Raw genomic sequence first — 57,671 nt, 5'->3', positions numbered from 1 at the left:
TATTCCTCGATTTCGTTCAGGTTGCGGCCTGCCAGAGCGGCCTTGACAGTCAAGTCCATACGGCGGGCAGCAAAGGCATCGGTCACTTGCGACAGACGTTTAGTCTGCTGCTCGATGGCGTAACCATCGGTGCCTTTCAACAATTCGGACAAGGCCTGCATTTGCAGTTCGATGACCATGCGCTCCTCGGCATCCAGCAGACGATCGCCATCTACCTCAAGAGCGGCCTGCACGGCTTCAATCAGACGCTGTGCATCGACTTGCTGCTCGCGCAACACACGCGCAACCTTGTCGTCACCGGCGTACTGGAACGAATCCTTGAGCATTTTGGCAATTTCGCCGTCGGTCAGGCCGTAGGACGGTTTTACCTGAATACTGGCTTCAACGCCCGATCCCATTTCGCGGGCCGACACGCTGAGCAAACCATCCGCATCCACTTGAAAGGTCACGCGAATTTTTGCAGCTCCAGCCACCATGGGCGGGATCCCACGCAACTCGAAACGGGCCAGTGAACGGCAGTCGCTGATCAGCTCGCGCTCACCCTGCAACACATGGATCATCATGGCCGTTTGGCCATCTTTGTAAGTGGTAAAGTCTTGTGCACGCGCCACCGGGATCGTGGTATTGCGCGGGATGACTTTCTCCATCAGGCCGCCCATGATCTCAAGCCCCAGGGACAACGGGATAACGTCCAGCAACAGCAACTCGCCACCATCGCGCTTGTTACCCGCCAGGGTATCGGCCTGAATCGCTGCACCAATGGCAACCACTTGATCCGGGTCGATATCCGTCAACGGCTGACGACCAAACATTTCAGCAACCGCTTCACGCACCCGCGGGACACGGGTCGATCCACCCACCATAACCACGGCTTGTACGTCTTCTACTTCAATATTGGCGTCGCGCACGGCACGACGACAGGCTTTGAGGCTGCGGGCGACCATGGGTTCTATCAGCGCATCGAAGGCTTCACGGCTCAATTGGGCTGACCATTTACCAAACGTAACAGTCACGCTTGGTGCGTCAGTCAGCGCTTCTTTGGCCGCGCAGGCGGCTTGCAGCAATTGACGCTGGGTGCCGGGATCCAGATTGGCCGACAAACCTGCCTGGGCAACCATCCAGTTGGCGATTGCATGGTCAAAATCGTCGCCGCCCAGCGCGCTGTCGCCGCCGGTGGCCAACACTTCGAACACACCACCGGTCAGACGCAGGATAGAAATGTCAAACGTGCCGCCACCCAAGTCATAGATAGCAACAACGCCTTCCGCCGACTGGTCAAGGCCGTAAGCCACCGCCGCAGCCGTCGGCTCATTGAGCAAACGCAAGACATTCAGACCGGCCAGTTTGGCCGCATCTTTAGTGGCCTGACGCTGAGCATCGTCAAAGTAAGCGGGAACCGTAATCACGGCACCGACCAATTCTCCACCCAGGGTTTTCTCGGCACGCTCGCGCAGCACCTTGAGTATGTCCGCCGACACCTCGACCGGGCTTTTAGGTCCTTGCACCGTCTCGATGAACGGCATGTGCGACTCACCACCGACAAAGCGATAAGGCAATTGCTCACCCAGCTGCTTGACGTCGGACAAGCCTCGCCCCATCAGGCGCTTGACCGACAGCACTGTATTGAACGGGTCGGCGCAAGCCGCCAGGCGGGCGGATTCACCCACCTCAATACGATCAGGGTGATAGCGCACAGCAGAAGGCAAAATGACGTTGCCGTTCGCGTCAGCCAAAGGCTCGGAAAGGCCACTGCGCAATGCAGCGACCAACGAATTGGTAGTGCCCAAGTCAATCCCCACAGCCAGACGGCGCTGGTGCGGTTGAGGACTTTGGCCGGGTTCGGCGATCTGCAGTAGGGCCATCGTTATCAGGACTTATCTGTAATCAGGCGTGCAATGGGAAAAGCACGGAGTTAATCGTCGAGGCGCTCTTCTAACTGGCGCACTTCGTAAGTGAGCTTGTCGAGGAACTGCATGCGCCGCATCAGGCGTTCTGCCTGTTCACGTTGCGCCACGTCATCCCAACAAGCAGCGAAGCTGTCGTTCAATGATTGCTGATCGAGTTTCAGTCGACGCTTGAAAGCTGCAATACCCGCCATGTCGGCGCTGTCGCGCAGATCTTCAAGTTCTTCGCGCCACTGCATCTGCTGCATCAAAAACTCGGGATCATGCACCGTTGCTTCCAGAGGCACCTCATTACCCTTGAGTTCGAGTAAATAACGCGCACGTCTGGATGGCGTTTTGAGGGTCTGGTAGGCCTCGTTAAGGCTAGCGGACTGCTCCAGCGCCAGACGCTGCTGTCGCTCGGAAGCATCGGCAAAACGATCCGGGTGAACTCCGCGCGCCAACTCACGGTAGCGCGCAGCCAACTGATCGAGATCCAGATTGAAGCTCGGTTGCAGTTCAAACAAAGCAAAATGACAAGGAGTACCCACGACTGGCCTCAAATGTTGAAGCTCTCGCCGCAGCCACATTCGCCGCGTACGTTAGGATTATTGAACTTGAAGCCTTCGTTCAGGCCTTCCTTGACGAAATCCAGCTCGGTGCCGTCAAGGTAGGTCAGGCTCTTTGGATCAATGATCACTTTTTCGCCATGGGTTTCGAAAACCTGATCGTCTTCGCCCACTTCATCGACAAACTCCAGCACATAGGCGAGGCCGGAGCAGCCTGTGGTGCGAACACCCAGACGAATCCCCTCACCTTTGCCGCGCCCGTCAAGGGAGCGGCGAATATGTCGGGCAGCCGCTTCTGTCATGCTGATAGCCATCGTGACTCCTTACCTCGTGCCAGTTTCTTCACCACATAGGCGCCATATAAGGGCGCAATGGATCAGATCAAACCTTTCTTCTGCTTATAGTCGCGGACTGCAGCCTTGATAGCGTCTTCAGCCAGTACCGAGCAGTGAATCTTCACAGGCGGCAGCGCCAGTTCTTCAGCCAACTGAGTGTTTTTGATGGTCTCTGCTTCATCCAGAGTTTTGCCTTTCATCCACTCGGTTGCCAAGGAGCTTGAAGCAATGGCCGAACCGCAGCCGTAGGTTTTGAACTTGGCATCTTCGATGATGCCCTGTTCGTTCACCTTGATCTGCAAGCGCATTACGTCGCCGCAAGCCGGGGCGCCGACCATGCCGGTACCGACATCCGGGTCTTCCGCGTTCATCTTGCCGACGTTACGCGGGTTCTCGTAGTGGTCAATGACCTTTTCGCTGTAAGCCATGGTACTAATCCTCACTCATCAGAGAGTCGCTCTGGAACCGCTGGAACGCTGCTGTTGCGGCATTTACAGCGGTTATTGGCGGCGACTTGAAATATCAGTGCGCCGCCCACTCGATTTTCGAGATGTCGACACCGTCTTTGTACATGTCCCACAGTGGCGACAGAGCGCGCAACTTGGTCACCGCCTCGCACACTTTCTGCGCGGCGTAATCGATTTCTTCTTCAGTAGTGAAACGCCCGAACGTGAAGCGAATCGAACTGTGGGCCAATTCATCGTTACGTCCCAGAGCGCGCAATACATAAGACGGCTCAAGGGAAGCCGAGGTACAGGCGGAACCGGAAGAGACAGCCAGATCCTTGAGCGCCATGATCAGCGACTCGCCTTCAACATAGTTGAAGCTCAAGTTCAGGTTGTGCGGCACGCGAGCAGTCATGCTGCCGTTCACGTACAGCTCTTCGAGGTGTTCAACCTGCTTGAAGAAACGATCGCTCAACGCCTTGATGCGCACGTTTTCAGCTGCCATTTCTTCTTTGGCGATCTGGAATGCCTCACCCATGCCCACGATCTGGTGGGTAGCCAGCGTGCCTGAACGCATACCGCGCTCGTGACCACCGCCGTGCATGGTCGCTTCAATTCGTACACGAGGTTTGCGGCTGACATACAACGCGCCGATACCTTTAGGGCCATAGGTCTTGTGCGCCGAGAAGGACATCAGGTCGACTTTGAGCTTGGCCAGGTCGATGTCTACCTTGCCGGTGGACTGAGCGGCGTCAACGTGGAACAACACGCCGCGCGAGCGAGTCAGCTCACCAATGGCAGCGATGTCGTTGATGGTGCCGATTTCGTTGTTCACGTGCATGACCGAGACCAGGATGGTGTCTTCACGCATGGCGGCTTCAACCATCGCTGGCGTTACCAGACCGTCTTCACCCGGCTCAATGTAGGTCACTTCAAAGCCTTCACGCTCCAGCTGACGCATGGTGTCGAGCACGGCTTTGTGTTCAATCTTGTCGGTGATCAGGTGCTTGCCCTTGGACGCATAGAAGTGCGCAGCGCCCTTGATAGCAAGGTTGTTGGCTTCGGTCGCGCCGGAGGTCCAGACAATTTCACGCGGATCGGCGTTTACCAGATCGGCTACCTGGCGGCGGGCGTTTTCAACTGCTTCTTCCGCCTTCCAGCCGAATACGTGGGAGCGCGAAGCCGGGTTACCGAAGTTCCCGTCAACCAGCAGGCAGTCACTCATCTTTTGAGCAACACGCGGATCAACCGGGGTGGTGGCTGAGTAATCAAGGTAAATCGGCAATTTCATGGACTATCTCCTAAATCAGGCTGGCTGGCGCACCGTCGTTTTTATGCAATCACTCGACGGCGGACGCTTCGATCTTATCCAGGTACTGCGCCTTGCCATTACAGCGGCGCTGATCCTGACGCTGGGCTACTTCTTGTACCTCACGGCGAGTGACAAGATCAGCCAAGCTGATACCGCTGAGAAACTCGTGGATTTGCAGGCTCAGGTCGCACCAGAGGTGGTGGGTCAGGCATGTATCGCCAGCATGGCAATCACCCAGGCCCTGGCAACGTGTCGCATCGACAGATTCGTTGACTGCATCGATTACCTGGGCAACCTGAATACCTTGCATGTCGCGCGATAGTTGATAGCCACCGCCTGGACCACGCACACTGGAAACCAGGCTGCTGCGGCGCAATTTGGCGAACAGTTGCTCAAGGTAGGAAAGGGAAATGCCCTGGCGTTCGGAAATATCGGCCAGGGACACCGGCCCGTGCTGTGCGTGCAACGCCAAATCGAGCATTGCAGTTACGGCGTAACGGCCTTTTGTAGTCAGTCTCATGGACAGGTACCACGGAATTCGGAATGGGGGCGAGTATGCTATTCCCGAGTATTTAAGTCAACTATTAGACCTAGTACTTTAGTCGGGATTACCCGCAAAACAGCGCGCGCATTGTAGCAGGGTCTGCGTCGTAATGGCACATGAGCAACACAGCGTTTGCTCATGCACCTACACGTCAAGGATTGAGAAAAGCGGCTTGCACAGCTCCCGCTCGCCGGTACAAAAAGCGCCTACTACGCTAGTCCGGTTTAATCTCTTCCTTACCCTGAACACAAGCGAAGTCTTCCTCGCGCAACGCCGGCAAATCCTTGGCGCAGTACGGACTCCCGAGATCCTTCAGTGCCCCGCACATACCGTCCAGCTTGCCATCGACTGCCTGCAAGTGATCCAGCAATTGAGCAATAGCGCGCGCCACAGGATCAGGCATGTCTTCGCTGACACCATAAGCATCGAACCCAATTTTTTCAGCCATTGCCTTGCGCCTGGCCTCCACATCGCCATCAGCCTTAATGATGATTCGCCCCGGAATACCCACCACCGTTGCGCCAGCCGGCACCGGCTTGGTGACCACAGCATTCGAGCCCACCTTGGCACCCGCACCCACCGTAAACGGGCCCAGCACTTTGGCACCCGCACCCACGACCACACCATTCTCCAGGGTCGGATGGCGCTTGCCTTTATTCCAACTCGTGCCGCCCAGGGTGACCCCCTGATAAAGCGTGACATCGTCACCGATCTCAGCAGTTTCGCCGATGACAATTCCCATACCGTGATCAATGAAGAAACGACGCCCTACCTTGGCCCCCGGGTGTATTTCAATCCCCGTCATCCAGCGCCCGAAGTTAGAGACCAGACGCGCCATCCACTTCCAACCGGCATTCCACAGCCACCCGGACAACCGATGCAGCCAAATGGCATGCATGCCCGGGTAACAGGTCAAGACCTCAAAAGCATTGCGCGCAGCAGGATCACGATGAAACACACTCTGGATATCTTCACGCAGACGCTCAAACATCATTAATCCTTGCGCTTTAGCAACTCGCCGCGGGCGGCTTTTTGGGTTTCGGTCAGAATGCCACGCAAAATATTCATCTCGGCACGACTTACCGCGCTGCGGCCATACAAGCGGCGCAGGCGCGCCATCAGATGACGCGGCTTCTCAGGATCGAGAAACTCGATCGCCACGAGGGTCTGCTCAAGGTGCTCGTAAAAACGCTCAAGCTCGTCCATGGTGGCCAACTCGCCACTTTTAGTGGAGGCCACTTCATCTTTCTCAACCTTGCTTGGCTGCCCCTGAGCGGCGAGCCAGGACATGCGAATCTCGTAACCCAGCACCTGCACTGCCGCCCCCAGGTTCAGGGAGCTGAACTCAGGATCCGACGGAATGTGCACGTGGTAATGGCAGCGCTGCAGCTCCTCATTGGTCAGACCGGAATCCTCGCGCCCGAAAACCAACGCAATTTCCGCCCCCTGAGTCGCCTCCTCCACAACCTTTTGCCCGCATTCGCGCGGATCAAGCAGCGGCCATGGAATCCGACGGTCGCGTGCACTGGTGCCCAGCACCAGATTGCATCCAACCAATGCATCTTCAAGGGTCGCTACCACTTGAGCATTTTCGAGGATGTCACCCGCCCCCGAAGCACGCGCATCGGCTTCGTGATGAGGAAACAGTCTTGGCTCAACCAGAACCAGTCGCGACAAGCCCATGTTTTTCATGGCACGCGCAGCACCGCCGATATTGCCGGGATGACTGGTATTGACCAGAACGACACGAATATTTGACAGCAATGGAAGCGCTCACAGACCGTTAAGAGGGTGCAAATCTTACCTAAGCCCATCACCTTACGCCACGAAAGCTAATGCAAACCTTCATATGCCAAACTTTTCTGCTAGAATGTTCGGCTTTCTTTAACGACCTAGGTGAAACGTCCATGCAGCCCATGCTGAATATCGCGCTGCGCGCCGCCCGCAGCGCCAGTGAATTGATTTTCCGCTCCATCGAGCGCCTGGATACCATCAAGGTTGACGAAAAAGACGCCAAGGATTACGTCTCTGAAGTCGATCGTGCTGCCGAACAGAAAATCATCGACGCCTTGCGCAAGGCTTATCCGACACACGGCATTCTCGGTGAAGAAACCGGTATGCACGCAGGCAGCGGCGAAGGCGCAGACTACTTGTGGATCATCGACCCGCTCGATGGCACCACCAACTTCCTGCGCGGCGTTCCGCACTTCGCCGTCAGCATCGCCTGCAAATACCGCGGCCGCCTCGAACACGCCGTAGTACTTGACCCGGTACGCCAGGAAGAATTCACCGCCAGCCGTGGTCGTGGCGCACAATTGAATGGTCGCCGCCTGCGTGTCAGCGGCCGCACCAGCCTGGAAGGTGCCCTGCTGGGCACCGGCTTCCCGTTCCGTGACAACCAGATGGACAACCTGGACAACTACCTGGGCATGTTCCGCAGCCTGGTTGGCCAGACCGCAGGCATTCGTCGCGCTGGCGCTGCAAGCCTCGACCTGGCTTACGTCGCCGCCGGTCGTTTCGACGCATTCTGGGAGTCGGGCCTGTCTGAGTGGGACATGGCTGCAGGTGCCCTGCTGATCCAAGAAGCGGGCGGCTTGGTCAGCGATTTCACTGGCAGCCACGATTTCCTTGAAAAAGGCCACATCGTTGCCGGTAACACCAAATGCTTCAAAGCTGTACTGACCGCTATCCAGCCGCACTTGCCAGCCTCGCTGAAGCGTTAAGCGAACCGCGCAAATAAAAAAGCACCCTGTCGGGTGCTTTTTTTTGGCCATTGTTTCCAACTGCCCTATTCTGTGAAGCAACGAAGCTGCGATCAACTCCACAGCCTTGCCAGCGACCTTAATTCAGTATCAGCTTGCCCTGCTTGTCGACGGCAATTTCACTGCCAGGCTCGCGATCCATCCGCACCTTGCCTTCCTTGCCATCCAGCACGTAACGCACGTCGTAGCCGACAACCTTATCGCTGATGTCATTGACAGTGTTACAGCGGGTCTGAGTCGTGGTGTAGGTATCACGGTTCTGCATGCCTTCCTGAACCTTGTTGCCAGCATAGCCACCACCTACAGCACCAGCAACGGTCGCAATCTTCTTGCCGTTACCACCGCCCACCTGATTACCCAACAAACCACCCGCTACAGCGCCAATAACACTACCAACGATTTGATGCTCGTCCTTAACCGCTGCGCGGCGGGTGACAGTCACATCCTTACACACCTCACGAGGGGTTTTAATCTGTTGCTTGACCGGCTGAACAGCCAGCACCTGCGCAGACTCAGGGGCTTTAACCAAGCTGTAAGTAGCAACAGCACCACCGGCAGTCACACCGACAGCACCCAAAACAGCACCTACCAGCAAAGATTTATTCACGTGAACCTCCAGGCCTTTCTACGCAGGAACAATCCCGCGCTAATCCCAGCCTTGGAGCATAAAAAAAGGCGCGAGTTCAATACTCGCGCCTTTTTAGTGACCATTGGCCATCAACTAACTGTCATGGACGGTCGTCGATTTCCTTCTCACTCGCCACTGGCGGAATCAGGTCCTCAGCATTGAGGTTCAGCCAGATCAGCACCACGTTGGCGATGTAGATCGACGAGTAAGTACCCGCCAGAACCCCAACGAACAGGGCAATCGAGAAGCCCCACAGATTGTCACCACCGAAGATCAGCAATGCCGCAATCGCCAGCAACGTGGAGATTGAGGTCGCCATGGTCCGCAGCAGGGTCTGCGTGGTCGAGATGTTGATGTTCTCGATCAGGCTCGCCTTGCGCAGCACACGGAAGTTCTCCCGCACACGGTCAAACACGACGATGGTGTCATTGAGCGAGTAACCAATGATAGCGAGCACTGCCGCCAACACGGTCAGGTCAAACGTGATTTGAAACCACGACAACACACCCATGGTCACGATCACGTCGTGCACCAGCGAAACAATGGCACCGACCGCGAACTTCCACTGAAAGCGGAACGCGAGGTAAAGCATGATGCCACCCAAGGCCATGAGCATGCCCAGACCACCCTGGTCGCGCAGCTCTTCACCCACTTGCGGCCCCACGAACTCGACACGCTTGATCACGGCCGGGTTATCGGTATCCGCTTGCCCCAATGCCGCAGCCACCTTGTTGCCCAACAACGGATCATCACCCGGCATGCGCACCAGCAAGTCAGTGGTCGCGCCGAAGCTCTGCACTACCGCATCGTGAAAACCCGCGGTCACCAGCTCGTTGCGCACTTTCGTCAGATCAGCCGGCTTCTCGTAGGTCAGCTCGATGAGCGTACCGCCAGTGAAGTCCAGGCCGTAGTTCATGCCTTTGTGGAACATGCTGAACAAGGCCAGCACGGTAAGCAGCACAGTGACGCCGAACGCAATGTTGCGAACGCCCATGAAGTTGATTGTACGTAACATGGCAGCCCCTTAAATCCACAACTTCTTGAAGTCCCGACCGCCGTATACCAGGTTGACCAACGCGCGGGTCACCATGATGGCCGTGAACATCGAGGTAAAGATCCCGAGGGACATGGTCACCGCAAAGCCTTTGACCGGCCCGGTACCCATGGCAAACAGAATCCCGCCGACCAACAGGGTTGTCAGGTTGGAGTCGACAATCGCCGTGAACGCACGATTGAAGCCTTCATTGATCGCCCGCTGCGGCGTCATGCCATTGGCAATTTCCTCGCGAATGCGCGAGAAGATCAGCACGTTGGCGTCGACCGCCATACCCATCGTCAACACGATACCGGCGATACCCGGCAGGGTCAGTGTTGCGCCCAGCAACGACATCAAGGCCAGCAGCAAGACCATGTTGCCCGCCAGCGCCACCGTCGCAATCACACCGAAGAAACGATAGATCGCGATGATGAAGATGGACACGAACAGCATGCCCCACAGCGACGCATCAATACCCTTGGTGATGTTGTCGGCACCCAGGCTCGGGCCAATGGTGCGCTCTTCAGCGAAGTACATCGGCGCAGCCAGACCACCGGCACGCAACAGCAGCGCCAATTCAGAAGCCTCACCCTGACCGTTCAAACCGGTAATCCGGAACTGACTGCCCAGCGGTGACTGAATAGTGGCCAGACTGATGATCTTTTTCTCTTCCTTGAAGGCCTGAACCGGCACTTCTTTCTCGACACCATCAACCACTTGCTTGGTGTAAGTCGTCACCGGCTTCTGCTCGATGAAGATCACCGCCATGCTGCGACCGACGTTACTGCGAGTGGAACGACTCATCAACTCGCCACCGTGACCATCAAGCTTGATGTTCACCTGTGGACGGCCATGCTCATCAAAACCTGCCTGCGCATCCGTTACCTGATCACCGGTAATGATCAGACCACGCTCAATTTGCGCGGAAGGACGATTGCCCTCACGGAATTCGAACGTCTCGGAAGTGGCTTTGGAAGCGCCCGGCTCTGCCGCCAGACGGAACTCAAGGTTGGCCGTCTTGCCCAGAATACGCTTGGCTTCGGCGGTGTCTTGCACGCCCGGCAGCTCGACCACGATGCGGTTGGCACCCTGACGCTGAACCAAAGGCTCGGCAACACCCAACTCGTTGACCCGGTTACGGACAGTTGTCAGGTTTTGCTTGATGGAATATTCACGGATTTCCGCCAGCTTGGCCGGGGTCATCGCCAGACGCAGCACCGGCTGACCATTGAGGTCGGCAGCGGTAATGTCGAAGTCGTTAAAGTTTTTGCGAATCAGGCTACGTGCTTGCTCACGGGTCGCCTCGTCGGCAAAGCCCAACTGAATGGCGCCATTGAGTTGCGGCAGACTGCGATAGCGCAGTTTGTCTTTGCGCAACAGGCTTTTGACGTCGCTTTCGTACACTTTCATGCGCGCGTCAACGGCCTTGTCCATGTCCACTTCCAACAGGAAATGCACACCACCCGACAAGTCCAGACCCAGTTTCATCGGGTGAGCACCCAGGTTACGCAGCCATTGCGGCGTGGTCTGAGCCAGGTTCAGTGCAACGACATAGTCGTCACCCAGTGCCTTGCGCACCACATCCTTGGCCGGCAACTGATCATCTTTGCTCGCCAGACGCAACAAGCCGCCCTTGCCATTTTGGGCCAGTGTCGCGCCTTTCACCGCAATACCAGCATCTTTGAGCGCCTTGCTCGCACGCTCCAGGTCAGCTTCGGTGACTTGCAGCGCCGTGCTCGCGCCCGACACCTGAATTGCAGGGTCATCCGGGTAGAGATTGGGAGCGGAATAAATAAAACCGATCGCCAGCACCGCCAGGATCAGTACGTATTTCCACAGAGGGTATTTGTTCAGCATCAATCACGCCGCCCGCTTAGAACGCGGGGCGCCTTGCGCGCCCCGTCGATTGTTAAAAGTTGAAACTTTAGATCGCTTTCAGCGTGCCTTTAGGCAACGTGGCGGCTACAGCGCCCTTCTGAATTTTCAGCTCGACAGTGTCAGACACTTCAATCACAACAAAAGCGTCAGTCACTTTGGTGATTTTGCCGGCGATACCGCCAGTGGTAACGACTTCGTCGCCTTTTTGCAGGTTACCCAACAGGGCTTTCTGCTCTTTGGCGCGCTTGGCCTGCGGGCGCCAGATCATCAAGTAAAAGATGACCAGGAAGCCGACCAGGAAAATCCACTCAAAACCAGTACCGGCTGGGCCAGCAGCAGGTGCAGCAGCGTCCGCGAAAGCGGGAGAGATGAAAAAGCTCATTAAGCACTCCAGTTGCAAAAAGTGTTTCTTAGGGTCCGAAAATCAGTCCAGGGGCGGTACAGGCAACCCGCGCTTGGCATAGAAGGCATCGACAAAGGCGGCCAATGTACCCTGTTGAATAGCCTCGCGCAAACCAGCCATGAGCACCTGATAGTGGCGCAAATTGTGGATGGTATTGAGCATGCTGCCCAGCATTTCGCCGCACTTGTCCAGGTGGTGCAGATAAGCACGGGAGAAGTTCTGGCAGGTATAGCAATCACAGGTCGGATCCAGCGGCGAATCATCATGGCGATGAAATGCATTGCGGATCTTCAACACACCAGTGTCGATAAACAGATGCCCGTTGCGGGCATTACGGGTTGGCATCACGCAATCGAACATGTCCACACCGCGGCGCACACCCTCCACGAGATCTTCAGGCTTGCCAACCCCCATAAGGTAACGAGGTTTGTCAGCCGGCATCATGGCGGGCAAGTAGTCCAGCACCTTGATCATCTCGTGCTTGGGCTCACCGACCGACAGACCGCCGATAGCCAGACCATCGAAACCGATCTTGTTCAGCCCCTCCAGCGAACGCTCGCGCAGGTTCTGGTGCATGCCGCCCTGAACGATACCGAACAGTGCCGCCGTGTTGTCGCCATGGGCGTTTTTGGAACGCTGAGCCCAGCGCAACGACAGCTCCATCGAAACACGGGCCACGTCTTCATCAGCCGGGTACGGGGTGCATTCGTCGAAAATCATCACCACATCAGAACCCAGGTCACGCTGGACCTGCATCGACTCCTCGGGCCCCATGAACACCTTGGCGCCATCGACCGGGGAAGCGAAAGTCACGCCCTCTTCTTTAATCTTGCGCATGGCGCCAAGGCTGAACACCTGAAAGCCGCCCGAGTCGGTCAGGATTGGCCCTTGCCACTTCATGAAGTCATGCAAGTCGCCGTGCTTCTTGATGACTTCAGTGCCCGGGCGCAACCACAGGTGAAAGGTGTTGCCCAAAATCATCTGCGCGCCAATCGCTTCGATGTCGCGCGGCAGCATGCCTTTGACCGTGCCGTAGGTACCTACCGGCATGAACGCAGGGGTTTCCACCACACCACGCGGGAAGGTCAGACGACCGCGACGCGCCTTGCCATCAGTGGCCAGCAGCTCGAAGGACATACGACAGTTGCTCATGCTTGATCCTCTGGGGCCGGGGCGGGAGCCGTCGGCGCAGGATTGCGGGTGATGAACATTGCATCACCGTAACTAAAGAAGCGGTACCCATGCTCAACCGCAGCCTTGTAGGCCGCCATGGTTTCGGGATAACCGGCGAACGCCGAAACCAGCATCAACAGCGTGGATTCCGGCAAATGGAAGTTGGTTACCAGCGCATCGACCACATGAAACGGCCGGCCCGGGAAGATAAAAATGTCTGTGTCACCACTGAACGGCTTGAGCGTACCGTCGCGCGCCGCACTCTCAAGCGACCGCACACTGGTAGTACCAACGGCAATCACGCGACCACCCCGTGCGCGGCAAGCAGCCACGGCGTCGACTACATCCTGGCCCACTTCCAGCCATTCGGTATGCATGTGGTGATCTTCAAGACGCTCAACCCGCACCGGCTGGAACGTGCCAGCCCCTACGTGCAACGTCACGAATGCGGTCTCAACACCTTTGGCGGCGATGGCCTGCATCAGCGGCTCATCGAAATGCAGCCCGGCCGTAGGCGCTGCAACAGCGCCAAGACGTTGAGCGTAGACCGTTTGATAACGCTCACGGTCGGAACCTTCGTCAGGCCGATCAATGTAAGGCGGCAATGGCATGTGCCCGACACGGTCCAACAATGGCAGTACTTCTTCAGCAAAGCCCAGCTCGAACAACGCATCGTGGCGCGCCAGCATCTCGGCCTCGCCCCCGCCATCGATCAGGATTTTCGAGCCCGGTTTCGGCGACTTGCTGGAGCGCACATGCGCCAGCACCCGATGGCTGTCGAGCACGCGCTCAACGAGGATTTCCAGCTTGCCACCCGAGGCCTTCTGGCCAAACAGGCGGGCCGGAATCACCCGGGTATTGTTAAACACCATCAAATCGCCGAGCTGCAAATGTTCAAGCAAATCAGCGAATTGACGATGAGCCAGCGCCCCGCTCTCCCCATCCAGGGTCAGCAGGCGGCTGTTGCGGCGCTCCGCCAAAGGATGGCGTGCGATGAGCGAATCAGGGAGTTCGAAAGTAAAGTCAGCAACGCGCATGATAGGTTTCGTCTAGCAGGGCCGGGGAGTTTAACGGAGTTAGCAAAAATAGACCAATAAGTTGTTGACCGACCTAAATCTCATCTCTATACTTCGCCGCCATTGAGCCCTGATGGCGGAATTGGTAGACGCGGCGGATTCAAAATCCGTTTTCGAAAGAAGTGGGAGTTCGAGTCTCCCTCGGGGCACCATCTTAAAAAAAGACCTTGAAATTCAAGGTCTTTTTTTTCGCCTGCAGAAAAGTGAACACTGCCGTCCGGCACCTTTAAAACAGGAAATCTCTATATGGAATCGTCGCTGGAGACTGTCGCCCTTTTCTCTCTCAAGTTGGTCTATGAGACCGACGGTCATAGTCCGATTCTGCGCGACGACCCTGTAATGGATGAGTATCAGCGCGAAGTGTTTGCGTTGCTGGTGCGCAACGACGATGTGCCTGCCATTCAGGCAAAAATGGCCGATTGCCTGAACTTGGCACTGAACGCTTTAGGCAGCGCACAGAAGCCATTGGGACGCGAGCTGCACAAGCTCGCCACCGCCTTCGCCCACGCTCAGACCCTGGAGCAAATGGGCACCCCGCTGACCCACCTCAGGGGTTATTTGAAAGACATTCAGTGATCTGCGTCCTGGAAGGTCTCCAGATAAGCCAGCAGGTTGTCGATTTTCTCCTGATCGCTAATCCCCCAGAAAATCATGCGCGTGCCACTGACCACTTTCTTCGGCGCCTCGATGTAGGCCGCCAGTTTGTCTCTGGTCCACACCACGCCTGAATTTTTCATGGCGTCAGAGTATTGATAGTCCTTGGTTGCCGCGGCAGGCCGCCCGATCACACCATTAAGTTGTGGGCCAAAACCGCCCCGGGCGCCTTTGCCGATGCTGTGGCAGCCCGCGCACATTTTCGTGAATAACCTGCCGCCCGCTTCAGCATCCCCCGCTGCGACGGCCGATGAGCTCATCATTCCGGCAGCGACAATCAGGGCCAGGCCTGGCAAGACGGGGGATTTCATGGGCGACTCCAGTCAGATGTTGCAAACAATGTCAGTGACCAATTATGCCCGCACCCGCGACGTCTCTCCAATCACGACCCGACACCGTTGTGTATGCATCCGCGCACGCAGTGATTGCAGTGGCCATCATCTCGCCGCTACTATTGAGAACTATTCGCACTCACATCTGGACGCCAACCGGTGCATTCTCCTTCGACCAGCAAGCTGGGTTTCTTTTTCAGCGATCATCATCGCTGGTTGCTGCAACACATTCAGCGCCGCTTACGTAATCACGCCGACGCACAGGACACGGCGGCGGACACGTTTTGCCAGTTGCTGGCGGCCCAGGTGGATACGGACAGCATTGAGCAACCCCGTGCTTACCTCTCGACCATTGCCCGGCGGCTGATCTTCGATCGTCACCGGCGACGCCAGCTGGAACTGGCCTACCTGGAGCGATTGGCGCTGTTGCCGGAAGCCGTCGCCCCCTCGCCAGAAGAACAACTGCAACTGACCGAAGCACTGATTGCCATTGACCGCGCGCTCGACGGCTTGCCGATGGCGGTCAAAGCCACATTCCTTTACAGCCAGCTCGACGGTTTGAGCTACGTGGCCATCGCTCAAAAGCTGGGGCTTTCAGAACGCACCGTCAGCCGCTACATGAAGCAAGCCTTGCGCATGTGCTACCTGTGCGAGGCCAGCCAATGAGCAAGCCGCAACTGGACCCGCTCAGCGAACAGGCGATTGACTGGATGGTCAAACTGCGCGCCGAGACGCCCACGCCGGATCTGCTCAAGCGCTTCACGTGTTGGCTCAATCACGACCCGGCTCACCAGCAGACGTGGACCACGCTGCAAAACCGCATCGGCGCCTCGTTCAACCCATTGCGCGCACTGGATAACCGCGTACCCGGCCAGGCCAGCGAAGCCCGCAAGGTCCTGCTTCAACCCCACACCACGCGGCGTGACGCCTTGCGCATGATCGCAGGGCTGGGAGTGCTGGGCGGCGGTGTATGGCTCGGCGCAAAAAGCCCGTCTGGTGTTTCCTTGCTGGCCGACCTGTCAACGGGCCGCGCTCAACGTCAAGACTTCAATCTGGCAGATGGCAGCCACTTGAGCCTCAATGCCAACAGCGCCGTGGACCTGCACTTCGATGCCGCTCAACGCCTGCTCATCTTGCGCCGCGGCGAACTGGTGATTCAGGTAGCGCCCGATCCACAACGGCCCTTGCGGGTGCGTACGGCGCAGGGTGAAGTCCGCGCCTTGGGCACGCGCTTTCTGGTGTCTCAAGAGCACGGGGTCAGCCGCGTCGTGGTGTTGCAGCATGCCGTTGAAACCCGCCTGCCCAACGGCGCTACGCTTAACCTGCAAGAAGGCCAGTCAGCGCTGCTGCATGCCGACCGCATCACCCCGGCGCCTGGTGAACAACGCCAGCGCGCCGACTGGCAAAGCGGCAGGCTGAACGTGCTGGATGATCCGCTGGAGCAGGTCGTGGATGCGTTGAGGCCTTATACCCGTGGCTTCGTACGCGTGGCGCCCGAGGTACGGCAATTACGCGTACAGGGCGTGTATCCGCTCAACGATCCCCAGCGGGCATTCGCCGCACTGGCAGAAACCCATGCCATTCGCGTGGATCACTACAGCCCATGGCTGACCGTGATCAGCGCCCGATGAGAGTGATGTTTTCTTTTTGAACATTAATCGTATTTGTGTCCGGTTTTCATTTCTCATCCCACCTATCTCCTGACACCTTCACACGATCAGGAGAATGCTGTGATCAACCCGTGGCCCAACGCCCTCTGCGTTGCCGTTGCTCTGGTAACGGTGGCGAGCCCTGCACTGGTTCAAGCGCAAGACGTGAATTTCAACCTTCGGGCTGGCCCCTTGGCCACTACCCTCAATTCGATTGCCAGCCAGAGCGGGAACATCATCTCCCTTGAACCCGCCCTCGTGCAGGGCAAACAGGCACCGGCTGTGGTCGGGCGCATGTCGCCCGAGCAGGCGATGGACGCGGCACTGGCAGGCAGCCGTCTGCAATTGCGCATCACGGGCCAGGGCAACTTCAGCGTCGAACCGGCTCCGCAAAACGGCGATGCACTGCAATTGGGGGTCACCCGCGTCGTCGAGCAAAGCCGCGACGCCACCACTGAAGGTTCCGGGTCTTACACGGCCCAGGCGGTCACCATCGGCAAAGGTTCACACAGCCTCAAAGAAACACCCCAGTCCGTCACCGTGATCACCCGCAAAATGCTCGATGACCAAAACCTCAACACCATCGATCAAGTCATGGAGAAAGTCCCCGGAATCACCGTGTACGACTCCCCCATGGGCGGTAAGTACTTTTACTCGCGCGGATTTCGCATGAGCGGCCAGTATCAGTACGACGGCGTGCCGCTGGACATCGGCAGCAGCTACGTACAGGCCGACAGCTTCAACAGCGACATGGCAATTTATGACCGGGTTGAGGTGTTGCGCGGTGCCGCCGGCATGATGAAGGGCGCGGGCGGCACAGCGGGCGGAGTCAATTTTGTGCGCAAACGCGGCGGGTACACGCCGCACACGCAACTCTCGCTCTCGGCGGGCACATGGGACAACTATCGCGGCCTGGTGGACACCGGCGGGCCCTTGAATGAGTCCAGCACGTTGCGAGGCCGCGCCGTAATGGCCCAACAAACCCGCCAGTATTTTTATGACGTCGCTGAACGCCGCGACCAGATTTACTACGGCGCCCTTGATCTGGACCTCACCCCGGACACCACGCTCGGCCTGGGCCTGGCGTATGAAGACGTAGATGCCACCCCGTGCTGGGGTGGGTTGCCGCGCTATGCCAACGGCAGCGACTTGAAGCTCAACCGCTCCACCTGCCTGAATACAGCGTGGAATAACCAGCGCAGCAAACGCACGACCGTCTTCAGTGACCTGACCCACACCCTCAGTGACGACTGGGCACTCAAGGTGGCCGGGGTGTATTCCAAAAATACCCAGGACATGGAATACGCCTTCCCCAGCGGGCCTGTTCCCGTAGGTGCTACCCACACCAACACGCTCATGCTGGGGAGCATTTACGACTACGATCAGGTCGACTACGGCTTCGATGCCTATGTCGATGGCACGTTTGATGCCTTCGGCCAAGCGCACGAACTGATCGTGGGCGCCAACGCCAGTCGCTCGCATAAAGATGACTTCTACGCCGTGGCGGCCCTGCCCCAGCGCCAGGACATCTTCAATCCGGATCACCATCTGCCACGGCCGGACGAGGGCTACTACCTTGCCAATGCCTCGCGGGGCGGCCCGGTGGACATGCGCATCCAGCAATATGGCGCCTACAGCCTCGCCCGACTGAAACTGGCCGATCCTCTGACCGTTGTGGTTGGCAGCCGGGTCAGTTGGTACTCATCGGACAGCGACTCCACCACCTACTGGCGCGGTGAAGGCACCCCGGTCAGCTCCAAAGCCAGGGAAAGCGGGCAAGTCACCCCCTTTGCCGCCGTGTTGTTCGACATCAACGATAACCTCACCACTTACGCCAGCTATACCGACATTTTCACCCCACAAGGCGGCTACAAAACCATCGACGGCAGCAGCCTCAAACCGTTAATCGGCAAAAGTTACGAGCTGGGGATCAAGGGCGAATGGTTCGAAGGACGCCTCAACAGCGCTTTTAACCTGTTCCGCACCGTGCAAAACGATGCCGCGCAAGATGATCCGTTGTGCCCGGACAGCAGTTGCTCACTGAACTCCGGCAAAGTCCGCGCCCAGGGCTTCGAGGCAGAAATCAGCGGCGAAGTTATCGAGCGCCTGCAACTGCTGGCGGGCTACACCTACACCCAGAGCAAAGTACTGGAAGACGCCCAGCCCGATCAGAAAGGCCTGGCCTACACCTCTTACGTGCCGCGTCACCTGTTGCGGGTGTGGGCCGATTACGCACTGACGGGCGCCCTGGAGCGCGTCACGTTAGGGGCGGGCGTCAACGCGCAGAGCAGCAATTACCGCGTGTCGCCCATCAGCGGTAACGACGTCAGCCAGGCGGGTTACGCGGTATGGAACGGGCGCATTGGCTATCGCATTGATGACACTTGGTCGGTCGCGCTCAATGGCAACAACCTGTTCGACAAACGCTACTACGCCAGTATCGGCACTGAAGGGTTCGGCAACTTCTATGGCGAACCGCGTAACGTCATTATGTCGCTCAAGGCAGACTTCTAAGCCCTGCACCCTCGCTGCCCTGACACACGGGCAGCGACGGGTTACAGCATCTGCTCGGCCAGCAATATCAGGGCAATCAGGATCATGATGGCGCCCGAGGTCTGACTGACCCGTTGCGCGGCGCCGGGCCGGGTTTGCAACACCGCGCGGGCACCGAATCCAACCAATAAATACACAACGCCGCAACTGACCGCATGCAGCCCGCCCAGGGCCACGATCTGCGCAGGCACTGGCCATGTCGACAGGGGGTCGGTGAACTGCGGCAACAGCGCCAGAAACAATAAAAACACCTTCGGATTCAAACCGCTGACGCACAACCCCTTCCACGCCCAACGTGACCAGGAGTCCGCCACCTGAACGCTTCCGGACACCGGGGTTGCGGGGTTTCTGAGCATCCCCACGCCAAGCCAGAATAAATACAGCGACCCAGCCACGGTCAGCACCTTAAGAATCATCGGATTGCTGGCCATCAACCCGCCGACGCCCGCCGCGACAATGATCGTCGCCAGTAGATGCCCCGACAACAAACCTGCGACTGCAGGCGTTACCCAACGTCCGCGCATCCCTGCCGAAATGGCGTAAGCCCAATCTGCGCCAGGGGTGATGATGAACAGGAACGACACCGCCCAGAACGCGGCCAGAACACTGAGAGTCACGAGATAAGCACCTTCTACGGGCGAGAGAGAGTTGAGGAACAAGCCACTTTGCGGACACCGCGCGCGGCGAAAGCAACGAGTAGAAGATTAGGTAAAGGCTGCTAGGATTACTTTGCGTTTATCCCCGACCAGCGCCACACAATTAGAAGGTTCTTCTCAGTGGATCGAATTGACCGAAAGATTCTTGCTGAACTGCACACCGACGGCCGACTTTCTCTCACCGAACTGGCTGATCGCGTGGGTCTCAGTCTGTCGCCGTGTCATCGTCGGGTGCGGGCACTGGAAGAAGCCGGGGTTATTTTGGGCTATCGCGCCGTGCTGGCGCCCAGCGAGCTGGGACTGAACTTTTCAGCGATGGTGTTCGTGACCCTGCGCGAAGTCACGCGTCAGGCCGTAGCCGACTTCGAGGCCGCGCTGCCAGACATCCCGCAAATCGTCGAAGCCCAACGGCTGTTCGGCGACCCGGATTATCTGCTGCACGTCATCGCCAAAGATTTGCCGGCCTACCAGCAGCTCTACGACGAACACCTCAGCGCACTGCCCAACGTACAGCGCCTGGTGTCGACACTGGTAATGAAACGGGTCATCCATGACCGCGTGTTGCCGCTGTAACCCGGCCATCTCACCCGCCGTACCGGCTAGGCAAACAAGTCATCAATCGCCAGCTGAATGCACGCCATCTCTGAGGGAGGCGATGAACCCTGCGGCAAACCCTGCAAGCAATCAGCTTTCTTACGCTCTGCCATTCGGCTGAACGCTTGATGAAGTTTCAGCAAAAGATGAGGGGCCGTACGCTTAAAAGTGTTGAACGTCAGTTCCTGCAGGCAGGAACGTTTTAAGGCCAGGCCTTCGGCATACGTCGTAATCGCTTCAGCACGAATCTCCCAGCCAGTATTCGCAAAAAATATCTGCCCATAGATACTTTTGATCAGCTCCCGGGCATGCGGCGCCAAGGGCTTGAAGCGATACGCCAAACCCTGCTGCTTGTTCTGGGCGGGGAACACCGCATACGTGGGATACGTGCTTCCCGAAAATTCTTTGTCAAGGCTGATGCGCCCATAGAAACAGGCCACCATCGCCAGCGCGAACATAAATGAGTTTTCCGGGTTGCGGTGCGAATCCGGCGCAATCGATCCGCGGGTTTTCACGTAATGCTGTTGCACCTCGAAGGTGTGGTACAGCACCACTTCGAGGTTGTCGCCCTTCAAGGGCATCTCGAATCCAGGCTCATGCGCCAGCACACCTTGATCCCCAAACCACTGCTTGAGCGTGTCCCTGAGGTCATCACAACTGCGAAGTTCGGGGATATTAACCACCTGCTGCCGATTCAGTGCGCTGAGCAGGTCGACGCTGACACGGGCAGCTGCTTCGGCCAAATCCCCAATGCGGGCAGACTCCAGTAACGCCCGGTTACCCACCACATTGCACAGCAACTCCAGCGTGAGTTCACCCTCAGGCTTATGGGGAGGCTGACATGGCGTCGGGACATCCACGGGATCGTCTTCAGGAAGATCCTTGTCCAGCCAGGGAAGAGGCAGCGCTCCCCAGATAAACAGGTGCGCGTTAACCTTTTGTACAGCCTTGTCAGCCAGCCACCCCATCCATTCAAAAGGGATCGAATCGCGCTCCGGGAAGTTCTCCTGACGCCGCAGTTCGTCTTCACAGGCGGCGTACTCCCGATAAAACAGGTGATCCAGAGCATATACCGTGCGAGCCAGCGCCATATCTTCCAACACCGGCTGTGTCTGCGATTGAGGCTCGATCTGAGTCCACTCAAGCATCTCGGCGTACGTTTGGCGCATGTCCGCAGGTAAAACCTCGACCAGCGCTTTGTGCAATGCCCTGCGATTCTCAAGCTGGTTCCAGGCTGACGCATCCGCGTCTTCAGGTGCAGTAGCACTCATGTACTTGAGCGATGCTTCCTTAAGCGGCTCCACATAAAAAAAACCGTCTGCGCACTTCCAGCAATCAATGGGCAAACGTGACAACGTGTGCGCACGCCATTTGCGCGCGCTTTTGCCGTAATCCACCACACTGGTAGAAAAAGCCCCCAGCAACTTGGAAGCCTCATAGAGCGTGACGCTGTTTATCAGCGCCTTGCTCTCTTGCAACGAGACGGTAAGCATGTCGGCCATTGTCGGGGCCAGAGAATCGCGGGTACGGCTATCGGGTTTTTGAGACATGTTCATGCGCAGACCTTCTAACAATCAGCAAACAATCAGTAAAACGACAAGCGCTGAGCGCTTGTCGCACGGAGGCGTTCAAGCAAGCTCTGCGCCCACTGGCGCTGAAACATTCACCTGTGCTGATTGCGGCTTGGCCCTGGCCTTAAGCACGGCATGGGCGTGCTTATTGAGCTTTTCACCTGCCACCAGGCGGCGAGTATGATCGAGCGACAAGCGCGCCATCTCCAGCGCCTCCCACTCATCACCGGCCAATTCGCGCTCCAAAAAAACCTGCGCAAGCGCATGGGTATGAGCGATGGGACCGAATTTATTGATTGAACACACCGCATGGTAATGGTCATTACAGGCAGCGAGTTGTGAGGCGTAAGGGGAGCCAAGATGGTCGTGAGCAGGCATGACGTTATCCTTTCAATGAGGGGTTGGTAACACCTGCCACTGTCGCTCGAAGCGCCGTACAAAAAACCCCGAACATTATGAACCGCTCGAACGCCCCATACTGCCTGGCATTGGCGCCTTACCCGGCAAAGCCCCCCCACCTTGCCAAACCCCAGACCATTACTTATCCGACTTAATACTGGTCCAGACGCGTGTGCGCACCCGTTCCAGCTTTTGTGGCAGCGGTTGTACCACGTACAGGGTTTTAAGGGCCTCGGGAGTTGGGGTCAGGTTGGGGTTGCCTGTGATGTCTTTGTTGATCAGTGCAAGCGAGTCTTTGTTGGCATTGGGGTAGCCGAGAAAGTCACTGATCGGGGCGATGATGTTGGGGTCGAGCAAGGTGTTAATAAACGCGTGGGCTTCGTCGACATTCTTGGCACTTTTAGGGATGGCGAATGTGTCAAACCAGATCGGCGCACCCTCCTTGGGCAAGCGCCAATCAACCACGACACCATTGCCAGCCTCCTTGGCTCGGTTGCCAAACTGGTAGAAGCTGCCCGAGTAGCCAATGGCCACGCAAATATCCCCGTTCGCGATGTCGGTCATGTATTTGGCGGAGTTGAAGTAAGTCACGTAAGGACGGATTTTCATCATCAACGCTTTGGCTTTTTCATAGTCCGACGGATTCTGGCTGTTGGGGTCCAGCCCAAGATAATGCAGGGCCAAGGGCAGGATTTCCGACGCAGAGTCGAGCATGGCCACGCCACAGGACTTAAGCTTCTGCATGTTCTCGGGCTTGAACACCAAGTCCCAACTGTTGACGGGCGCATTGTCGCCCAGCGCCGCTTTAACCTTCGCCGGGTTAAAGCCAATCAACACGGTTCCGTACATGTATGGAATGGCGTACTGATTACCGGGGTCGTTTTGATCCAGCAACTTGAGCAGCTCAGGGTCTTGATGCTGCCAATTCGGCAGTTTGCTGCGGTCCAGTTTTTGAAATACGCCTGCCTTGATCTGGGTATCAAGGAACTGGTTCGACGGCACTACAAGGTCATAGCCCGAATGACCTGTCAGCAGCTTGGCTTCCAGCGACTCGTTGGTGTCGAACGTGTCCCACGTCACGTTGATGCCCGTCTCTTTGGCAAAGTCCTTGGGCACGGAGGGCAGGATGTAGTCAGCCCAGTTGTACACACGTAGCTCGCGTTGATCTGCCAACGTCGCGCCAGCCATTAACGCCAGCCCGCAGACGGAAGTCTTCAGTGCGCATTTCAATGCATTCATGACGTATTTCCCCAAATGGCGTGAGAGCAATCGTTTTTATGTTCTGTACACAGCAGTTACCCGCGCAGGCTGTTGTGCCGGGACGCCTGGCAGCGATGCTGTTTTGATTCTTGCCGCGCACCGCTCGGGTTCACAGTGGCAGGCAGGCCAAAAGGGGATGATTGTGGCCACTGGGCGACAACAGAGAATGCGCCGTCTGGTGGTCGTCAGCGCCGCAGAACAACAAGCTCACGACGCCCTGATCTGTATCGCGCCCTTCCACAGCAATGAGCCAGTACGCCAGGCCATCGACCTCAACACCCGCGTAACTCGTTTCAGCCGTCAATTTTGCGTAACACGTCCCTGCGCTGGCAGATCTGTGGGATAAAAAAATCCCCGCGCTTCTCTCGAAGGGCGGGGATTTTTTAGGCTGGACGCTTAGTGCGCGTAAGTCAGTAACAACTCCGTCGGCACTTTGAAATCCAGTGACATCATGACGCTCAGCGCGGTGATGGTGAAGATCGAGAACACGAACAGCTTGCGTGCCCAGACCTTGTCGTCGACGGCTTTATAGCCGGTCCACGCCATGTACAGCCAGTACATGCCCATCGCGGCCGCCACGGCCATGTAGCTCATGCCGGCGTAACCGCCGAGGGTGAGCATCAGGGTCGCGATCAGGAACGCGAGGATATAAAGCAGGATGTGCTTCTTGGCAACCTTGATCCCGCGCTTCACAGGCAACACCGGAATCGATGCGGCCAGGTAATCGTTGAAGCGGAAGATCGCGATGGCGTAGGAATGCGGCATCTGCCACAGGCTGAACATCACCAGCAATGTCAGCGCGGCCAGGTCGAAGCTGTTACTCACAGCCACGTAGCCGATAACAGGCGGCATTGCACCCGACAAACTGCCAATCAAGGTGCCGTGAACCGACTTGCGCTTGAAATACAGGCTGTACAGACCGACGTAGATCACGAAGCCAATCGCCGCGAACAATGCCGCCAGCGGGTTGGCCACGCGATACAGCAGCACCAAGCCTGCGACCCCCAGCAAGGTGGCGTATACCAACGCCACCTTGAGGGAGATCAGGCCTTGCACCAGTACGCGGTTCTTGGTGCGATCCATCTTGATGTCGATGTCACGGTCGATGCAGTTGTTAAACACACAACCGGACGCAACCACCAGGGAGGTGCCGATCACCGCGGCCAGGAACAGGGCCAGATCAAAATGCCCCTTCGAGGCCAGGAAGAACCCGCCTGCCACAGAAAGCACGTTACCGAAAATGATCCCCGGTTTGGTGATTTGGATAAAGTGCTTAAAGGACATCGGGCTTACCTCACTTCGCCATCATTACAGTGTGGATGCTGAACATGATCCACAGGGACAGGCCGACCAACAGCACAATAACCAGCGCCGAGAACACCAGCGCGGCGACGTTATTGCGTTGTGCAGGCGAACGGTCCAAGTGCAGGAAATACACCAGGTGAACGATCACTTGAATCACGGCGAACAACAGCACGATCGCCAGCGTGGTCATTTTTGGCAGGGTTGGGTACATCACCAGCCCGAACGGAATGACGGTCAGGATCACCGACAAGATGAAGCCGATTACGTAGGACTTCACGCTGCCGTGGTTCGCGCCGTCAGAATGTGCGTTAGCCATTTACAGAGTCCCCATCAGGTAAACAACGGTGAATACGCAGATCCACACCACGTCCAGGAAGTGCCAGAACAGGCTCAGGCAGCTCAGACGCGTCTTGTTGGTCGCCGTCAGGCCCTTTTTCTGGACCTGATACATCATGATCGCCATCCAGATCAGACCGCTGGTCACGTGCAGACCGTGGGTACCGACCAGGGTGAAGAACCCGGACAGGAAGCCGGAACGGCTCGGGCCAAAGCCTTCGGAGATCAACAGGTGGAACTCGTTGATTTCCATGGCGATGAAGCCTGCACCGCACAGGAAGGTCAGGGCCAACCAGAACAGCACCTGACTTTTCTTGCCCTTGAACAACGCCAGCATGGCGAAGCCGTAGGTGATCGAGCTGACCAGCAGCAGTGCGGTTTCACCCAACACGTACGGCAGTTCGAAGATGTCGTGGCCCGATGGGCCACCCGCTACGTTGTTAACCAGTACCGCGTATACCGCGAAGATCGACGCAAACAAGATGCAGTCGGTCATCAGGTAGAGCCAGAAACCAAATACGGTTGTCTCGCCCGAGTCGTGGTGATGGTCATCGTGCCCATGGTCGTGACCATGGGCGTGTCCAGCATGAGTCGCTAAGTTCGACATGGTTTATGCCTGTTCCAACTTGGTTTCAACACGGGTAGCCGGAATCTTGCCAGCTGCTACCAGACGCTTGTGCTGCTCGGCTTCGATGCGCTCGATGGTTTCCACCGGCACCATGTAGCCCTGGTCATCACGGGCAGCATGGATCGCGAAGTACGCCACGGTGCCAACCAGGCTGGCGATCGCCAACCACCAGATGTGCCAGATCATTGCGAAACCGAATACGGTCAGCAGTGCGCCCATCACCACACCAGTCGCGGTGTTGTTTGGCATATGGATCGGTTCGTACTTGGCAGGAGCCTGGTACGCAGTACCGTTTTCCTTGGCCTCAGTGAACGGGTCAATGCTGTCGGCTTTTGGCAGTACGGCAAAGTTGTAGAAAGGAGGTGGCGACGAAGTCGACCATTCCAGGGTGTGACCATTCCATGGATCGCCGAATTCGCAGGCGTTCTCAGGCTTGTTGCGGTCACGGATGCTGACGTACAGCTGGATCAACTGGCACGCAATACCGACGGCGATCAGTGCAGCACCGACGCACGCTACGTACAGGTAAGGCACCCACTCAGGGTTGGTAGTGGCGTTCAGACGACGGGTCATGCCCATGAAGCCCAGTGCATAGAGCGGCATGAACGCAACGAAGAAGCCGGTGATCCAGAACCAGAATGCTGCCTTGCCCCATTTCTCGTTCAGTTTGAAGCCGAACGCTTTAGGGAAGTAGAAGCTGAAACCAGCGATGTAACCGAATACAGCACCGCCGATGATCACGTTATGGAAGTGAGCAATCACGAACAGGCTGTTGTGCAGTACGAAGTCAGCACCCGGGATGGCCAGCAATACGCCAGTCATGCCGCCGATGGCGAAGGTCACCATGAAGCCAAGCGTCCACATCACCTGGCTGGTGAATTGCAGACGACCGCGATAGATGGTGAATAGCCAGTTAAATAGCTTCACCCCCGTCGGGATGGAAATCAGCATCGTTGCCAGACCGAAGAAGGCGTTGACGCTGGCACCCGAACCCATGGTGAAGAAGTGGTGCAGCCAAACCATGAAGCCCAGGATCGAGATCGCGCCGCTGGCGTAGACCATCGAGTGGTGACCGAACAGACGCTTGCCAGTGAAGGTCGAGATGACTTCAGAGAAAATCCCGAACGCCGGCAGAATGAGGATATAAACCTCAGGGTGACCCCACGCCCAGAACAGGTTGACGTACATCATTGGATTGCCACCAAGTTCGTTGGTGAAAATGTGGAAATCCAAGTAGCGGTCAAGTGTCAGCAACGCCAGGGTAGCGGTCAGGATCGGGAACGAAGCCACGATCAGAACGTTTGCCCAGGTGCAGGTCCAGGTGAAGATCGGCATGTCCATGATCTTCATGCCAGGGGTACGCATTTTCAGCACGGTGGCCAGGAAGTTAACCCCGGTTAACGTCGTACCTAACCCCGATAGCTGTAGCGCCCAGATGTAGTAGTCCACACCCACGCCCGGACTGTACGCCAGACCCGACAACGGTGGATACGCAACCCAGCCGGTCTTGGCGAACTCGCCGACGCCCAGCGACAGGTTGACCAGTACCACGCCCGACACCAGGAGCCAGAAGCTCAGGGAGTTCAGGAACGGATAGGCAACGTCACGTGCGCCGATCTGCAGCGGCACTGCAAGGTTCATCAGGCCGGTGAAGAATGGCATCGCCATGAAGATGATCATGATCACACCGTGGGCGGTGAAGATCTGGTCATAGTGTTCAGGAGGCAAGTAGCCAGGCGAACCCTCAGTGGCCATGGCCAGTTGGGTACGCATCATGACGGCGTCGGCAAAGCCGCGCAGCAGCATGATCATGGCAACGATGATGTACATCACGCCAATTTTCTTGTGGTCGACTGACGTTAGCCATTCGGTCCACAGGTAGGTCCACTTTTTGTAGTACGTGAGTGCTGCAACCAACGCCAGACCACCGAGCAGGATCATAGCGACGGTCACCATCACTATCGGCTCGTGGAACGGTATGGCGTCCAGACTTAATTTACCAAACATCGTTTACTCCTCTGCCCCGGCAGCTGAATGCGAACTGGTGTCCAAACCTTCGGTCCCGGCCACTTCTTTCTTCTCGTGCTGCACCGGCTTGCCTGGTTTCATGCCTTCATACTTGTCGATGATGGTCTGGAACAGGTTCGGTTTGACCGAGGAGTAGAGCTCAACGGGATTGTTCTGACTTGGCTTGGTCAAGGCTTCGTATTCAGCTGTATCAAGCTGTTTAGGTGACGCTTTGACTTCACTTACCCATGCATCGAACTCAGCCTGGGAAGTCGCGATTGCTTTGAATTTCATGCCAGTGAAGCCCGCACCGCTGTAGTTGGCTGAAATGCCATCGAGCTCGGCGTTCTTGTTAGCAATCAAATGCAGCTTGGTCTGCATACCGGCCATGGCGTAGATCTGACCGCCCAGGCCTGGAATGAAGAACGAGTTCATGACCGTGTCGGACGTGATACGGAAATTCACCGGCGTGTTGGCCGGGAACACGATCTTGTTGACGGTGGCGATACCCTGTTCCGGGTAGATGAACAGCCACTTCCAGTCCATGGCCACTACTTCGATAGTGACTGGCTTGACGTCAGACTCAATCGGACGATACGGGTCCAGCGCGTGGGTCGACTTATACGTGATCACACCCAGCGCGATGATGATCAGGATAGGCACCGTCCAGATCACAACTTCAATCTTGGTGGAGTGCGACCATTTTGGTGCGTAGGTGGCGTTCTTGTTCGACGCGCGATATTTCCACGCGAAAACAAGGGTCATCAAGATGACCGGCACCACGACCAAGAGCATCAGCAATGTAGCAGTGATGATCAGATTCTTTTCATCGACGCCGATCTGCCCCACCGGATCGAGCAACGTCATATTGCAGCCTCCCAGCAACAACATGCCGAAAAGTGGCAATAAGCCAAAGAGTCTGGGGTACCTTTTTTTAGTCATCTCACGACCTCTAAAACAGCTTGCACAATGCAGTTGGTTTTTTCCGCCAACACTTCACCCTGCCAAGGGTTGGCAATTTTCCGGATTGAATAAGGGCCTGCTTCATCGCGGTGAAGCGACTGGGCAATTCCTGGGTTAGCAGTGATTTCTTATTCGATACTTGGTCAAAGGCCTTGTCACAGACCAATTCCATTTGGTGCGGAACTTAGAAGGGTTGCCAGTACCTTGGGAGTCGCATGGAAAGCCTGTCACAACCACCCAGGCGACCTTCAACTTCCCGCTTGGGCTCAGGGATGAGCAGGCTGGACGTTCAGTGCGGGCGATTGTAGTTAGGTAGCTCTCTATAAACCATGTCTCATCCCGAAATAATTAATCTCGGCTGTGGTAACAATCCCGCACTATTATTACGGCCCGCGTTTAAAGCCCCTCCCTGACGCGCTTGTAGCACGCCCTTCCCCCCAAGCTGTATCCGCCCCTTTTTAGCGCACGCTCAGACCTTCGCCAACACTCCAAAACGCCCAAACAAAAAGGCTTGCAGCGTTTTTCATGGTGCTTAGCGGCGGCTTTTTCAAGCCCTGCCTCAGCGTCAAAACGCCTCATGAGCGGGGACACCAGTGAGACGTTTCAGCCGTGTATTGTGAAATGAAAACATACCCTGTGACAATTTCTCCGTGACAATATGTCGCAGTCCCGAGCGCACCTTCACTGCCCCGTATCACATGCTATTCACATTTTTCGTGGGCGAAAAAAAGCCCCGCTCTTGCGCACAAGAACGAGGCCGTTGCAACCTGATTCAGTGTGTCAGGCAGGCTTGCTGCGATTGCGGTAAATGCCCAACGGTACCAGCACGGCCGTCAACACGAACGCCACCAGCGCCCATTGCGCCAGCGACAGGCCAAGCACAGGCGGGTAAGGCGTCGAACAGAAGCCATCGACTTGAAAACCCAGCGGGAATACAGCAGCCAGCGGCAAACCGTCGACAATTGGTTGCAGCGCGTCCAGGCCGCAACTGACCGCAGGGTTCGCCAGGATGTACACGTGGCGCCCCGCCGCGACCACCCCACCAATGGCGCTCAACACCACCAGCCCTTCAAACACCGTGATACTGCGCCGGGTGCGCATCGCTGCACCGATGAAAGCAAAAATAGCAATCAGCAGTAACGCATAGCGTTGCAGGATGCACAGCGGGCAAGGCGCCTCCCCCAGCACCACTTGCATATACAGCGCACCACCAATGAGGGCGAGGCAGATCAGCCCCAGCAAGACCAGAAAGCGCTTTTCGCGCCCCAGTCGCATCATGTCGTCCGTCATCGTGTTTCCTTTTGCCTGATTGTCCAAGGGCCGTCCGGCCGTCACAAAGCGCGCAGTTTACACCCAGACCTCCTGCATGGATGTAAGGCAGTTGTAGGAAGGGAATTAACAACGGGAGGGATTAAAGCGCGATTAACAAAACGCCCGCCGTGCTCTTCTGCCCGCTTTCACTCAAAGGCGCGGGAGGCAGACGAACACTGCGGGCGTAGGTGTATCAGCCGGTTAGGCGGATGACCAGAACCGCTTTATTCCAATGCAGCAGCGGGGCCGAAAAACTCGTAGCGGCTTTGTTGCTCAGGAACACCCAACGCCTTGAGCTGACGTTTGATGGCGCTCATGAAACCCTTGGGGCCCAGGAAGTACGCGTCGACATCACGGTCCGCAGGCAACCATTTATCCAGCAGTTCGGCGGTCAGCAACCCCACGTGATCGGCGGTCGCTCCCTGCCCATCCGGTTCGGCGTAGCAGTAAAAACGCTGCAACTGTGGATATTGCGCTGCCAACTCATCCACCCAGCCACGGAACGCGTGCACCTCGGCATTGCGCGCGCAATGGATAAAGTGGATAGGCCGTTGAGTCGTCAACGCTTTTTCCAGCATCGGCAAGGTTGGCGTAATGCCGACGCCGCCACTGATCAGCACCAGCGGTTTTTCACTGGCGGTCAGAGTGAACTCGCCGGCTGGGGGGAACAGCTCAACAATGTCGCCCACTTGCAGGCGATCATGCAGGTAGTTGGACACCACCCCGCCCGCCTCGCGCTTGACGCTGATGCGGTAACGACCCACCTGCGCCAGCGCCGACAGCGAGTAGTTACGACGCGCTTCCACACCGTCGATGTCCAGCTTGATGCCAATATACTGGCCCGGCTCACAGTCGAGGATCGGTTGCTGGTCCACGGGACGGAAGTAAAAGGATGTGATCTCAGCACTTTCGTCGATTCTGGCTGCCAGTTTGAACGCCCGACCACCGCGCCAGCCGCCCGGTGCAGCCGCTTTTGCGTCATAAATGGCCGCTTCGGCACCGATCAGGATATCGGCCAGTTGTCCATACGCCGCCCCCCACGCTGCCAACACTTCAGGGGTGGCGATGTCACTGCCCAGCACTTCTTCAATCGCGCGCAGCAGGCACTTGCCGACAATCGGGTAATGCTCCGGCAGAATTTGCAGCGCCACATGCTTGTTGATGATGCGGGCTACAAGGTCTCCCAACTGGTCGAGCTGATCAATATGGCGTGCGTACATCAGCACACCATTGGCCAAGGCACGGGGCTGATCGCCGCTGGCCTGATTGGCCTGGTTGAACAGCGGGCGTACTTCGGGGTATTCCGACAACATCATCCGGTAGAAATGGGTGATTAAAGCTTCACCGCCGCTTTCAAGCAGCGGCACAGTGGATTTGACGATGGCACGATCCTGAGCAGTAAGCATAAGGGTGACTCCAGAGCACGTAGGCATTGACTAACATTCGATGAGCGTTCAGGTATCAGAATCCGTGCCAACTTTAAAACCCTTTAAAAACAGCCATTTAAATCCTAAATAGTCATTTTGACTCAATCTGATCTATAGTCATTACGACTACACGAGGTCAAAATGACTGCAAAACTCCTGCTTACCACACTGTTGCCACTGGTCGACGACCTGTCTCGCGATCTGCCAGAAAGCGAGCGTTATCGCCGCCTGCTCGAAGCCATGCGCGCCCTGCTGCCTTGCGATGCTGCAGCCTTGCTGCGTCTGGACGGCGAGTGGCTGGTGCCCTTGGCCGTAGACGGCCTGAGCCTCGACACATTGGGGCGTCGGTTCAACGTCAGCGAGCACCCGCGCTTTGAGGTGCTGCTCAGTAGCCACGGGCCAACGCGTTTCCCCAGTAATTGCGAGCTACCCGACCCCTACGACGGGTTGGTCGACGGGCTGGCCGAGCATCTGGAAATCCACGACTGCATGGGCTGTCCCCTGTTCATTGACGAAAAGCCCTGGGGCTTGCTGACCCTCGACGCGCTTGATCCCAAACGTTTCGAGCCGATCGAGCTTGATGCCCTGCAAGCGTTCGCCAGCCTTGCGGCCGCCACCGTCAATGTTGCCCGGCGCATCGAACGCCTGGCTTTGCGGGTTGAAGACGAGCAGTTGAAAGCCGAGCTGTACCGTCAGGCCAACGGCACGTCCAACAAAGAGCTGATTGGCCAGAGCAAGGTTCACAAACGCCTGCTCGATGAGATCGCACTCGTGGGCACCAGTGACCTGACGGTCCTGATCACCGGCGAAACCGGGGTCGGCAAGGAGCTGGTGGCGCAAGCGATTCATGCCGCCTCGCCCAGGGCCGACAAACCGATGATCAGCCTCAATTGCGCGGCGCTACCCGACACGCTCGTCGAGAGCGAACTGTTCGGCCACGTGCGCGGCGCCTTCACCGGGGCCACCCAGGATCGGCGGGGAAAATTCGAACTGGCCAACGGCGGCACGCTGTTCCTCGACGAAGTGGGTGAGCTTTCACTCGCGGTGCAGGCCAAACTGCTACGCGTGCTCCAGAGCGGTCAGTTACAACGCCTGGGTTCGGATCAAGAGCATCGCGTCGACGTCCGCCTGATTGCCGCCACCAACCGCGATCTGGCGGCAGAAGTGCGCAGCGGTCGCTACCGCGCCGACTTTTACCATCGCCTGAGCGTCTACCCGCTCAAAGTGCCCGCCCTGCGCGAACGCGGGCGCGACGTGCTGCTGCTCAGCGGCTTCTTCCTTGAACAAAACCGTTCACGCATGGGCCTTGGCAGCTTGCGCCTGAGCCCAGACGCACAGGCCGCGCTGGTGCATTACGACTGGCCGGGCAACGTGCGCGAACTGGAACACCTGATAGGCCGCAGCGCCTTGAAAGCCTTGGGCAATTGCCCCACACGCCCGCGCATCCTGACACTGACGGCACACGACCTTGATCTGCCTTCAACCCCCGCCACCAAGGCTGCGCCGGACACACCCGCCGAGGCTCCCGACGCCCTGGGAGATCTGCGTCAAGCGACAGAGCACTATCAACGAACCTTGATCAGCGCGTGCCTGGAACGCCATCAGCACAACTGGGCCAGCGCGGCGCGTGAACTGGGGCTGGACCGGGCCAATCTGGGGCGCTTGGCCAAGCGACTGGGGTTGAAATAGATGCAGGGCAACGCGCCATGGGCGCCCGCCGCACACTGCGCCAATACCCTTTGCAACGTAAGAAAAATGACGGATCCCACCAATTTCAGAGCAATGAACTACAGGCCGAACGGATGCGGACGATAGACCCGCAACCTTACAAATCGCCTTACTGACAACCCGGTGACAATTACCTGAGGTGTCAGTCATGAGCGAAGCCATCAGTGAAGTGCGCGTTGCGGTTGTGCAATTTGATCCTCAAGTCGGCATCCAGCATCGCCAAGACAATCTGCACAACAGTCTGCGCCTGGCCATGGAGGCCGTTACGAATGGGGCGGAGTTGATTGTCCTTCCCGAGCTGGCCAACACCGGCTATTTCTTCGCCAATCGGCAGGATGCTTTTCTGCACGCCGAGATCCTTCCTGATGGTCCCAGCACCCAGGCCTGGATGGATTTTGCCGCGTTGCATCAGGTTTATCTGGTAGCCGGGCTGGCGGAGCGGGACGGCATGCAGCTGTTCGATACCGCTGTGTTGCTGGGGCCGGACGGTTTTATCGGTAAATACCGTAAGGCCCACTTATGGAATCGGGAAAAGCTGTGGTTCACACCCGGCAATCTGGGCTTCCCCGTGTTTGAAACGCCGATCGGGCGCATTGGCCTGCTGATCTGCTGGGATATCTGGTTCCCCGAAGTGCCGCGTCTCTTGACCCAGCAAGGCGCCGACATCATTTGTAGCCTGAACAACTGGGTCTGGACACCACCGCCGCTGTTCGATGCGGCGGGTAAATGCATGGCCTCCTACCTGACAATGACCGCAGCCCACGTCAATAACGTGTATATCGCGGCGGCCAACCGTATCGGCGAAGAACAGGGTGAACGCTATTTGGGTTGCTCGCTGATCGCTGGCACCAATGGCTGGCCCATTGGCGAGGTCGCACCGGCAGATACGCAAACCATCCTTTACGCCGATATCGATCTGGCTAGCGCACGCAGCGCGCCGATTTGGAACAACTTGAACGATCTGCACCGGGATCGTCGTACTGACTTGTATGACTCGATGCTCGGCTATTGCTACCACCCTTGCCTGCCACGCTGATGAGGATGCCGCCATGGACTCCTCACCTGTACGCGATACATCACGCACGGCTGCCCGCCTGTCAGGGATCATCATGGCTGCCGGGTTGGCCGTCGGGGCGTTTTCGATCTGGATGGCGCTGAGTTACACGGACTCAAATCCAGGACACTGGCCAAGATATAGCGAAATGATGGCTGAGCTGCCTTCCCCGATGTCCTGGCTGCGCTGGATACTCGGAGACATCACCGAGGTCGCGTTCTACAAGCATGAACTGGCTTCATTCGGCTTGCTGCTTGGAGCTGCCTTGGGCTACTGGACCAGTCGTTACGCACCGGCGTGGCAAGGCTTCAGCATCAGTTACGGCTCCGGACTGTGGCCATGGCTGGTGACCAGCTCCCTATTGGGGTTATTACTGAGCAATGCGTTGTGGGGCTGGACCCTGACCGCCGATACGTGGCAGCCCACATTCGCTGCATTTGTATCATTGCCCGCCGCCATGGTCCTATTCTTTGGTGGAGGCTGGAAAGTAACCCTTAACGGGGCCGTTCTGGGTGCGTTACTCGTCACTCCGGCTTGTCTGTTGTTCGTCAACTTTCTGTGCGTACCCTTGGGGTTACCAGTGGTGATTGGCAATGTGCTGGGGATGGCACTCGGTAGCGTGGCTGCTTTTATGTTGTGTCGCGCAATACCTGTTCTGGTAAGTCGCGCGCCTGGATCTGCACCTGAATGTGCTCAACCTGTCGCGACAAAAACACCGGACTACGGGCTGCTATGGACGGTACGCCGCGTTCTGGCTGACTTTTCCGAAGCGCCTTTCTTTGGCAATGAGTGGGCGAGCCTGGGTTTGTTACTGGGCGTGCTGCTCGCCTATGGACTAAACCCTCTAAGCCCCGCCTATGGCTCAGGACTCGTGCTGCAGCTGATTGCAGGGCAAGCGCTGACCTCTTTACTGGGGGTGACGATGTGGCGGCATCAATGGCAGATAAGAGGCTGGTATCCCACGTATGTCCCGCTGGTCTCAGTGGTCCCGGCAGCTGTGCTGACCTGCGGCGGCAGTGCAACAGTGGTGGTCATCAGTGCCTTTTTTGGGGCTTTAATCGCACCGCCTTTGGCCTGCGCCATTGCTCAGCGGTTACCAACGTATGTGCACCCTTACATCGGCAACGTCCTGTCGATGGCAATCAGTACTTTACTAATCGTTCCAGCCATCCGTTTTTGGCTCGTAAACTAACCTTTGCCCGGCGTGCGTGGCGGGTTTCGACCTCAGAAACCCGCACCTGCGTATCAGTGAGGACAGCATGAATCGACCGACAATTGCCATCGCAACACTGGGCGGCACCCTCAGCATGCAACGCGGTGAACCCGGTGAAGGAATTACTCCGTCGCTGGGCGGCGCTGAATTACTGGCCTCTGTACCTGAACTCGGCGCATTGGCTCACATACGGATTAAAAGTCTGAGCCTATTGCCCAGCGCCTCAGTGAATTTTGATTTTTTGCTGCAGGTGCTGGAATGGGCCAATGACCAGATCACACTGGGCGCTCAAGGCGTGGTCATTACCCAGGGCACCGACACCCTTGAAGAGTCCGCAACTTTTTTCGAGTACTTGTGGCCACACGATACCCCCTTGGTATTAACGGGCGCGATGCGTTCAGCCAGCGAGGCAAGCGCTGACGGCCCTGGCAATCTGCTAGATGCATGCCGTGTCGCGCTAAGTGCATCGAGTAAAGGCAGAGGCGTTCTGGTGGTCATGAATGGCGAGATTCACGCGTCACTCTCGGTTCGTAAAACCCACACCCTAGCCTTGAATGCCTTCACCTCTGCGACAGGCGGCCCAGTGGGGTTAATGATTGAACACACGCCCCGCTTTCTGCACCCCGGGGCTCCCCGTATGACTCTGCCCATACCCTCATGCACCACGCATAAAGTCGCGTTACTGGAGGCCTCGCTATCAGCTGACACCCTGATTCTTGAGCAACTGGTGGAGATGGGTTATCAAGGCTTGGTGATCGCCGGCTTTGGTGCTGGCCATGTCAGTGAAAAGTGGTCAATTGCTTTACAGGCGATTGCAATCAACCTCCCTGTCATCGTGGGCTCACGCACGGGTGCCGGGACAACGGCTTTTCACACTTACGGATTCACGGGTGGGGAAATCGATTTAATCCGCAAGGGTTTGCACCTGAGTGGGTTTCTCTGCCCACGTAAAGCCCGGCTATTACTGTGGCTAGTTATCGGATGCGGCCAACAGTCAAAACTGAACGATTTTCTCGCCTATGGGCAAGGCTGCCAAACGTCGTAAACCCTAAACCGGTACTGATCCGGGGTTTTGTTAAAGACCGACCCAATCAGGTCGATAACCCTGTATCGCCCGCTGCTGTTGGCTTCAAGCCCGCGCGCATTTCTTTACACAGAAGGTTTTTATGTCCTCCCACAACGCCCGCGCAGACTCTCTTTCGCTTCTGCTGTTCACTTTGCGCAGCGGCAAGCTGATGGCGATTAACTTGCTCAAGGTCAGCGAAATCATCCCCTGCCCACCGCTGACGAAAATGCCCGAGTCGCATCCTCACGTGAAAGGCATTGCCGTGCTGCGCGGGGCCTCGCTGGCGGTTATCGACCTGAGTCGCGCCATCGGCGAGCAGCCGCTGGAAGACCCGAACGGCGGTTGCCTGATCGTCACGGATGTCAGCCGCTCCAAGCAGGGCCTGCATGTGCAGGCGGTGAGCAAGATCATTCATTGCCTGAGTACCGACATCCGCCCGCCACCCTATGGCTCGGGCGGTTCGCGCTCGTTCATTACCGGGGTGACGCGGGTCGACAACATGCTGGTGCAAGTGCTGGACATCGAGAAAGTGATTCACGGCATCGCGCCTTCGCAAATCGTCGAGGACCCGGACGCCGTGACCATGGAAGAAGCCGAATTACTGGCCAATGCCCGGATTCTGGTGGTCGATGACAGTCAGGTCGCCCTGCAACAATCGGTCATTACCCTGCGTAATCTGGGTTTGCAGTGCCACACCGCCCGCAGCGCCAAAGAAGCCATCGACCGCTTGCTGGAACTGCAAGGCACAAAAGATCAGATCAACCTGGTGGTGTCGGACATCGAAATGTCCGAAATGGATGGATACGCGTTCACCCGTACCCTGCGCGAAACCCCTGACTTCAATCACTTGTATGTGCTGCTGCACACCTCGCTCAACAGTGCGATGAACAGCGAAAAAGCGCGCCTCTCAGGTGCTAACGCCGTGCTGACCAAGTTCTCGTCTCCCGACCTGACCAAATGCCTGATCGAAGCCGCCCGCACCGTCGCCGCTCAAGGGTATTGAACCCGTGAGCGCGGCGTGCCTGCTGCTGCGCAAAGACTTGCGCGGCCCTTTACCGCCTGCGCGCCCGTGGCCTGAAGGCTTCACGGTGAGCACCCTGAGTGCGTCTCTGACTCAGCCGGTGCATGCCTTACTCGTAGAGGGCTACGCTGGCGGACAGGGCAGCGTGCCTTCTTTTGCGGCATGGCAGCACACCTTGGCACACGATGCCGAATACGATCCTGCGTTGTGCTTTGTGCTGCTACACGCCACACGCGTGGTGGGCGTTGCGCTGGCCTGGACCAGCGCATACCTCAAGGACTTGGTGATTGATCCCGCGTATCAGGGCCGCGGCCTGGGCAGCGCCTTGCTGGAGCACGTGTTTGCGATATTCCGGCAGCGCGGCGAACCCTGTGTCGACCTCAAGGTCATGGCACACAACCTCAAGGCCCGCGACATGTACGCCCGCCACGGCATGGCGCTGGTCCAGTACGAAACGGTTTAGCCGCTTAACGCCGGGACTGCCAGAAATCCTGAGCGAGGCTGCGCAAGGCTGCCGCCAGATCTGCCACATCCCCCGAGTTACGCTGACTTTGCTGCCCGGCGTCGACGGTAACCTCACAGGCACTGCGAATCCCGGCGATATTACGGTTGATGTCCTCGCTGACCACGCTTTGCTCTTCGACGGCGGAGGCTATCTGCACGCTCATTTCGGTAATTTTCTTGATTTGAAGGCTGATGCCGTCCAGTGCACTGCTGGCCAATTGCGCTTGATTAGCACTGCTTTGCGCATACTCACTGCTTTGCTGCATTACCTGCACCGCGGCCCGCGCACCGTTTTGCAGGGTACTGATCATCTGCTGAATTTCGCAGGTGGACTGCTGGGTGCGCTGTGCAAGGCCGCGCACTTCGTCCGCCACAACCGCAAATCCGCGCCCCTGATCGCCCGCACGTGCCGCCTCAATGGCGGCGTTGAGTGCCAGCAGGTTGGTTTGCTCCGCGATGCTGCGTATCACCTCCAGCACCGATGAAATCTCACTGCTGTGGTTTTCGAGGTGATGAACCACTTCAGTGGCTCGCACCAACTCGCTGGCCAAATGCTGCGCCGAGGTGCGACTTTTGATCACCAGGTCATAGCCTTCACGGGTTTCCTGCTCGACACGATCGGCTGCTTGCGATGCCTGCTGAGCATTGCTCGCCACTTGCGCCACGCTGGCAGCCATCTCGTTGACTGCGGTGGCCACCTGATCTGTTTCTAGCTGCTGGTGCAAGGTGCTGTCATGGCTGCTTTGCAGGTGCTCGACCAGTTGACCGGCGTGCCCGGCCAAGCGCCGGGAAGCGTCACCGATGCGCCCGACCACAGCCCCGACCTGGGCTTGAAGCATAGCCCTAACCCGGCTTGCGGATCAAACTGTGGCATTAGCACCGCCCCCATCGCGATGACAGCACCTAGTATTGCACTGACGTATAGGGCCAATTTATTGGCCAATCCCAACCCTGGCAGACGCTTCCAGAACGGCAGCCGCCCTGCACGCAGAATTGCGTAGCACGCTTCAGCGACCGTAACGCGCTCAGGGGTTGGGTGAGTGCGCACAGATTGATACTCAACGGTTTCACCGTTTTGCATGACCGGCGTGACGTAGGCACTGACCCAATAATGGTCGCCATTCTTGCAGCGGTTTTTCACCATCCCCATCCAGGAGCGTCCGGCCTTGAGCGTCTGCCACATATGGCTGAAGGCCGCGGCAGGCATGTCGGGGTGGCGTAGCAGATTGTGGGGGCTGCCCAACAGCTCACTCAGCTCATAACCGCTGACCTGAATAAAGTCAGGGTTGGCATAGGTGATACGGCTGTCGAGGTCGGTGGTGGAGAGGATATTAGCGTCGGGTGCAAAATCAACGGATCGGCCGGTAATCGGTAGATTGATTTTCATAACAGGCGCGCTCGGAATATTGGGAGGAGTCTGCAGGGCTGTCGACTCTAAGCGCACCCATTAACGAAATACTGATCTGGCGCAGGTTCGCCGAAGTTAATCGTACAAACGCTAAAAATCAGCGATTCGCGACGGTTTTTCGACGTCAAAAATTAACGTTTACCCATGGTTTTACGGGTGCCGTGGGGTGGCGCGCCCGGGGTTTTATCGTGACCGCCCTTGCCCGATTTCTGATACCAGGGCTGGTTGTCTTTTTTGGCTTGGGCAAATGCCGCAGGGTTGAATGGAAAGCTGAAGGCTGGAACGGCCGGTTTGTCGGCAGCGTTCGCGGTTGTTTCCAGCTCGGCCTGTTCGGCCGCCACGGTTTCTGGAGCCGTCAGTTGTTTAGAGGAAGTCATGAAAGCTCCGGAGAATGCGGGGTAGGAAGAAAGCCGCGCAGTATACCTGCCATCCTCGCCCCGCGTTGCACTCAGAGGTATGAAATAGTCACCACGCCGTTGTGCACCCCTTGTTCTTTACGGTAGGCCGGGGTGTTTAGCTTCTGATAGGACGCGACAAACGGTAGCTGCCCCGTTCGGCAGGCATTGCTCGCCATATTCACTGCCAACACTACATTGGGCGCGACATCGATCAATTGGGTTTTGTCGCCATAATCCACAGCCCCCAATCGACCATGCTCACACCCTGCTTCCACAATCTCGCCTTGAAACTTGATGACACCACTCATGGCAACCGTTTCAGACACTGCCTCATTGGAAAGCCCGCACAACACACATGCCGCCAAGCCCAGCGCGAATACTTTCATCAATAGCCCCCCGCCTAGAGACGCACGGGACGCACCTCTCTAATAACTAGGGCATCGGCCAAAAACCTGTTTTCTTTATATGTAGGGACAGGATTTTAGTACTACGGTCAGTGATCGAAATTTCGCGCGAGGGGGGGCAGGTCGCTGAATGAGGCCTCAATCAAGGGCAGGCTCGATCAGGTTGGAGCACACTGAACACGTACACACCGACTTACACCGTGACGTTGTTCACCTAAGTAAGCTCCGCTCAACTTGCCGCATGTGTGCCGCAAGTTGAAAAAACCACGGCGAACAGCACTAACTAGCGCGAAACGCCCTGCGTGCAACGATTGGCTGGGCTTGTCAGCCCATTTCTGCGTGTTACACGCGTACATTGCCCATACCCGTCAGCTTTTTTCGAGCCATCCACAGGTTTGACAGCGCAAACAGCGTGGTCAGTTGGGCGATGCCTTTCATCAGTCCGCGAAAGCGTACTTTCACACAACCGAACTGACGTTCAATCACCCGAAATGGATGTTCAACCTTAGCCCGCGTCTGGGCGTAGAGGTACTCGATTTTGCGCTTGGCCTTGTAAAGGCACGCGGCGTTTACTCAGCCTGGGATAGGCGCTGCGCCGCGCGACGACCTGCCAAACCACTTCGTGATTCTCATGCTCTTTACGTATCTCAATACCGGTGTAGCCCGCATCGGCATAGACCGTGTTTTCCTCGCCGTGAAGTAGTGCGGCAACCTGGGTGACATCGCTTAAACCAGCCCAGAGTCATCGGCGGCACCGAGATGGGCCTTCACTCCAAAGAAATACTGGTTAATTTTTTGGTTTGATGGATCTCCGGATCGCGTTTACCGCCCTCGTGTTTGGTCGAGCTGGGCGAGGAACCGTTCGCGGCGAGTTTGCTTACTTTTCCTGGCGTATTCGAAGTCGGACAAGCTCATCTGGCTCATGAAGGGCTAAGGTCAGGTGATCAGACGGTCATTCAGCACGTATTGGCGACGGTTCGGAGTTTCCCTGACAAGAGCTGACCAGCACGTGTACCTATCAAAACTGACAGTAGGATCATTGTGTGTTCCGTTGTAGCTTTTTGTGGCGATCAAAAGAGAGTAACGCGTCATGAATTTATTATCGGACTTGAAGGCTGATTACTCGCCATCGACCTGGATGACAGACCTAAGCTACTTTCTTGCGCCCCTAAAGTTACACCTTCTATCGCTGCCTTCTACCCATAACTCCGGCATGGATAAAAAAGCGGTCAGCGGCATAGAAGAGGGCTGGACAGCTTGCCAGAATGACACTTTTTTATTCCAGCTTTTACAAGGAGCCCGTGTGCTCGATGTACGTCTAAAGCACGGCATTGAGGGCATTTTTTAGCCATAATGGAGCGCTATCAAAACGTTCCCTAAGTGGGCTTATTAATGACTGCAATATTTTTTTCAGGCAAGACTACGCGACTAGAAAAAAATGAAATTGTCATTCTGAATTTCCACGACCTCGACAGTTTCACAGAGAGCGACTATCTCGAAGTATTTCTACAGCTAATCAATGGCTTTACAGGTACAAACGGCACGGTAAAAATTTTGCCACGCGCCGCGCGTGATTTAACACTTGCTGAAATACAGTCCAACTACCCCGGTTGCAACATCATTATCTCGGCGTATCAATTCGGTATTCACCCTGAGTACTGGAATAATATTCCTCACTATAAGATAGGGAAAGAAGCACCTTCAATGAATGAACTCGACGCATTCATTGACAAGCACACCATCGAACTTTTCAAGCCTGACATGTGGTCGCTACAAGTTACCAACACCTCAGCAACCTACGGCCCCCTCAACTTATCAGGTTTTACCAATAACAAACTCCACCCCGATGAAAAAACACTCATTAATAGCAACATCGTCAACGTGGATTTTCTTGAAAAGACGCCCATCGTCTTTAACTGCATACAAGCGAATATCTACAAGGGCGAAAGAGCACGTGATACCATCCCCCCCTCCCCTCCCGAGTTTGACCATGCCTTCTATGTGAGGCCATGGATGACCTGTTTTTTCTTATTCATAAAATCTACTGATAATTAAGCTGTCACTCACCACATCTACACTATCGATGACGGGCAAGAAGTAAAAATTTAAAATCAGCACACCGAACTTCAAACAATAGAACTCACCCTCATGCCGGACACCTGTTATAAATTAAAAGTCTACGGGGTCGACTTTGCAGGTAACTATTCCGCCCCGTTAACCCACACCCTTGGCACCTTCGACCCACTGACAGCGGAGGAAAAACCTGTAACGCCCGGTATAACGGGGACCCAGCGGTATGATAAGTTCGCGTGGGCAATATATTGGAATCAGGGCCAAAGGGTCGACTGTTTTGAAGTTCAAATTTTTGAAGATAGGGGTATTGTCGACGGCGTCCCTGTCAGCGAACCGCTTCAAACAAAAATTGTTACTCGCTGGGCAAATGGAACCTATTTTGAAAACCTGCCAAGCTACGATGCCTACCAGATAGCTGTACGGGCAATCAACAGTTATGAAATCTATGGCGACTATTCGATCAGGCGTGTAGAGGCCTATCGACCTATAACCTCCCCCCTACTGCACCCTCCAAGCTCCAATACACTTACAACCCAGTCACTCAAACAGTCTATATTTCGTACATCGAAGGGGAAGCAAGGCGCGGAACCGTATTTCATACACTATTGATCGAAACCCGTATTGAACTACATCAAGAAACCATTTACGGAAGTCATTTCACCTTCCCACTGCCTTTATCACTGGATTTCACCCTGACACTGTACTGCACAGATCAGGATAACAATCAGTCTACTGCCGTTTATTTAACAGGCAATACAAGGGAAAATGGGGGCTATACACCTGAGCCCATCGGATACCAAAAGGTCACCCGCGAATCACGCACTTCAGGCTCCACCACGTGGTCAGGTTCAAGGGATATAGTGAAGTATAAAATCCATCTTTACGACACCCAAGATGTGGAGGACGGAACCGCTCATAAGGAAGGGACAATTATCGGCCCTCCGACAAATGAAGTCTTCTATTCAGGAAGTGAACTCAAGTACACATTTTATGATTTAACACCGCAAAAGCCATACCATGTTTTCGTCTGGGGTATCAATGCCTATGGAACCGAGGGATTAAGATCTTACACCAACAATACACTGATGCACGCCAATGCTGGTGACGACCAAGAGAACCCAACGCCTCCATTACACCTCACTGCATCCTACAGTACCAGGAATGGAAATCTTCTCGTTTTTTTCAATCTGTCGTCTGACAACGTTAACATTGACCACTACATCGTTACTATCAATGATGTTGAGATACAAAAAATTGCGTATCCACTACCGGGGTATCACCGCATCATCCATCCTCTGCAAAAAAAACATCCCATACACTGTATCTGTGTATGCTGTCGACACAAACAACAACCGTTCGAGTACTGTTTCTATTTCAGGAGACACATCCAACAAAGACACGCAAGACTTGCCTCCTACAAATGGCAATGTGCTCCAAGTCATTCGCACTGAACACAATACTGCCGAACTCACATGGAACTTCATACAGCGAGCACGCTACATAGTCATAGCCTGTTTTATCGTTACAGAAGACGGTTTAATACCACGCCCCTTAGTACACACTATGGGCACGAGCATTGGCGTGAACTTACATAACATCCAACCTGACAAAAACTACACAGTCGCTATTTACGGGGTAAACAGTTATGGGGCTTCGGGAGTTCCTAGGTTCAGCGTTTTTTAAACGCGGTAATACTCGACACTTAAACTTCTAAAACGGGCTTACGGCAGGCATCAACTGTTATTGTCTCCCCTCTTTTTTTCATGCCTTTACGGACGTCTGAAGCAAGGGTAAGCCTGACTATGGGCGTATCTTTTGTGAAGCCGTGTTTATGTTGATACTGCTTCGCACTCAATCCCTATCTGCGCTAATCGTCAATGGCGACGAACTGTATCAATGCAAAGAATCGAGCGGACGCTCTATCTCAACACCTCCAACGTTTGTTACTCAAAACGCAAAAGTCCTTATCCAGGGCAGGGCTTTTTCGAGGCCGGGGTTGCCTATATTTTGATCGCACCACACAGAACTTGCATAGCAAGAAGGTTTTTGAAATGTCCAGCAGTATGGGTATGGCCAGCGTTTTCGCTTTGTCGTCTTTGTTGTTGTCGCCTTTGGCCATGGCGGAAGAATCGCCGGCGTTCGTTGCACAAAATGCAGCCCGCGCAGCCGCCTTCGAGCAACACCAAAAAGAACTCACCGCCAACCACCAACATGAGGCAAAGCCTCAGCAAACACAGGTTAAAGCCAGCGACAGCGATGACGTCAAGGACAGCTGATACACCACCTGAAGTCTTCCCGACCCAATCAGCCACAGCCTTTAGATGTGACTGATTGTTTCAAAAGCCGCTACTATAGCGGCTTTTTTTTGTTTGAAAAAAACCGTCGCAGCGCATGACGTGTTTGAACAAGAACGCGAATTTCTGAAGAAAATAAAAACTGCCATCACCCAAAAGGAGCAATTTACCGGTGAAGAACGCACTCAAGTTTAGTCCGCTATTCCTCGCGCTGGCTGCAACGATCCCTGCGCTGGCTCAAGCAGAGGACGAAACGTCCAAAGACGGGTTTATCGAAGGCTCAAGCCTCAAGCTGCATTTTCGCAACTACTACATGAACCACGATATTCGCAGCCCGAAGGCGGATGACAGCAAAGAGTGGGGCCAAGGGTTTATAGGTCGGTTCGAGTCGGGCTTCACCCAAGGTGTCGTGGGCTTCGGACTGGACGCCTATGGCATGCTCGGCCTGAAACTCGACGGCGGTGGCGGCACCGACGGCAGCAGCATCCTGCCGGTCAGTGACGGTAATGGCAAAGCGCCTACCGCGTTTTCATCTGCCGGTGCAGCGCTCAAGATGCGCGCGTTTGACACTGAGCTGAAAGCGGGCGACATGTTCCTCACCAACCCGGTAATCGCCGGTGGCGAGACCCGCATGCTGCCGCAGACCTTCCGTGGCGTGACATTGACCAATCGCAGCATTGACGGCTGGATGTTCGAGGGCGGCCAGGTCAGCTTCGAAAAACCTTACAACCAGAGCGGCATGCGTCGCCTGACAACCATGTATGGCAACCTCGACGGCCAGAGCAGCAAACACATGAACTGGGCGGGTGCCTCGTGGAGCGGCGTACCAGAGCTCACCAGCAACCTCTATGCAGCCGAGTTGCAAGACATCTGGAACCAGTACTACTACGATCTGGATTACACCTATGCCCTGAACGAAAGCATCAGCCTGAACCCCGGGCTACACTTCTATCACACGCAGGACACAGGCAAGGCACTGCTAGGTGACATCGACAACAACACCTTCAGCCTGCACTTCGCGGTGGCAGTCGCTGGCCATACAGTCACGGCCGTCTACCAACGGGTCAATGGCAATACGCCGTTTGACTACATCTATCAGGGCGACAGTGTTTATCTGGATAATTCGCAGCAGTATTCGGACTTCAACGGCCCGAATGAGCGCTCGTGGAAGCTGCAATACGAATATGACTTTGCTGGCGTGGGCGTGGCGGGGCTAACCTCCATGATTTCGTATTCGCGTGGTGAACTCGACCTGACCAAGGTCGACCCCAACAGCGTCGGCTATGGCAACTGGTACAACGCTGACGGCAAGCATGCCAAACACTGGGAGCGCGACCTGACCATCAAGTACGTGCTGCAGGAAGGCCCGGCGAAAGACCTGGGCGTTGCCCTGCGCTGGTCGGCCAACCGCGGCAACGATGCGTATCAGGCGGTCGATAGCAATGTCGATGAATACCGCGTGATCATCGACTATCCTCTTGATGTGTTCTAAAGCCTGAATTAAAGCCAGCCTTCATGCTGGCTTTTTTGTGGGCAGTACGCCCACTCACAGGCGGTATCGAGGGTGACAGAAGCATGGCAACAACCTGTTTACCGCCTGAGCGTCTGATCACCCACCGCTGGTTATCGATTGCCATGACGGTGTGCGTCCTCGCCATTTTGAGCATCAATGCGATTTTGTTAATACGTGAACATCGCAGCATCGAACTGTCGGCCATCCGCACCTCGCTTAATATCGTGCGCCTGATTGACCGCGACGTTCAAAACACGGTGGATCAGTATGACTCGGCATTGAGCGCATTGATTCGCGTGTCTAAGCGCCGTGACTTGAACAACCTTCCCCAGCCTCTGAAGCAAATGTTGCTGTTCGATAAAGCTGAGGACACCCCGGATAACGACGGATTTTTCCTGCTAAACGCTCAGGGCGATCTGGTTGCCAGCTCCCGGACAGATTACGCGCCCGGCAAAAACCTCAGCCACTGGAAAAGCTTCATAGAGCATCGCGACTCAAAGAGTGCAGCTCTGTTGATCTCCGATCCCTTCCCTTCTAACGAAAATAAGGGGTTTTGCTGCGTCAGCTTCAGCCGACGTATTTCTGCTGCCGATGGCACCTTCCAGGGGGTGGCGATCGCACAAATGAAAGTGGACTATTTCCAGTCACTGTTTCAAAAACTGGACTTGGGTGACCACAGCACCATCAGCCTGATCAATACCGATGGCACGCTGCTCACTCAGCAACCCCGCCGTGAACGCACCCACGTTGACCTCAGCCAGGATCCGATTTTCAGCCGTTTGTTGAGGGAACATAAAGGTAGCTTTATCGCGGTTTCTGGCAAGCACGGGCAAGAAAAGCTCTACAGTTTCTCGGAAGTCGGGCAACTGCCGTTGGTGGTAGTGGTTTCGCTGGCCACTGAAGATGTATTTGGCAGTTGGCGGCGCAACGCCATTCTGGTCGGTGGCGGCACGCTGGGGCTGGGCATCACGTTGTTGGTCCTGACCTTGCTGCTGGGGCGCGAGCTGCGTCTGCGGCGCAACGTTGAACAGGAATTGGAGGCGCTGATCCGAACTGACCCGCTCACTGAGCTGGCCAACCGCCGCAAGCTGGACGAAACACTCAATAGCGAATGGAAACGGGCGCAACGTACCGGCAATCCGCTGTCATTAATTATGATCGACGTCGATCATTTCAAATCTTTCAATGACACGTACGGCCATCAGTGCGGTGATGAAGCATTGCGGTTGGTCGGCAAGACACTCAAGACGTTCGTGCGCCGCTCCACCGATCTGGTGGCACGCTATGGAGGCGAAGAATTTGCCATGGTGCTGGCTGACACTCACCCGGAGGGCGCCGTGCAACTGGCTGAACACATCCGTCGCACCATCGAACAACTGCCCTCCATCACCCCCGATGGTATGCGGCTCACGGCCAGCCTCGGCACCTGTACACAATGGGTAACCCCCGATGACTCTCAGGCCCAATTTCTACGCTGTGCCGATCAGGCGCTGTATCAAGCCAAGAAAAATGGTCGTAACTGTGTGGTCAGTGGCCATACCGCTGGCGGCTCTTGAATCCACCACGCCGCACGCTGGGCATGCGGTCACGTATTCCTTTAAAAGGTATTGAAGGCCTCTAAGCCGCACCTATGCGCGTAAATACCGAAAGCCCGCAACCCCAGTTGAACACATGGCGTCACTGGCAACACCTTCCGGCCATTCGGTCTGTGCACCCGGTTCAGGCGCATAAAAAAGGCCACCCGAGGGTGGCCTTCAAAAACTAGAGAAAGAAGTTTTACTTAAACTGCCGCAACCGGACGCATATACGAAATCGGTGCTGTGCTGGCATCTTCAAAGGTCACGACTTCCCATGCATCTTTCTGCTCAATCAGCTTGCGAAGCAGCTGGTTGTTCAGTGCATGGCCAGACTTGAAGCCCTTGAACTCGCCAATCAGGCTATTGCCCAACAGGTAGAGGTCGCCAATGGCGTCGAGGATCTTGTGCTTCACGAACTCGTCTTCATAGCGAAGACCGTCTTCGTTCAGTACACCGTCCGCGTCGACAACGATTGCGTTTTCCACGCTGCCACCGAGTGCGAGGTTGTGCTTGCGCAGGTACTCAATGTCACTCATGAAGCCAAAGGTACGGGCGCGGCTGACTTCTTTAACAAACGAAGTGCTTGAGAAATCCACGCTTGCACTTTGTGTGCGATTACGGAAAACCGGGTGATCGAAATCGATCTCGAAAGTCACCTTGAAGCCTTCGAAAGGGACGAAAGTGGCGCGCTTGTCGCCATCTTCCACTGTCACTTCACGCAGGATACGGATGAATTTCTTCGGCGCGTCCTGTTCTTCCAGGCCGGCAGATTGAATCAAAAATACGAAAGGTCCGGCGCTACCGTCCATGATAGGGACTTCAGACGCGGAGAGTTCGACGTAGGCGTTATCGATCCCCAGGCCAGCCATGGCCGAGAGCAAGTGCTCTACCGTGTCTACTTTGGTATCGCCGTTGACCAACGTGGTCGACATGGTTGTCTCGCCGACGTTTTCCGCGCGAGCAGGAATCTGCACCACAGGGTCAAGGTCTGCACGACAAAACACGATGCCGGTGTCCACAGGCGCAGGCTTGAGGGTCAGGTAGACCTTCTCACCGGAGTGCAGGCCGACACCTGTGGCACGGATAATATTTTTCAGGGTGCGTTGTTTAATCATGGCATTGGCCGCTTCAGCGCAAATTGCGAACTGGTATCAACAAAGGCTGGCGATAATAGCAGACCGAGCCTTTGCTGAACACCAATCACCTTAATCCCCCTGATTGATTTCATTAATCAGCCTGTCGACGCAGGAAAGCCGGGATGTCCAGGTAATCCAGATCGTCTTGAGGATTGAGCTTGGCAGCGGTTGTCGCGCCTTGCTGGGCCTGATTACGCATCACGGTCGGACGGTCCAGGTCACGGTAGTTAACCGTTGGCAGCTCCTGGCGGGTTTCTTGACGAACGTCCTGACGTGCAGCAGCGGCTTGAGCCGAAGAAGCGGCGTACGACGCTTGAACCGTGTTGTCGATCACCTTGACCGGCTTCTCGATTTTCGCACCCAGACCGGTCGCAACAACGGTCACGTGCAGTTCGTCGCGCATGTCAGGATCAATTACGGTACCGACCTTGACCATCGCGTGCTCGGAAGCGAACGCTTCGATGATGCTACCCACGTCAGAGTATTCACCCAGCGACAGGTCTGGACCGGCAGTGATGTTCACCAGAATGCCACGAGCGCCTTCCAGGTTCACGTCTTCGAGCAACGGGTTACGGATGGCCGCTTCGGTCGCTTCGCGTGCACGGTTAGGACCGCTGGCGCAGCCAGTGCCCATCATTGCCATGCCCATTTCGCTCATCACAGTGCGCACGTCGGCAAAGTCGACGTTGATCATGCCCGGACGCTTGATGATGTCGGAGATACCGCGAACGGCACCCGCCAGTACGTCATCGGCCTTGGCGAAAGCCGACAGCAGGCTGGCGTCCTTACCGAGGATGGTGAGCAGTTTTTCGTTCGGAATCGTGATCAACGAGTCAACGCTTTCGGACAGCAGACGAATACCTTCGTCAGCGATCTGCATGCGCTTGCGGCCTTCGAACGGGAATGGACGGGTCACCACCGCAACGGTGAGAATCCCCATTTCCTTGGCTACTTCGGCAATGATCGGTGCAGCACCGGTACCGGTACCGCCGCCCATGCCCGTGGTGATGAACACCATGTTGGTGCCCTGCAGCACTTCAGCGATGCGCTCGCGGTCCTCAAGAGCAGCCTGACGGCCAACTTCAGGGTTCGCACCGGCACCCAGGCCTTTGGTTACGCCTGTGCCCAATTGCAGGATGGTACGGGCGCCAATGCTTTTCAGCGCTTGGGCGTCCGTGTTGGCGCAGATGAATTCAACGCCTTCGATGTTGCTCTTAACCATATGGTTAACAGCATTGCCACCGCCACCACCAACACCGATAACCTTGATTACCGGGCTTTGCGGGATGTTGTCTACGAGTTCGAACATTTTCCCTCTCCTTACCTTCTCTAGTTTTTTTCGCCTACTTCTACTGCTGGTAAATCGTTTGTTGCTTAGAAATTGCCCTGCACCCAACGCTTAAGGCGCTCAAGGACAGGGGCTTTCTGTTCTTCACTGCTGTAACTGTCGCGGCTGCCTAATCCCGACAGAGAAATGCCATCGGACTGTTTTTGCAGCCCGTATTGCAGCAAGCCCACAGCCGTGGAGTAAATCGGGTTACGCACAACATCGGCCAACCCTTTGAAACTGTGTGGCACGCCCAGACGCACAGGCATGTGGAAGATTTCTTCGGCCAGCTCGACCGCGCCTTCCATCTTCGAAGTGCCTCCTGTCAGGACGATGCCCGCCGGGATCAAATCTTCGTAACCGCTGCGGCGCAGTTCGGCCTGAATCAGGCTGAACAGCTCTTCGTAACGGGGCTCGACCACTTCGGCCAGGGCCTGGCGCGACAGCTCGCGCGGTGGACGATCACCCACGCTTGGCACTTTGATGGTTTCACCGGCGCCTGCCAGCTTGGCCAGCGCGCAGGCGTAGCGGATCTTGATTTCTTCGGCGTACTGGGTCGGTGTGCGCAACGCCATCGCGATGTCGTTGGTCACTTGATCGCCAGCAATAGGGATCACCGCGGTATGACGGATCGCCCCTTCGGTGAAGATCGCGATGTCCGTGGTGCCGCCGCCGATATCGACCAGGCACACGCCCAGCTCTTTTTCGTCATCGGTCAGTACTGAGTAAGCCGACGCCAATTGCTCAAGGATGATGTCGTCCACCTCGAGGCCACAACGACGTACACACTTCTCGATGTTTTGCGCCGCATTCACGGCGCATGTCACCACGTGGACCTTGGCTTCCAGACGCACGCCCGACATGCCCAGTGGCTCACGAACGCCTTCCTGGTTATCGATCACGTAGTCCTGCGGCAAGGTGTGCAGTACGCGCTGGTCTGCCGGAATAGCCACTGCCTGGGCAGCATCAAGCACGCGCTCAAGGTCGGCCGAACTGACTTCACGGTCCCGGATTGCCACGATGCCGTGGGAGTTCAGGCTGCGAATGTGATTGCCCGCCACGCCGACGAACGCCGAGTGGATACGGCAGCCCGCCATCAACTGCGCTTCTTCCACTGCGCGCTGGATCGACTGCACGGTGGATTCGATATTCACCACCACGCCCTTCTTCAGGCCACGGGATGGATGGGTGCCGATACCAACGATTTCGAGTTGGCCGTCGGCCGCGACTTCGCCTACCAGAGCAACCACCTTGGAGGTGCCGATATCCAGGCCGACGATCATTTTGCCGCTTTGCACATTTGCCATGGGTCCTGCCTCTTCTTAATTCTTCGCGACAGCGGGTTGGGCTATCGTGGGTGCCACAGGTTCCCGCCAGCCGACGGCCAATCCGTTGGCATAACGCAAATCAATGCGCGCTATGTTCGTAATCTGTTCTTTCAGCGTTTTTTCATAGATGGCTATGAAGCGACGCATTTTCTCTACCAAGTGATCGCGCCCCAACAGCAGCTCGATCCCTGGCCCTGCACTGCCGGCCCCTGTTGTCAGGAACCAGCTACCGCGTTCACGCAGTTCCAGCCGGGCTATGGAGAAGCCCATCGGACGCAGCATCTGGCTCAACACCTGATACTGCTGCATCACTTGCTGCTGAGCCCGCTGAGGGCCGAACAGCTGCGGCAAATGTTCGTAATTGGCCAACTCACGCGGGGTGAAGGCCTGCCCCTGGTTGTTCAGCAGAGCTTCATCGCCCCACCGCGCCACCGGCAATTGCTCTTCAAGACGGATCACCACTTGATCCGGCCAGACCCGTCGCACTTCGGCATGGGCAATCCACGGCATCTGTTCCAGCTCGGTGCGCATGGCTTCAAGGTCGACCGTGAAAAAGCTCGCCGCAATGTAAGGTGCGATGCGCTGTTGCACGGCCTGCTGGCTGATGTAGGTCAGGTCGCCCTGCACGTTGACGTTAGTAATCGGCCGGTCCGCGTACGGCATGAGCCGTTGTGCGCCTTCGTAAGTACCGAAACCCAACGCCACCAGCAACACCGGCCAGAACAGCGCCTTCAAAAAGCCGAAATTGGCTTTTGGCAGGCGCGCCGACATCGGCTCTTTCGCCACCATTCGGCTCGCGCCACGCGGCACCGGCTTGCGGCCGGGAGCGAGGGGGGGCTGGCGATGCTGGGCGCCTTGCATGGACTTAACCTCGCGGCTCTACACTGGCTGCCAGAATCGACAGCACCAACTGTTGAAAATCGAGACCGGCAGCCTTGGCCGCCATCGGCACCAAGCTGTGATCGGTCATGCCCGGCGCGGTGTTGACTTCCAGCAGCCAGAATTGACCGTCGGTGTCCTGCATCACGTCCAGGCGTCCCCAACCGGCAATACCGATCGCCTCACAGGCTTTTGCCGTGAGGTCCATGAGCTCTTGCTCCTTGGCACTGTCGAGACCGCATGGCACGCGATACTGGGTATCGTTGGCCACGTATTTGGCGTCGTAGTCGTAGAACGTATGCGGAGTGCCCAAGGCAATCGGAGGCAACACTTGGTCACGCAGGGTGGCGATGGTGAACTCGGGACCCGAGATCCATTGTTCAACCAACACTTGCGAATCGTACTTACTGGCGTCGGCCCAGGCGCTGATCAATTCCTCAACGCTGTTCACTTTGGCCATACCGATACTTGAACCTTCATGGGCCGGTTTGACGATCAAAGGGAAGCTCAGTTCCTTCGCTGCAGAAATACAATCGGCTTCGGTGCTTAATACGGCATGACGCGGGGTCGGAATACCGAGGCTGTGCCACACCTGTTTGGTGCGCAACTTGTCCATCGCCAAGGCAGACGCCAGGATACCGCTGCCGGTGTAAGGAATGCCCAGGCATTCCAGCAGGCCCTGCATGCTGCCGTCTTCGCCGCCACGGCCGTGCAAAATGATGAACGCACGGTCGATTTTTTCTTGAGTGATACGGCTGATGAAATCATCACCCACGTCAATGCCGAACGCATCCACTCCGGCGCTTTGCAGCGCGCTCAATACGGCATTGCCTGACTTGAGCGAAACTTCACGCTCAGCGCTTTTGCCGCCGAACAGCACCGCTACGCGGCCGAAGTCTGCGGGTGCAATGGTCGAAAACAGGTTGGCGTAGGCTGCAGTCATTTCAACTTCCCTTCGCTGGCTGCCACGGTGGCACCGGCAAACAACGGACTTTTAATTAGTTGCGGTGCCAGACGCCCGATATCGCCCGCGCCCTGGCACAACAGAATGTCGCCCGCGCGCAACAGCGGCTTGACGATCGGCGCCAGCTCAACGCCGCGCTCAATGTAGATCGGGTCCAACTGACCGCGTTGACGGATGCTGTGGCACAACTGACGGCTGTCAGCACCCGGGATCGGTTCTTCGCCCGCCGGATAGACTTCCATCAGCAACAGCACGTTGGCATCGGCCAGCACTTGCACGAAATCGTCGTACAGGTCACGGGTGCGGCTGAAACGGTGTGGCTGGTAAACCATCACCAGACGACGCTCAGGCCAGCCGCCACGAACGGCTTTGATCACGGCGGCAACTTCAGTCGGATGGTGGCCATAGTCGTCGACCAGCATTACGCTGCCGCCTTCAACGGGCAGCTCGCCATAGACTTGAAAACGGCGGCCCACACCCTGGAAGCCCGACAGTCCCTGAACAATGGCGTCATCGCTGATGCCTTCATCGCAGGCAATGCAGATGGTTGCCAGCGCATTCAGCACGTTATGGTTGCCCGGCATGTTGACCGAGACATCCAATGGCTCACGGTCCGGGCGCAGTACGGTGAAGAACGTCTGCATGCCCTGCTGGCGCACATTGATTGCACGCACGTCAGCGGTTTCGCTGAAGCCATAAGTCACGGTCGGACGCTTGACCAGCGGCAGGATTTCACGCACGACCGGGTCGTCCAGACACAGCACCGCCAAGCCATAAAACGGCAGGTTGTGGAGGAATTCGACGAAAGTTTTCTTCAGCTTGTTGAAGTCACCCTCGTAGGTCGCCATGTGGTCAGCATCAATGTTGGTGACCACAGCGACCAGCGGCTGCAAATGCAGGAAGCTGGCATCGCTTTCGTCCGCTTCAGCAATCAGGTAGCGGCTGGTGCCCAATTGTGCATTGGTGCCAGCTGCATTCAGCCGACCACCGATCACAAATGTCGGGTCCAGCCCACCGGCGGCAAACACAGAGGCCAACAGGCTGGTGGTGGTAGTTTTGCCGTGCGTACCGGCAACGGCAATGCCGTGACGGTAACGCATCAGTTCAGCCAGCATCTCGGCACGCGGCACGACCGGAATACGACGCTCAAGCGCGTTCGCCACTTCCGGGTTTGACGTATTGACGGCACTCGACACCACCAGTACATCGGCGTTGGCCGCGTTTTCAGCACGGTGGCCGATAAAAATGTGTGCGCCGAAAGATTCAAGGCGTTCGGTCACAGGCGATGCATTCAGGTCGGAGCCTGACACCTGATAGCCCAGGTTCAGCAACACTTCAGCGATACCGCACATGCCCACGCCGCCGATACCGACAAAGTGGATACGCCGGATACGGCGCATTTCCGGTTGCGGCATGGCTTTTTGATTCTCAACCATGGGCCACCTCCAGGCAGATATCGACAACATTGCGGGTCGCATCAGGTTTGGCCAAGCGGCGAGCATTGGTCGCCATGCTGTTCAGTCGTTCCGGTTGCATCAAAACCTCTGTCAGGCGTGCAGCCAGATCGGCTGCGCCAGTCGTCGCTTGTGGCATCAGGAAAGCCGCGCCTTCCCGAGCCAAAAAGTCGGCATTACGGCTCTGGTGGTCGTCGATCGCGTGGGGCAAGGGCACCAGCAGCGAGGGCAGACCGGCCGCAGCCAGTTCACTGACGGTCAACGCGCCTGCGCGACAAACCACCAGGTCGGCCCAGCCATAAGCGTGGGCCATGTCTTTAATAAAAGGCTGAACTTGAGCCTCCACGCCGACCACGTGGTAACGCTCGGCGGTCAGTTGGTCGTGTTGTTTACCGGCCTGATGGAACACCTCAGGGCGCACCTCGGCCGGTACGAGAGCCAGCGCTTCAGGCAGCAATTTGTTCAGCGGCTCAGCCCCCAAGCTGCCACCCAAGACCAGCAAACGCGCCTTGCGCCCGTGCAGTGACGCGCGCGGGGCCAGTGAAAACAGTTCAGTACGCACCGGGTTGCCGGTGGTGCGGCGTTTGTCTGAAGGCTCAAAGGTTTCCGGGAAGGCTTCGAGCACGCGCTGCGTCATCGGTAACAGCAGGCGGTTAGCGGTGCCGGCCACAGCGTTTTGTTCGTGGATGATCACAGGAACGCCACACGTTTTGGCTGCCAGGCCGCCGGGGCCGGTCACATACCCGCCAAACCCCAGCACGCACACCGGCTTTAGCTGGCGAATGATGGCGCGCGCTTGCATCAATGCCTTGAGCAACACAAATGGCGCTTTGAGCAACGACAGCTTGCTCTTGCCCCGCAGGCCGGTGACGTTGATCCGGTGCAAGGTGAAACCGGCGGGTTCTACCAGTTCGTTTTCGATACCGCGCGGTGTACCGAGCCAGTGCACGGTGTAACCACGGGCTTCAAATTCGCGCGCACAGGCCAAAGCCGGGAACACGTGTCCGCCGGTGCCGCCCGCCATGATCAGCACATTAGCGCCCATGGTTCGGCTCCTCTGCGAAGTCGCTTTCTTTAAACTCGGTGTCTTCGCTGCCCAAGTGGGTACGACTTTCCCACTCAATACGCAGCAACAATCCCATGCACACGCAGCAAATCACCAATGAACTGCCGCCATAACTGAGGAACGGTAGCGTCAACCCTTTGGTTGGCAGCAAACCAACGTTCACCCCGATGTTGATCAGGAATTGTCCGATCCACAGGAAGGACAAACCGTACGCCATATAAGCAGCGAAATATTGCTTGGCGCGCTCGGCCCACATCCCGATGTACATCCCGCGCACGCAGACAAACACGAACAAGGCCACAGTGAGGAGCGAACCGACCACGCCCAGCTCTTCGGCCAGTACCGAGAACACGAAGTCCGTATGGGCTTCGGGCAGGTAAAACTGCTTCTGCACGCTGTTGCCCAGACCGACGCCGAACCATTCGCCACGACCAAACGCAATCAGCGCCTGTGTCAGCTGGTAGCCCGAGCCAAACTGGTCAGACCAGGGGTCGGTAAAGGTGATCAAACGTGCCATCCGGTAGGGTTGCGCCTGAACCAGCACGAACACCGCCCCCACCGCGAGTGCCACCATCAGGGCAAAGCGGAAAAGACCAACGCCACCCAAAAACAGCATGGCGGCAGCTGCCCCCATCATCACGACGGTGGCACCGAAGTCGGGTTCCATCAGCAACAGGCCAGCCATAGGCAGCAGCACGATGAACGGTTTGAAAAAGCCCATCCAGCTTTCGCGGACTTCTTTCTGTCGGCGTACCAGGTAACCGGCCAGATAAATCACAACGAAAACCTTGGCAATTTCAGAAGGCTGAACGTTGAAAAAACTGAACCCGATCCAGCGCATGGAGCCGTTGACCTCACGGCCAATTCCGGGCACCAGCACCATGACCAGTAGGCCAAACGCACCAACCAACAACATCCAGCCCCAACGCTGCCATGTCGCAATCGGGACCATCATGGTCAAGATGCAGGCGCCGAGCCCGAGTACGATGTAAAACAGGTGGCGAATCATGTGGTAGAGCGTGTTGCCCGATTGCAACGCTGCCACTTCGGACGATGCCGAGGTGATCATGACCAGACCCAGGCCCAGCAATGCCAGGCAACCGGCAAGCAGCGGGAAGTCGAGGTCAATGCCACGGCCCGTGATCAGCGGTGAAGGATAGGGTTTGAGGACGCCGAAGATCATGCCAGGGCCCCCACTGCGCGGGCGAACAACTGCCCGCGCTCTTCGTAGTTCTTGAACATGTCGAAACTGGCGCAGGCTGGCGATAACAAAACAGCATCACCGGATTGGGCCAGGGCGCGGGATTGGGCGATCGCCTCATCCAGCGAAGCGGCACGCACCTGGGGAATGGCATCGCCCAGCGCATCGGCTATCAGGCTGGCATCACGCCCGATCAGGACCACGGCACGGCAGTATTTGGTCACGGAGTCACGCAAACCGCTAAAGTCGGCACCTTTGCCGTCGCCCCCGGCGATCAGAACGAGCTTGCCGTCCATGTCCATGCCCAGACCATCGATAGCGGCCAACGCAGCGCCGACATTGGTAGCCTTGGAATCGTTGTAGTAACTCACGC

The 57,671-nt window shown here is 56.7% G+C and carries 55 protein-coding genes, 1 tRNA gene and 3 pseudogenes (2 of these 59 cut by a window edge); 19 read left to right on the top strand and 40 right to left on the bottom strand.

The window, feature by feature from the left end:
• The 8 genes from hscA to trmJ form a co-directional block, all read right to left on the bottom strand.
• A protein-coding gene (hscA, locus tag CJF39_RS08990) for a Fe-S protein assembly chaperone HscA (RefSeq protein WP_094993092.1) crosses the window boundary here: on the bottom strand, positions 1-1,862 show its 5' portion. The gene continues 1 nt to the left of window position 1, outside the view; 1,862 of the gene's 1,863 nt are visible here — the first part of the coding sequence; the start codon lies at positions 1,860-1,862; the stop codon is cut by the window's left edge — 2 of its three bases fall inside, at positions 1-2.
• Between the two features lie 50 nt (positions 1,863-1,912).
• Positions 1,913-2,434 (bottom strand): co-chaperone HscB, encoded by a 522-nt coding sequence (gene hscB, locus CJF39_RS08985; RefSeq protein WP_094993091.1) that lies wholly within the window; start codon positions 2,432-2,434, stop codon positions 1,913-1,915.
• 8 nt (positions 2,435-2,442) lie between these two features.
• Positions 2,443-2,766 (bottom strand): iron-sulfur cluster assembly protein IscA, encoded by a 324-nt coding sequence (iscA, locus tag CJF39_RS08980; protein WP_047273844.1) that lies wholly within the window; start codon positions 2,764-2,766, stop codon positions 2,443-2,445.
• A gap of 62 nt (positions 2,767-2,828) precedes the next feature.
• On the bottom strand, positions 2,829-3,215 hold the full coding sequence (iscU, locus tag CJF39_RS08975) for a Fe-S cluster assembly scaffold IscU (protein ID WP_007929523.1): 387 nt from the start codon (positions 3,213-3,215) through the stop codon (positions 2,829-2,831).
• Positions 3,216-3,309: 94 nt separating this feature from the next.
• Positions 3,310-4,524, bottom strand: coding sequence for an IscS subfamily cysteine desulfurase (locus CJF39_RS08970; RefSeq protein WP_094993090.1), 1,215 nt, complete (start codon positions 4,522-4,524; stop codon positions 3,310-3,312).
• Positions 4,525-4,573: 49 nt separating this feature from the next.
• The gene (gene iscR, locus CJF39_RS08965) at positions 4,574-5,065 is read right to left on the bottom strand and encodes a Fe-S cluster assembly transcriptional regulator IscR (protein ID WP_094993089.1); all 492 of its coding nucleotides are present in this window, start codon (positions 5,063-5,065) and stop codon (positions 4,574-4,576) included.
• 238 nt (positions 5,066-5,303) lie between these two features.
• Positions 5,304-6,080 (bottom strand): serine O-acetyltransferase, encoded by a 777-nt coding sequence (gene cysE, locus CJF39_RS08960; RefSeq protein WP_094993088.1) that lies wholly within the window; start codon positions 6,078-6,080, stop codon positions 5,304-5,306.
• A 2-nt stretch (positions 6,081-6,082) separates the two neighbouring features.
• Complete coding sequence (gene trmJ / locus CJF39_RS08955) at positions 6,083-6,853, bottom strand: tRNA (cytosine(32)/uridine(32)-2'-O)-methyltransferase TrmJ (protein ID WP_094993087.1); 771 nt, start codon at positions 6,851-6,853, stop codon at positions 6,083-6,085.
• 143 nt (positions 6,854-6,996) lie between these two features.
• Between trmJ and suhB the strand changes: the two genes are divergently transcribed.
• Entirely contained in the window at positions 6,997-7,812 is an 816-nt protein-coding gene (gene suhB, locus CJF39_RS08950; RefSeq protein WP_094993086.1) for a type III secretion system regulator SuhB, read from the top strand.
• A 118-nt stretch (positions 7,813-7,930) separates the two neighbouring features.
• On the opposite strand, the gene CJF39_RS08945 is transcribed toward suhB, so the two are convergent.
• The 6 genes from CJF39_RS08945 to queA all read right to left on the bottom strand — a co-directional run bounded on the left by CJF39_RS08945 (position 7,931) and on the right by queA (position 14,006).
• Positions 7,931-8,458 (bottom strand): glycine zipper 2TM domain-containing protein, encoded by a 528-nt coding sequence (locus tag CJF39_RS08945; RefSeq protein ID WP_094993085.1) that lies wholly within the window; start codon positions 8,456-8,458, stop codon positions 7,931-7,933.
• A 121-nt stretch (positions 8,459-8,579) separates the two neighbouring features.
• Positions 8,580-9,494 (bottom strand): protein translocase subunit SecF, encoded by a 915-nt coding sequence (secF, locus tag CJF39_RS08940; RefSeq protein ID WP_094993084.1) that lies wholly within the window; start codon positions 9,492-9,494, stop codon positions 8,580-8,582.
• Between the two features lie 9 nt (positions 9,495-9,503).
• Complete coding sequence (gene secD / locus CJF39_RS08935) at positions 9,504-11,372, bottom strand: protein translocase subunit SecD (RefSeq protein WP_094993083.1); 1,869 nt, start codon at positions 11,370-11,372, stop codon at positions 9,504-9,506.
• A 67-nt stretch (positions 11,373-11,439) separates the two neighbouring features.
• Positions 11,440-11,775 (bottom strand): preprotein translocase subunit YajC, encoded by a 336-nt coding sequence (yajC, locus tag CJF39_RS08930; protein WP_047273832.1) that lies wholly within the window; start codon positions 11,773-11,775, stop codon positions 11,440-11,442.
• A 42-nt stretch (positions 11,776-11,817) separates the two neighbouring features.
• Positions 11,818-12,933 (bottom strand): tRNA guanosine(34) transglycosylase Tgt, encoded by a 1,116-nt coding sequence (tgt, locus tag CJF39_RS08925; RefSeq protein WP_047281236.1) that lies wholly within the window; start codon positions 12,931-12,933, stop codon positions 11,818-11,820.
• Between the two features lie 11 nt (positions 12,934-12,944).
• Entirely contained in the window at positions 12,945-14,006 is a 1,062-nt protein-coding gene (gene queA, locus CJF39_RS08920) for a tRNA preQ1(34) S-adenosylmethionine ribosyltransferase-isomerase QueA (protein ID WP_094993082.1), read from the bottom strand.
• A gap of 106 nt (positions 14,007-14,112) precedes the next feature.
• Here queA and CJF39_RS08915 point away from each other — a divergent pair.
• Together CJF39_RS08915 and CJF39_RS08910 are read left to right on the top strand one after the other, a co-directional pair.
• Positions 14,113-14,197: transfer RNA gene (locus CJF39_RS08915), tRNA-Leu, on the top strand.
• A 94-nt stretch (positions 14,198-14,291) separates the two neighbouring features.
• The gene (locus CJF39_RS08910) at positions 14,292-14,621 is read left to right on the top strand and encodes a hypothetical protein (RefSeq protein ID WP_094993081.1); all 330 of its coding nucleotides are present in this window, start codon (positions 14,292-14,294) and stop codon (positions 14,619-14,621) included.
• On the opposite strand, the gene CJF39_RS08905 is transcribed toward CJF39_RS08910, so the two are convergent.
• Positions 14,615-15,010: a c-type cytochrome gene (locus tag CJF39_RS08905; protein ID WP_094993080.1), complete on the bottom strand. Its 396-nt coding sequence runs from the start codon at positions 15,008-15,010 to the stop codon at positions 14,615-14,617. The genes CJF39_RS08910 and CJF39_RS08905 overlap by 7 nt on opposite strands.
• A 180-nt stretch (positions 15,011-15,190) precedes the next feature.
• Between CJF39_RS08905 and CJF39_RS08900 the strand changes: the two genes are divergently transcribed.
• From CJF39_RS08900 to CJF39_RS08890, 3 genes are all read left to right on the top strand, one after another.
• A complete protein-coding gene (locus tag CJF39_RS08900) occupies positions 15,191-15,697 on the top strand; it encodes a sigma-70 family RNA polymerase sigma factor (RefSeq protein ID WP_094993079.1) in 507 nt (168 codons plus the stop codon).
• A complete protein-coding gene (locus tag CJF39_RS08895) occupies positions 15,694-16,662 on the top strand; it encodes a FecR family protein (protein ID WP_094993078.1) in 969 nt (322 codons plus the stop codon). Before CJF39_RS08900 ends, CJF39_RS08895 begins: the two co-directional genes overlap by 4 nt.
• Positions 16,663-16,761: 99 nt before the next feature.
• On the top strand, positions 16,762-19,194 hold the full coding sequence (locus CJF39_RS08890) for a TonB-dependent siderophore receptor (RefSeq protein ID WP_094993077.1): 2,433 nt from the start codon (positions 16,762-16,764) through the stop codon (positions 19,192-19,194).
• Between the two features lie 41 nt (positions 19,195-19,235).
• Here CJF39_RS08890 and CJF39_RS08885 read toward each other — a convergent pair whose 3' ends face one another.
• Positions 19,236-19,850 carry a LysE family translocator gene (locus tag CJF39_RS08885; protein ID WP_047273822.1) on the bottom strand — a complete coding sequence of 205 codons (615 nt, stop codon included), beginning with the start codon at positions 19,848-19,850 and terminating at the stop codon, positions 19,236-19,238.
• Positions 19,851-20,009: 159 nt separating this feature from the next.
• Here CJF39_RS08885 and CJF39_RS08880 point away from each other — a divergent pair, with 159 nt between their 5' ends.
• On the top strand, positions 20,010-20,462 hold the full coding sequence (locus CJF39_RS08880) for an Lrp/AsnC family transcriptional regulator (RefSeq protein ID WP_047273821.1): 453 nt from the start codon (positions 20,010-20,012) through the stop codon (positions 20,460-20,462).
• 26 nt (positions 20,463-20,488) lie between these two features.
• Here CJF39_RS08880 and CJF39_RS08875 read toward each other — a convergent pair whose 3' ends face one another.
• The 10 genes from CJF39_RS08875 to hmpA all read right to left on the bottom strand — a co-directional run bounded on the left by CJF39_RS08875 (position 20,489) and on the right by hmpA (position 31,669).
• On the bottom strand, positions 20,489-22,039 hold the full coding sequence (locus CJF39_RS08875) for a hypothetical protein (RefSeq protein ID WP_141232176.1): 1,551 nt from the start codon (positions 22,037-22,039) through the stop codon (positions 20,489-20,491).
• A gap of 72 nt (positions 22,040-22,111) precedes the next feature.
• Positions 22,112-22,432: a hypothetical protein gene (locus CJF39_RS08870; protein ID WP_094993075.1), complete on the bottom strand. Its 321-nt coding sequence runs from the start codon at positions 22,430-22,432 to the stop codon at positions 22,112-22,114.
• 159 nt (positions 22,433-22,591) lie between these two features.
• The gene (locus CJF39_RS08865) at positions 22,592-23,692 is read right to left on the bottom strand and encodes a polyamine ABC transporter substrate-binding protein (protein ID WP_094993074.1); all 1,101 of its coding nucleotides are present in this window, start codon (positions 23,690-23,692) and stop codon (positions 22,592-22,594) included.
• A 417-nt stretch (positions 23,693-24,109) separates the two neighbouring features.
• On the bottom strand, positions 24,110-24,997 hold the full coding sequence (gene cyoE, locus CJF39_RS08855; RefSeq protein WP_047273811.1) for a heme o synthase: 888 nt from the start codon (positions 24,995-24,997) through the stop codon (positions 24,110-24,112).
• 10 nt (positions 24,998-25,007) lie between these two features.
• On the bottom strand, positions 25,008-25,334 hold the full coding sequence (gene cyoD / locus CJF39_RS08850) for a cytochrome o ubiquinol oxidase subunit IV (RefSeq protein ID WP_047278868.1): 327 nt from the start codon (positions 25,332-25,334) through the stop codon (positions 25,008-25,010).
• The gene (locus tag CJF39_RS08845) at positions 25,335-25,961 is read right to left on the bottom strand and encodes a cytochrome o ubiquinol oxidase subunit III (protein ID WP_094993072.1); all 627 of its coding nucleotides are present in this window, start codon (positions 25,959-25,961) and stop codon (positions 25,335-25,337) included.
• Between the two features lie 3 nt (positions 25,962-25,964).
• Entirely contained in the window at positions 25,965-27,989 is a 2,025-nt protein-coding gene (gene cyoB, locus CJF39_RS08840; protein ID WP_094993071.1) for a cytochrome o ubiquinol oxidase subunit I, read from the bottom strand.
• 3 nt (positions 27,990-27,992) lie between these two features.
• Positions 27,993-28,931, bottom strand: a complete 939-nt coding sequence (gene cyoA / locus CJF39_RS08835; RefSeq protein WP_047273807.1) for a ubiquinol oxidase subunit II — start codon at positions 28,929-28,931, stop codon at positions 27,993-27,995.
• Between the two features lie 801 nt (positions 28,932-29,732).
• Positions 29,733-30,242: a disulfide bond formation protein B gene (locus tag CJF39_RS08825; RefSeq protein WP_094993070.1), complete on the bottom strand. Its 510-nt coding sequence runs from the start codon at positions 30,240-30,242 to the stop codon at positions 29,733-29,735.
• Between the two features lie 245 nt (positions 30,243-30,487).
• Positions 30,488-31,669 carry an NO-inducible flavohemoprotein gene (gene hmpA, locus CJF39_RS08820; protein WP_094993069.1) on the bottom strand — a complete coding sequence of 394 codons (1,182 nt, stop codon included), beginning with the start codon at positions 31,667-31,669 and terminating at the stop codon, positions 30,488-30,490.
• A 162-nt stretch (positions 31,670-31,831) separates the two neighbouring features.
• On the opposite strand from hmpA, the gene norR reads away from it, so the two are divergent.
• From norR to CJF39_RS08790, 6 genes are all read left to right on the top strand, one after another.
• Positions 31,832-33,379, top strand: coding sequence for a nitric oxide reductase transcriptional regulator NorR (norR, locus tag CJF39_RS08815; RefSeq protein ID WP_094993068.1), 1,548 nt, complete (start codon positions 31,832-31,834; stop codon positions 33,377-33,379).
• Positions 33,380-33,566: 187 nt separating this feature from the next.
• Positions 33,567-34,454, top strand: coding sequence for a nitrilase family protein (locus tag CJF39_RS08810; RefSeq protein ID WP_094993067.1), 888 nt, complete (start codon positions 33,567-33,569; stop codon positions 34,452-34,454).
• A 13-nt stretch (positions 34,455-34,467) separates the two neighbouring features.
• Positions 34,468-35,664 carry a hypothetical protein gene (locus CJF39_RS08805; protein ID WP_432760238.1) on the top strand — a complete coding sequence of 399 codons (1,197 nt, stop codon included), beginning with the start codon at positions 34,468-34,470 and terminating at the stop codon, positions 35,662-35,664.
• 67 nt (positions 35,665-35,731) lie between these two features.
• Positions 35,732-36,730 carry an asparaginase gene (locus CJF39_RS08800; RefSeq protein ID WP_094993066.1) on the top strand — a complete coding sequence of 333 codons (999 nt, stop codon included), beginning with the start codon at positions 35,732-35,734 and terminating at the stop codon, positions 36,728-36,730.
• Between the two features lie 121 nt (positions 36,731-36,851).
• Entirely contained in the window at positions 36,852-37,754 is a 903-nt protein-coding gene (locus tag CJF39_RS08795; protein WP_094993065.1) for a chemotaxis protein CheV, read from the top strand.
• 4 nt (positions 37,755-37,758) lie between these two features.
• A complete protein-coding gene (locus tag CJF39_RS08790) occupies positions 37,759-38,235 on the top strand; it encodes a GNAT family N-acetyltransferase (RefSeq protein WP_094993064.1) in 477 nt (158 codons plus the stop codon).
• Between the two features lie 4 nt (positions 38,236-38,239).
• On the opposite strand, the pseudogene CJF39_RS23665 reads toward CJF39_RS08790, so the two are convergent.
• The 5 genes and pseudogenes from CJF39_RS23665 to CJF39_RS08770 form a co-directional block, all read right to left on the bottom strand.
• A pseudogene (locus CJF39_RS23665) lies at positions 38,240-39,115 on the bottom strand (methyl-accepting chemotaxis protein); the annotation flags it as partial.
• 266 nt (positions 39,116-39,381) lie between these two features.
• Positions 39,382-39,663, bottom strand: a pseudogene (locus CJF39_RS23660) (PAS domain-containing protein); the annotation flags it as partial.
• 152 nt (positions 39,664-39,815) lie between these two features.
• Positions 39,816-40,061, bottom strand: coding sequence for a hypothetical protein (locus CJF39_RS08780; RefSeq protein WP_249275339.1), 246 nt, complete (start codon positions 40,059-40,061; stop codon positions 39,816-39,818).
• Positions 40,062-40,132: 71 nt separating this feature from the next.
• Positions 40,133-40,468, bottom strand: coding sequence for a hypothetical protein (locus CJF39_RS08775; protein ID WP_094993063.1), 336 nt, complete (start codon positions 40,466-40,468; stop codon positions 40,133-40,135).
• 360 nt (positions 40,469-40,828) lie between these two features.
• A pseudogene (locus tag CJF39_RS08770) lies at positions 40,829-41,340 on the bottom strand (transposase); the annotation flags it as partial.
• Positions 41,341-41,576: 236 nt separating this feature from the next.
• Here CJF39_RS08770 and CJF39_RS08765 point away from each other — a divergent pair.
• From CJF39_RS08765 to CJF39_RS08740, 6 genes are all read left to right on the top strand, one after another.
• Positions 41,577-41,834 carry a hypothetical protein gene (locus CJF39_RS08765; RefSeq protein ID WP_094993062.1) on the top strand — a complete coding sequence of 86 codons (258 nt, stop codon included), beginning with the start codon at positions 41,577-41,579 and terminating at the stop codon, positions 41,832-41,834.
• Positions 41,835-41,878: 44 nt separating this feature from the next.
• Positions 41,879-42,541: a hypothetical protein gene (locus CJF39_RS08760; protein WP_094993061.1), complete on the top strand. Its 663-nt coding sequence runs from the start codon at positions 41,879-41,881 to the stop codon at positions 42,539-42,541.
• Positions 42,542-43,164: 623 nt separating this feature from the next.
• Entirely contained in the window at positions 43,165-44,010 is an 846-nt protein-coding gene (locus CJF39_RS22810) for a fibronectin type III domain-containing protein (RefSeq protein WP_170942660.1), read from the top strand.
• A 600-nt stretch (positions 44,011-44,610) separates the two neighbouring features.
• Positions 44,611-44,835 (top strand): hypothetical protein, encoded by a 225-nt coding sequence (locus CJF39_RS08750; protein ID WP_094993059.1) that lies wholly within the window; start codon positions 44,611-44,613, stop codon positions 44,833-44,835.
• A gap of 190 nt (positions 44,836-45,025) precedes the next feature.
• Entirely contained in the window at positions 45,026-46,345 is a 1,320-nt protein-coding gene (locus CJF39_RS08745) for an OprD family porin (RefSeq protein WP_094993058.1), read from the top strand.
• 83 nt (positions 46,346-46,428) lie between these two features.
• Positions 46,429-47,922, top strand: coding sequence for a GGDEF domain-containing protein (locus CJF39_RS08740; protein ID WP_094993108.1), 1,494 nt, complete (start codon positions 46,429-46,431; stop codon positions 47,920-47,922).
• Between the two features lie 224 nt (positions 47,923-48,146).
• On the opposite strand, the gene lpxC is transcribed toward CJF39_RS08740, so the two are convergent.
• The 9 genes from lpxC to murD all read right to left on the bottom strand — a co-directional run.
• Entirely contained in the window at positions 48,147-49,058 is a 912-nt protein-coding gene (gene lpxC, locus CJF39_RS08735) for a UDP-3-O-acyl-N-acetylglucosamine deacetylase (RefSeq protein ID WP_047273792.1), read from the bottom strand.
• 112 nt (positions 49,059-49,170) lie between these two features.
• Complete coding sequence (ftsZ, locus tag CJF39_RS08730) at positions 49,171-50,388, bottom strand: cell division protein FtsZ (protein WP_094993057.1); 1,218 nt, start codon at positions 50,386-50,388, stop codon at positions 49,171-49,173.
• A gap of 65 nt (positions 50,389-50,453) precedes the next feature.
• Positions 50,454-51,713: a cell division protein FtsA gene (gene ftsA / locus CJF39_RS08725; protein WP_094993056.1), complete on the bottom strand. Its 1,260-nt coding sequence runs from the start codon at positions 51,711-51,713 to the stop codon at positions 50,454-50,456.
• 15 nt (positions 51,714-51,728) lie between these two features.
• Positions 51,729-52,595, bottom strand: coding sequence for a cell division protein FtsQ/DivIB (locus CJF39_RS08720; RefSeq protein WP_047278891.1), 867 nt, complete (start codon positions 52,593-52,595; stop codon positions 51,729-51,731).
• A 4-nt stretch (positions 52,596-52,599) separates the two neighbouring features.
• Positions 52,600-53,556: a D-alanine--D-alanine ligase gene (locus CJF39_RS08715; RefSeq protein ID WP_094993055.1), complete on the bottom strand. Its 957-nt coding sequence runs from the start codon at positions 53,554-53,556 to the stop codon at positions 52,600-52,602.
• The gene (gene murC / locus CJF39_RS08710) at positions 53,553-55,013 is read right to left on the bottom strand and encodes a UDP-N-acetylmuramate--L-alanine ligase (RefSeq protein WP_094993054.1); all 1,461 of its coding nucleotides are present in this window, start codon (positions 55,011-55,013) and stop codon (positions 53,553-53,555) included. Before murC ends, CJF39_RS08715 begins: the two co-directional genes overlap by 4 nt.
• Positions 55,006-56,076 (bottom strand): undecaprenyldiphospho-muramoylpentapeptide beta-N-acetylglucosaminyltransferase, encoded by a 1,071-nt coding sequence (gene murG / locus CJF39_RS08705; protein ID WP_094993053.1) that lies wholly within the window; start codon positions 56,074-56,076, stop codon positions 55,006-55,008. Before murG ends, murC begins: the two co-directional genes overlap by 8 nt.
• A complete protein-coding gene (gene ftsW / locus CJF39_RS08700) occupies positions 56,066-57,277 on the bottom strand; it encodes a putative lipid II flippase FtsW (protein WP_169963345.1) in 1,212 nt (403 codons plus the stop codon). The genes murG and ftsW overlap by 11 nt, the downstream gene beginning before the upstream one ends.
• On the bottom strand, positions 57,277-57,671 hold the end of the coding sequence (murD, locus tag CJF39_RS08695; RefSeq protein WP_094993051.1) for a UDP-N-acetylmuramoyl-L-alanine--D-glutamate ligase. It continues 952 nt past the right edge of the window; only the last 395 of its 1,347 coding nucleotides appear in the window; its start codon lies beyond the right edge, outside the window; the stop codon is at positions 57,277-57,279. The genes ftsW and murD overlap by 1 nt, the downstream gene beginning before the upstream one ends.

This window comes from Pseudomonas lundensis (assembly GCF_002269125.1).
Classification (GTDB): domain Bacteria; phylum Pseudomonadota; class Gammaproteobacteria; order Pseudomonadales; family Pseudomonadaceae; genus Aquipseudomonas; species Aquipseudomonas lundensis_A.
The sequence above is the reverse complement of the archived record's forward strand: the minus strand, read 5'-3'. Positions and strand labels throughout refer to the sequence as shown.

Bases quoted from the DNA above. Each gene is read 5' to 3' on its own strand.
- iscA (WP_047273844.1), bottom strand. From the start codon at position 2,766: ATGGCTATCAGCATGACAGAAGCGGCTGCCCGACATATTCGCCGCTCC.
- iscU (WP_007929523.1), bottom strand. From the start codon at position 3,215: ATGGCTTACAGCGAAAAGGTCATTGACCACTACGAGAACCCGCGTAAC.
- CJF39_RS08970 (WP_094993090.1), bottom strand. From the start codon at position 4,524: ATGAAATTGCCGATTTACCTTGATTACTCAGCCACCACCCCGGTTGAT.
- iscR (WP_094993089.1), bottom strand. From the start codon at position 5,065: ATGAGACTGACTACAAAAGGCCGTTACGCCGTAACTGCAATGCTCGAT.
- cysE (WP_094993088.1), bottom strand. From the start codon at position 6,080: ATGTTTGAGCGTCTGCGTGAAGATATCCAGAGTGTGTTTCATCGTGAT.
- suhB (WP_094993086.1), top strand. From the start codon at position 6,997: ATGCAGCCCATGCTGAATATCGCGCTGCGCGCCGCCCGCAGCGCCAGT.
- secF (WP_094993084.1), bottom strand. From the start codon at position 9,494: ATGTTACGTACAATCAACTTCATGGGCGTTCGCAACATTGCGTTCGGC.
- secD (WP_094993083.1), bottom strand. From the start codon at position 11,372: ATGCTGAACAAATACCCTCTGTGGAAATACGTACTGATCCTGGCGGTG.
- yajC (WP_047273832.1), bottom strand. From the start codon at position 11,775: ATGAGCTTTTTCATCTCTCCCGCTTTCGCGGACGCTGCTGCACCTGCT.
- tgt (WP_047281236.1), bottom strand. From the start codon at position 12,933: ATGTCCTTCGAGCTGCTGGCCACTGATGGCAAGGCGCGTCGCGGTCGT.
- queA (WP_094993082.1), bottom strand. From the start codon at position 14,006: ATGCGCGTTGCTGACTTTACTTTCGAACTCCCTGATTCGCTCATCGCA.
- CJF39_RS08910 (WP_094993081.1), top strand. From the start codon at position 14,292: ATGGAATCGTCGCTGGAGACTGTCGCCCTTTTCTCTCTCAAGTTGGTC.
- CJF39_RS08905 (WP_094993080.1), bottom strand. From the start codon at position 15,010: ATGAAATCCCCCGTCTTGCCAGGCCTGGCCCTGATTGTCGCTGCCGGA.
- CJF39_RS08895 (WP_094993078.1), top strand. From the start codon at position 15,694: ATGAGCAAGCCGCAACTGGACCCGCTCAGCGAACAGGCGATTGACTGG.
- CJF39_RS08875 (WP_141232176.1), bottom strand. From the start codon at position 22,039: ATGAACATGTCTCAAAAACCCGATAGCCGTACCCGCGATTCTCTGGCC.
- CJF39_RS08870 (WP_094993075.1), bottom strand. From the start codon at position 22,432: ATGCCTGCTCACGACCATCTTGGCTCCCCTTACGCCTCACAACTCGCT.
- CJF39_RS08865 (WP_094993074.1), bottom strand. From the start codon at position 23,692: ATGAATGCATTGAAATGCGCACTGAAGACTTCCGTCTGCGGGCTGGCG.
- cyoE (WP_047273811.1), bottom strand. From the start codon at position 24,997: ATGTCCTTTAAGCACTTTATCCAAATCACCAAACCGGGGATCATTTTC.
- cyoD (WP_047278868.1), bottom strand. From the start codon at position 25,334: ATGGCTAACGCACATTCTGACGGCGCGAACCACGGCAGCGTGAAGTCC.
- CJF39_RS08845 (WP_094993072.1), bottom strand. From the start codon at position 25,961: ATGTCGAACTTAGCGACTCATGCTGGACACGCCCATGGTCACGACCAT.
- cyoB (WP_094993071.1), bottom strand. From the start codon at position 27,989: ATGTTTGGTAAATTAAGTCTGGACGCCATACCGTTCCACGAGCCGATA.
- cyoA (WP_047273807.1), bottom strand. From the start codon at position 28,931: ATGACTAAAAAAAGGTACCCCAGACTCTTTGGCTTATTGCCACTTTTC.
- CJF39_RS08825 (WP_094993070.1), bottom strand. From the start codon at position 30,242: ATGACGGACGACATGATGCGACTGGGGCGCGAAAAGCGCTTTCTGGTC.
- hmpA (WP_094993069.1), bottom strand. From the start codon at position 31,669: ATGCTTACTGCTCAGGATCGTGCCATCGTCAAATCCACTGTGCCGCTG.
- norR (WP_094993068.1), top strand. From the start codon at position 31,832: ATGACTGCAAAACTCCTGCTTACCACACTGTTGCCACTGGTCGACGAC.
- CJF39_RS08810 (WP_094993067.1), top strand. From the start codon at position 33,567: ATGAGCGAAGCCATCAGTGAAGTGCGCGTTGCGGTTGTGCAATTTGAT.
- CJF39_RS08805 (WP_432760238.1), top strand. From the start codon at position 34,468: ATGGACTCCTCACCTGTACGCGATACATCACGCACGGCTGCCCGCCTG.
- CJF39_RS08800 (WP_094993066.1), top strand. From the start codon at position 35,732: ATGAATCGACCGACAATTGCCATCGCAACACTGGGCGGCACCCTCAGC.
- CJF39_RS08795 (WP_094993065.1), top strand. From the start codon at position 36,852: ATGTCCTCCCACAACGCCCGCGCAGACTCTCTTTCGCTTCTGCTGTTC.
- CJF39_RS08780 (WP_249275339.1), bottom strand. From the start codon at position 40,061: ATGACTTCCTCTAAACAACTGACGGCTCCAGAAACCGTGGCGGCCGAA.
- CJF39_RS08775 (WP_094993063.1), bottom strand. From the start codon at position 40,468: ATGAAAGTATTCGCGCTGGGCTTGGCGGCATGTGTGTTGTGCGGGCTT.
- CJF39_RS08765 (WP_094993062.1), top strand. From the start codon at position 41,577: ATGAATTTATTATCGGACTTGAAGGCTGATTACTCGCCATCGACCTGG.
- CJF39_RS08760 (WP_094993061.1), top strand. From the start codon at position 41,879: ATGACTGCAATATTTTTTTCAGGCAAGACTACGCGACTAGAAAAAAAT.
- CJF39_RS08750 (WP_094993059.1), top strand. From the start codon at position 44,611: ATGTCCAGCAGTATGGGTATGGCCAGCGTTTTCGCTTTGTCGTCTTTG.
- CJF39_RS08740 (WP_094993108.1), top strand. From the start codon at position 46,429: ATGGCAACAACCTGTTTACCGCCTGAGCGTCTGATCACCCACCGCTGG.
- lpxC (WP_047273792.1), bottom strand. From the start codon at position 49,058: ATGATTAAACAACGCACCCTGAAAAATATTATCCGTGCCACAGGTGTC.
- ftsZ (WP_094993057.1), bottom strand. From the start codon at position 50,388: ATGTTCGAACTCGTAGACAACATCCCGCAAAGCCCGGTAATCAAGGTT.
- ftsA (WP_094993056.1), bottom strand. From the start codon at position 51,713: ATGGCAAATGTGCAAAGCGGCAAAATGATCGTCGGCCTGGATATCGGC.
- CJF39_RS08720 (WP_047278891.1), bottom strand. From the start codon at position 52,595: ATGCAAGGCGCCCAGCATCGCCAGCCCCCCCTCGCTCCCGGCCGCAAG.
- CJF39_RS08715 (WP_094993055.1), bottom strand. From the start codon at position 53,556: ATGACTGCAGCCTACGCCAACCTGTTTTCGACCATTGCACCCGCAGAC.
- murC (WP_094993054.1), bottom strand. From the start codon at position 55,013: ATGGTTGAGAATCAAAAAGCCATGCCGCAACCGGAAATGCGCCGTATC.
- murG (WP_094993053.1), bottom strand. From the start codon at position 56,076: ATGGGCGCTAATGTGCTGATCATGGCGGGCGGCACCGGCGGACACGTG.